Annotated in this window: 57 protein-coding genes and 3 tRNA genes (2 of these 60 cut by a window edge); 21 read left to right on the top strand and 39 right to left on the bottom strand. The window is 48.7% G+C overall.

The features are described 5' to 3' along the window. Positions 1-248 carry the 3' portion of a FixH family protein gene (locus MA2_RS06070; protein ID WP_079352087.1) on the top strand. Its footprint begins 352 nt before the window's first position, so only the last 248 of its 600 coding nucleotides appear in the window; its start codon lies off the left edge, out of view; the stop codon is at positions 246-248. A gap of 77 nt (positions 249-325) precedes the next feature. Here the strand turns inward: MA2_RS06070 and rnhB are convergent, their stop codons facing one another. After that, positions 326-1,042 (bottom strand): ribonuclease HII, encoded by a 717-nt coding sequence (rnhB, locus tag MA2_RS06065; protein WP_067057942.1) that lies wholly within the window; start codon positions 1,040-1,042, stop codon positions 326-328. Positions 1,043-1,252: 210 nt separating this feature from the next. On the opposite strand from rnhB, the gene purD reads away from it, so the two are divergent. Beyond that, the gene (purD, locus tag MA2_RS06060) at positions 1,253-2,584 is read left to right on the top strand and encodes a phosphoribosylamine--glycine ligase (protein WP_067057940.1); all 1,332 of its coding nucleotides are present in this window, start codon (positions 1,253-1,255) and stop codon (positions 2,582-2,584) included. A 59-nt stretch (positions 2,585-2,643) separates the two neighbouring features. On the opposite strand, the gene lpxB is transcribed toward purD, so the two are convergent. Further along, on the bottom strand, positions 2,644-3,981 hold the full coding sequence (lpxB, locus tag MA2_RS06055; protein ID WP_245945305.1) for a lipid-A-disaccharide synthase: 1,338 nt from the start codon (positions 3,979-3,981) through the stop codon (positions 2,644-2,646). A gap of 262 nt (positions 3,982-4,243) precedes the next feature. On the opposite strand from lpxB, the gene MA2_RS06045 reads away from it, so the two are divergent. After that, the gene (locus tag MA2_RS06045; protein ID WP_079352086.1) at positions 4,244-5,341 is read left to right on the top strand and encodes a 3-deoxy-7-phosphoheptulonate synthase; all 1,098 of its coding nucleotides are present in this window, start codon (positions 4,244-4,246) and stop codon (positions 5,339-5,341) included. A 96-nt stretch (positions 5,342-5,437) separates the two neighbouring features. Here MA2_RS06045 and MA2_RS06040 read toward each other — a convergent pair whose 3' ends face one another. Then, a complete protein-coding gene (locus MA2_RS06040; protein WP_067057976.1) occupies positions 5,438-5,671 on the bottom strand; it encodes a SlyX family protein in 234 nt (77 codons plus the stop codon). Positions 5,672-5,871: 200 nt separating this feature from the next. On the opposite strand from MA2_RS06040, the gene MA2_RS06035 reads away from it, so the two are divergent. After that, positions 5,872-7,842 carry an ATP-binding cassette domain-containing protein gene (locus MA2_RS06035; RefSeq protein ID WP_067057933.1) on the top strand — a complete coding sequence of 657 codons (1,971 nt, stop codon included), beginning with the start codon at positions 5,872-5,874 and terminating at the stop codon, positions 7,840-7,842. An 88-nt stretch (positions 7,843-7,930) separates the two neighbouring features. On the opposite strand, the gene dcd is transcribed toward MA2_RS06035, so the two are convergent. The 3 genes from dcd to folD form a co-directional block, all read right to left on the bottom strand. Continuing rightward, complete coding sequence (dcd, locus tag MA2_RS06030; RefSeq protein WP_067057931.1) at positions 7,931-8,506, bottom strand: dCTP deaminase; 576 nt, start codon at positions 8,504-8,506, stop codon at positions 7,931-7,933. Positions 8,507-8,594: 88 nt separating this feature from the next. Further along, positions 8,595-9,275 carry a class I SAM-dependent methyltransferase gene (locus MA2_RS06025; protein ID WP_245945304.1) on the bottom strand — a complete coding sequence of 227 codons (681 nt, stop codon included), beginning with the start codon at positions 9,273-9,275 and terminating at the stop codon, positions 8,595-8,597. Between the two features lie 53 nt (positions 9,276-9,328). After that, the gene (folD, locus tag MA2_RS06020) at positions 9,329-10,189 is read right to left on the bottom strand and encodes a bifunctional methylenetetrahydrofolate dehydrogenase/methenyltetrahydrofolate cyclohydrolase FolD (RefSeq protein ID WP_067057926.1); all 861 of its coding nucleotides are present in this window, start codon (positions 10,187-10,189) and stop codon (positions 9,329-9,331) included. 298 nt (positions 10,190-10,487) lie between these two features. On the opposite strand from folD, the gene MA2_RS06015 reads away from it, so the two are divergent. The 3 genes from MA2_RS06015 to MA2_RS06005 all read left to right on the top strand — a co-directional run bounded on the left by MA2_RS06015 (position 10,488) and on the right by MA2_RS06005 (position 11,472). Continuing rightward, a tRNA-Cys gene (locus MA2_RS06015) sits at positions 10,488-10,561 on the top strand. A gap of 33 nt (positions 10,562-10,594) precedes the next feature. Next, positions 10,595-10,681, top strand: a tRNA-Leu gene (locus MA2_RS06010). Positions 10,682-10,962: 281 nt separating this feature from the next. Further along, positions 10,963-11,472, top strand: coding sequence for a lipocalin family protein (locus MA2_RS06005; RefSeq protein WP_306303891.1), 510 nt, complete (start codon positions 10,963-10,965; stop codon positions 11,470-11,472). Positions 11,473-11,518: 46 nt separating this feature from the next. Here the strand turns inward: MA2_RS06005 and tfpB are convergent, their stop codons facing one another. After that, positions 11,519-13,303 carry a type IV pilus assembly ATPase TfpB gene (gene tfpB / locus MA2_RS06000; protein WP_373279758.1) on the bottom strand — a complete coding sequence of 595 codons (1,785 nt, stop codon included), beginning with the start codon at positions 13,301-13,303 and terminating at the stop codon, positions 11,519-11,521. A gap of 131 nt (positions 13,304-13,434) precedes the next feature. On the opposite strand from tfpB, the gene yaaA reads away from it, so the two are divergent. Together yaaA and MA2_RS05990 are read left to right on the top strand one after the other, a co-directional pair. After that, the gene (gene yaaA / locus MA2_RS05995) at positions 13,435-14,250 is read left to right on the top strand and encodes a peroxide stress protein YaaA (RefSeq protein WP_067057923.1); all 816 of its coding nucleotides are present in this window, start codon (positions 13,435-13,437) and stop codon (positions 14,248-14,250) included. Continuing rightward, on the top strand, positions 14,250-14,618 hold the full coding sequence (locus MA2_RS05990) for a DUF4298 domain-containing protein (protein WP_211269853.1): 369 nt from the start codon (positions 14,250-14,252) through the stop codon (positions 14,616-14,618). Before yaaA ends, MA2_RS05990 begins: the two co-directional genes overlap by 1 nt. Before the next feature lie 90 nt (positions 14,619-14,708). On the opposite strand, the gene groL is transcribed toward MA2_RS05990, so the two are convergent. Together groL and groES are read right to left on the bottom strand one after the other, a co-directional pair. Then, positions 14,709-16,355 carry a chaperonin GroEL gene (gene groL / locus MA2_RS05985; protein WP_067057921.1) on the bottom strand — a complete coding sequence of 549 codons (1,647 nt, stop codon included), beginning with the start codon at positions 16,353-16,355 and terminating at the stop codon, positions 14,709-14,711. A gap of 115 nt (positions 16,356-16,470) precedes the next feature. Next, positions 16,471-16,761 (bottom strand): co-chaperone GroES, encoded by a 291-nt coding sequence (gene groES / locus MA2_RS05980; protein WP_067057919.1) that lies wholly within the window; start codon positions 16,759-16,761, stop codon positions 16,471-16,473. 334 nt (positions 16,762-17,095) lie between these two features. Between groES and MA2_RS05975 the strand changes: the two genes are divergently transcribed. Further along, on the top strand, positions 17,096-17,806 hold the full coding sequence (locus MA2_RS05975) for a DUF3108 domain-containing protein (protein WP_079352085.1): 711 nt from the start codon (positions 17,096-17,098) through the stop codon (positions 17,804-17,806). A gap of 132 nt (positions 17,807-17,938) precedes the next feature. Here MA2_RS05975 and MA2_RS05970 read toward each other — a convergent pair whose 3' ends face one another. The 3 genes from MA2_RS05970 to MA2_RS11210 form a co-directional block, all read right to left on the bottom strand. Next, entirely contained in the window at positions 17,939-18,361 is a 423-nt protein-coding gene (locus tag MA2_RS05970) for a hypothetical protein (protein WP_067057917.1), read from the bottom strand. Between the two features lies 1 nt (position 18,362). Beyond that, positions 18,363-19,013 carry an NAD(P)H:quinone oxidoreductase gene (wrbA, locus tag MA2_RS05965; protein WP_067057915.1) on the bottom strand — a complete coding sequence of 217 codons (651 nt, stop codon included), beginning with the start codon at positions 19,011-19,013 and terminating at the stop codon, positions 18,363-18,365. Positions 19,014-19,166: 153 nt separating this feature from the next. Continuing rightward, positions 19,167-19,418 carry a hypothetical protein gene (locus tag MA2_RS11210; protein ID WP_169795165.1) on the bottom strand — a complete coding sequence of 84 codons (252 nt, stop codon included), beginning with the start codon at positions 19,416-19,418 and terminating at the stop codon, positions 19,167-19,169. On the opposite strand from MA2_RS11210, the gene MA2_RS05955 reads away from it, so the two are divergent. Further along, positions 19,398-21,335, top strand: a complete 1,938-nt coding sequence (locus MA2_RS05955; protein ID WP_245945303.1) for a YihY family inner membrane protein — start codon at positions 19,398-19,400, stop codon at positions 21,333-21,335. The genes MA2_RS11210 and MA2_RS05955 overlap by 21 nt on opposite strands. A gap of 74 nt (positions 21,336-21,409) precedes the next feature. Here MA2_RS05955 and MA2_RS05950 read toward each other — a convergent pair whose 3' ends face one another. After that, positions 21,410-22,027, bottom strand: coding sequence for a DUF2127 domain-containing protein (locus MA2_RS05950; RefSeq protein ID WP_079352083.1), 618 nt, complete (start codon positions 22,025-22,027; stop codon positions 21,410-21,412). Positions 22,028-22,221: 194 nt separating this feature from the next. Between MA2_RS05950 and MA2_RS05945 the strand changes: the two genes are divergently transcribed. Then, positions 22,222-23,286 (top strand): IS701 family transposase, encoded by a 1,065-nt coding sequence (locus MA2_RS05945; protein ID WP_067057907.1) that lies wholly within the window; start codon positions 22,222-22,224, stop codon positions 23,284-23,286. Positions 23,287-23,308: 22 nt separating this feature from the next. Then, complete coding sequence (locus MA2_RS05940; protein WP_067057905.1) at positions 23,309-23,539, top strand: hypothetical protein; 231 nt, start codon at positions 23,309-23,311, stop codon at positions 23,537-23,539. Between the two features lie 13 nt (positions 23,540-23,552). Here the strand turns inward: MA2_RS05940 and MA2_RS05935 are convergent, their stop codons facing one another. The 4 genes from MA2_RS05935 to MA2_RS11205 form a co-directional block, all read right to left on the bottom strand. Further along, on the bottom strand, positions 23,553-24,659 hold the full coding sequence (locus tag MA2_RS05935) for an RNA-guided endonuclease InsQ/TnpB family protein (protein ID WP_067057903.1): 1,107 nt from the start codon (positions 24,657-24,659) through the stop codon (positions 23,553-23,555). A gap of 190 nt (positions 24,660-24,849) precedes the next feature. Further along, a complete protein-coding gene (locus MA2_RS05930) occupies positions 24,850-26,010 on the bottom strand; it encodes a dihydroorotase (protein ID WP_067057901.1) in 1,161 nt (386 codons plus the stop codon). Between the two features lie 267 nt (positions 26,011-26,277). After that, positions 26,278-27,243, bottom strand: a complete 966-nt coding sequence (locus MA2_RS05925; protein ID WP_373279757.1) for an aspartate carbamoyltransferase catalytic subunit — start codon at positions 27,241-27,243, stop codon at positions 26,278-26,280. A gap of 88 nt (positions 27,244-27,331) precedes the next feature. Further along, complete coding sequence (locus MA2_RS11205) at positions 27,332-29,305, bottom strand: DNA cytosine methyltransferase (protein ID WP_079352208.1); 1,974 nt, start codon at positions 29,303-29,305, stop codon at positions 27,332-27,334. A gap of 142 nt (positions 29,306-29,447) precedes the next feature. On the opposite strand from MA2_RS11205, the gene MA2_RS05915 reads away from it, so the two are divergent. The 3 genes from MA2_RS05915 (at position 29,448) to copM (ending at position 32,048) form a co-directional block, all read left to right on the top strand. Continuing rightward, positions 29,448-30,425, top strand: a complete 978-nt coding sequence (locus MA2_RS05915) for a class 1 fructose-bisphosphatase (protein WP_067057970.1) — start codon at positions 29,448-29,450, stop codon at positions 30,423-30,425. An 80-nt stretch (positions 30,426-30,505) separates the two neighbouring features. Beyond that, the gene (locus tag MA2_RS05910; RefSeq protein WP_067057897.1) at positions 30,506-31,282 is read left to right on the top strand and encodes a TrmH family RNA methyltransferase; all 777 of its coding nucleotides are present in this window, start codon (positions 30,506-30,508) and stop codon (positions 31,280-31,282) included. A gap of 70 nt (positions 31,283-31,352) precedes the next feature. Further along, complete coding sequence (gene copM, locus MA2_RS05905; protein ID WP_067057895.1) at positions 31,353-32,048, top strand: CopM family metallochaperone; 696 nt, start codon at positions 31,353-31,355, stop codon at positions 32,046-32,048. A gap of 112 nt (positions 32,049-32,160) precedes the next feature. Here the strand turns inward: copM and argJ are convergent, their stop codons facing one another. From argJ to MA2_RS05865, 8 genes are all read right to left on the bottom strand, one after another. Beyond that, complete coding sequence (gene argJ, locus MA2_RS05900) at positions 32,161-33,378, bottom strand: bifunctional glutamate N-acetyltransferase/amino-acid acetyltransferase ArgJ (protein ID WP_067057894.1); 1,218 nt, start codon at positions 33,376-33,378, stop codon at positions 32,161-32,163. A gap of 67 nt (positions 33,379-33,445) precedes the next feature. Beyond that, positions 33,446-34,258 (bottom strand): exodeoxyribonuclease III, encoded by an 813-nt coding sequence (gene xthA, locus MA2_RS05895; RefSeq protein WP_067057891.1) that lies wholly within the window; start codon positions 34,256-34,258, stop codon positions 33,446-33,448. 73 nt (positions 34,259-34,331) lie between these two features. Next, on the bottom strand, positions 34,332-35,162 hold the full coding sequence (locus MA2_RS05890) for a Cof-type HAD-IIB family hydrolase (RefSeq protein WP_067057889.1): 831 nt from the start codon (positions 35,160-35,162) through the stop codon (positions 34,332-34,334). A gap of 64 nt (positions 35,163-35,226) precedes the next feature. Continuing rightward, complete coding sequence (locus MA2_RS05885) at positions 35,227-35,946, bottom strand: histidine phosphatase family protein (RefSeq protein WP_079352210.1); 720 nt, start codon at positions 35,944-35,946, stop codon at positions 35,227-35,229. A 198-nt stretch (positions 35,947-36,144) separates the two neighbouring features. Further along, positions 36,145-36,939 carry a metallophosphoesterase gene (locus tag MA2_RS05880; RefSeq protein WP_067057885.1) on the bottom strand — a complete coding sequence of 265 codons (795 nt, stop codon included), beginning with the start codon at positions 36,937-36,939 and terminating at the stop codon, positions 36,145-36,147. A gap of 50 nt (positions 36,940-36,989) precedes the next feature. Further along, positions 36,990-37,718: an orotidine-5'-phosphate decarboxylase gene (gene pyrF / locus MA2_RS05875; protein WP_067057883.1), complete on the bottom strand. Its 729-nt coding sequence runs from the start codon at positions 37,716-37,718 to the stop codon at positions 36,990-36,992. Positions 37,719-37,818: 100 nt separating this feature from the next. After that, positions 37,819-38,166, bottom strand: coding sequence for a lipopolysaccharide assembly protein LapA domain-containing protein (locus tag MA2_RS05870; RefSeq protein WP_067057881.1), 348 nt, complete (start codon positions 38,164-38,166; stop codon positions 37,819-37,821). 188 nt (positions 38,167-38,354) lie between these two features. Continuing rightward, complete coding sequence (locus MA2_RS05865; protein WP_067057967.1) at positions 38,355-38,657, bottom strand: HU family DNA-binding protein; 303 nt, start codon at positions 38,655-38,657, stop codon at positions 38,355-38,357. A 502-nt stretch (positions 38,658-39,159) separates the two neighbouring features. Here MA2_RS05865 and MA2_RS05860 point away from each other — a divergent pair. After that, positions 39,160-39,762, top strand: a complete 603-nt coding sequence (locus MA2_RS05860; protein ID WP_067057878.1) for a septal ring lytic transglycosylase RlpA family protein — start codon at positions 39,160-39,162, stop codon at positions 39,760-39,762. A gap of 22 nt (positions 39,763-39,784) precedes the next feature. Here MA2_RS05860 and radA read toward each other — a convergent pair whose 3' ends face one another. The 12 genes from radA to MA2_RS05800 form a co-directional block, all read right to left on the bottom strand. Beyond that, positions 39,785-41,188, bottom strand: coding sequence for a DNA repair protein RadA (gene radA, locus MA2_RS05855; protein ID WP_067057876.1), 1,404 nt, complete (start codon positions 41,186-41,188; stop codon positions 39,785-39,787). 197 nt (positions 41,189-41,385) lie between these two features. Then, positions 41,386-41,859, bottom strand: coding sequence for a PACE efflux transporter (locus MA2_RS05850; RefSeq protein ID WP_245945301.1), 474 nt, complete (start codon positions 41,857-41,859; stop codon positions 41,386-41,388). 12 nt (positions 41,860-41,871) lie between these two features. Continuing rightward, positions 41,872-42,582, bottom strand: coding sequence for an LPS export ABC transporter ATP-binding protein (gene lptB, locus MA2_RS05845; RefSeq protein ID WP_067057963.1), 711 nt, complete (start codon positions 42,580-42,582; stop codon positions 41,872-41,874). A gap of 78 nt (positions 42,583-42,660) precedes the next feature. After that, positions 42,661-43,149 (bottom strand): lipopolysaccharide transport periplasmic protein LptA, encoded by a 489-nt coding sequence (gene lptA, locus MA2_RS05840; RefSeq protein ID WP_172459201.1) that lies wholly within the window; start codon positions 43,147-43,149, stop codon positions 42,661-42,663. 234 nt (positions 43,150-43,383) lie between these two features. Further along, positions 43,384-43,962 (bottom strand): LPS export ABC transporter periplasmic protein LptC, encoded by a 579-nt coding sequence (gene lptC / locus MA2_RS05835; protein ID WP_079352212.1) that lies wholly within the window; start codon positions 43,960-43,962, stop codon positions 43,384-43,386. An 8-nt stretch (positions 43,963-43,970) separates the two neighbouring features. Continuing rightward, positions 43,971-44,567 carry a KdsC family phosphatase gene (locus MA2_RS05830; protein ID WP_079352213.1) on the bottom strand — a complete coding sequence of 199 codons (597 nt, stop codon included), beginning with the start codon at positions 44,565-44,567 and terminating at the stop codon, positions 43,971-43,973. 45 nt (positions 44,568-44,612) lie between these two features. Continuing rightward, complete coding sequence (locus MA2_RS05825) at positions 44,613-45,686, bottom strand: KpsF/GutQ family sugar-phosphate isomerase (protein WP_373279755.1); 1,074 nt, start codon at positions 45,684-45,686, stop codon at positions 44,613-44,615. A 250-nt stretch (positions 45,687-45,936) separates the two neighbouring features. After that, positions 45,937-46,521 (bottom strand): RNA chaperone Hfq, encoded by a 585-nt coding sequence (gene hfq, locus MA2_RS05820; protein WP_067057867.1) that lies wholly within the window; start codon positions 46,519-46,521, stop codon positions 45,937-45,939. Between the two features lie 439 nt (positions 46,522-46,960). Next, on the bottom strand, positions 46,961-47,983 hold the full coding sequence (miaA, locus tag MA2_RS05815; protein WP_067057865.1) for a tRNA (adenosine(37)-N6)-dimethylallyltransferase MiaA: 1,023 nt from the start codon (positions 47,981-47,983) through the stop codon (positions 46,961-46,963). After that, on the bottom strand, positions 47,962-49,500 hold the full coding sequence (gene mutL, locus MA2_RS05810) for a DNA mismatch repair endonuclease MutL (protein ID WP_067057863.1): 1,539 nt from the start codon (positions 49,498-49,500) through the stop codon (positions 47,962-47,964). The genes miaA and mutL overlap by 22 nt, the downstream gene beginning before the upstream one ends. A 26-nt stretch (positions 49,501-49,526) precedes the next feature. After that, positions 49,527-49,955: a tRNA (adenosine(37)-N6)-threonylcarbamoyltransferase complex ATPase subunit type 1 TsaE gene (gene tsaE, locus MA2_RS05805; RefSeq protein ID WP_245945300.1), complete on the bottom strand. Its 429-nt coding sequence runs from the start codon at positions 49,953-49,955 to the stop codon at positions 49,527-49,529. Between the two features lie 256 nt (positions 49,956-50,211). Continuing rightward, positions 50,212-50,820, bottom strand: coding sequence for a 6-pyruvoyl trahydropterin synthase family protein (locus tag MA2_RS05800; protein WP_067057860.1), 609 nt, complete (start codon positions 50,818-50,820; stop codon positions 50,212-50,214). 249 nt (positions 50,821-51,069) lie between these two features. Here MA2_RS05800 and MA2_RS05795 point away from each other — a divergent pair, with 249 nt between their 5' ends. Then, positions 51,070-51,705, top strand: a complete 636-nt coding sequence (locus MA2_RS05795; RefSeq protein WP_067057858.1) for a response regulator — start codon at positions 51,070-51,072, stop codon at positions 51,703-51,705. Between the two features lie 10 nt (positions 51,706-51,715). After that, positions 51,716-53,383 (top strand): sensor histidine kinase, encoded by a 1,668-nt coding sequence (locus tag MA2_RS05790; RefSeq protein WP_067057856.1) that lies wholly within the window; start codon positions 51,716-51,718, stop codon positions 53,381-53,383. 33 nt (positions 53,384-53,416) lie between these two features. Here MA2_RS05790 and MA2_RS05785 read toward each other — a convergent pair whose 3' ends face one another. Then, positions 53,417-55,258 carry an FMN-binding glutamate synthase family protein gene (locus tag MA2_RS05785; protein WP_067057854.1) on the bottom strand — a complete coding sequence of 614 codons (1,842 nt, stop codon included), beginning with the start codon at positions 55,256-55,258 and terminating at the stop codon, positions 53,417-53,419. Positions 55,259-55,652: 394 nt separating this feature from the next. Here MA2_RS05785 and MA2_RS05780 point away from each other — a divergent pair. After that, positions 55,653-55,729, top strand: a tRNA-Met gene (locus MA2_RS05780). A 248-nt stretch (positions 55,730-55,977) separates the two neighbouring features. Further along, a complete protein-coding gene (locus MA2_RS05770) occupies positions 55,978-57,321 on the top strand; it encodes a lytic murein transglycosylase (RefSeq protein WP_067057849.1) in 1,344 nt (447 codons plus the stop codon). Positions 57,322-57,480: 159 nt separating this feature from the next. On the opposite strand, the gene MA2_RS05765 is transcribed toward MA2_RS05770, so the two are convergent. Beyond that, on the bottom strand, positions 57,481-57,671 hold the 3' end of the coding sequence (locus MA2_RS05765; RefSeq protein ID WP_067057847.1) for an NAD(+) kinase. The gene runs 745 nt beyond the window's last position; 191 of the gene's 936 nt are visible here — the last part of the coding sequence; its start codon lies off the right edge, out of view; its stop codon occupies positions 57,481-57,483.

The raw sequence follows: 57,671 nt of genomic DNA, 5'->3' as shown, positions 1-57,671 counted from the left end.
AAACGCTGACGGTGCAAATCTCACACGCCACCCAAATCCAAAAAGACCGCGATTTTGTGGTAACCAAAGCAGCTGATGGCGCGTACCATGGCAAGGTGACATTGGACGACACGCAAGGCAAATACTATATCATCGTGCGTGAACCAAAAGATACGTGGCGTTTGCAAGCGCGGGCAGAGTTGCCGAGTCAAAAAATAGTGGAGTTTAAACCGCTAAAAGCGTTTGATGGGCAAACCAAACCCAGCTAGCCTTATCGCGCTTAAACTTGTTGTTGAATTAAAAAGCCGCCAAGCCTTCGATACTGGGCGGTTTTTTTATGCAAAATTTACTGCCTCAAATCGGTTAATAAACGTTTGACGGGAGCAAACGATCGTCGATGTTCGGGCAAAATGCCATATTCGGCTAAGGCAGCCAAATGCGCTGCGGTTGGATAGCCTTTGTGCTTGTCGATGTGATAAGCAGGATAACGCGCCGCCAATGCTAGCATATCATAATCGCGGCTAACCTTTGCCAAGACGCTTGCTGCACTGATGGCAGCGTGACGGCTATCGCCTTTGACCACCGCACGAGTTTTTAACTGGTCATTATCTAAACCTAAAAACGCTAAATCGGGTATACGGTTGCCATCAATGACCACCGTGAAATGCGCGTCGGGCTGTTTGGCGATAACGTTTTTGACCACCTCACCAATCGTTTGTTGCATGGCAAGCATGGTAGCCTGCAAGATATTGATATCATCAATCACTTGGGGTGGTATTTTGGCAATGGCAAATTGGTGGGCAGTTTGGCGAATGACAGGCACAAGCGTTTCGCGAGTTTTTTCGCTTAATTTTTTGGAATCGGTCAAGCGGCTAAGCGGATGATTGAGTATGATGGCAACGTCATCGGCTTGCCAAAGTGGTAAGGTGGTGCCATCAGATGATGCGCTTGGCGTGGCTAAGTTTAATATATTATTTGGCAAAATCACCGCCGCCGCAACGACGTCGCCGAGCAATGGTCCGCGCCCTACTTCATCCACACCAATGATGTAATGTGCTGTCAAAATCTCACCCCCTGTCTGCCCTTATTTTAGCGCATTTTAGCTTATACGGCTATTTAAGGGCTTAGTTGTAGCAAGTAAATGGCGGTTGGTGGATTTTTGGGTAGGTTTTATTTATACTTTGTGCTGTTGCGTTTTGTTTGATGGTTTGGGGCGTTTTGCCGGCATTGTATTGATTTTTCCCCGTTTTTCACTTGATCTAAGGACAATAATATGAATATTTTGGTTATCGGTAATGGCGGACGTGAGCATGCGTTGGCGTGGCAATGCGCCAAGGATGCACGTGTGGTGACGGTGTTTGTAGCAAACGGTAACGCAGGCACGGCTCTTGAGCCCAAGTTACAAAACGTTGCGGTGAATATCAAAGATCATGCCGCGGTGATTGAATTTTGCCGTAGCCATAACATCGCGTTGGTGGTGGTGGGGCCTGAAGCACCGTTGGTCGCAGGGATCGTTGATGACCTACGCGCGGCGGATATCGCGGTGTGGGGACCAACGGCACACTGTGCTCAGCTTGAGGGCTCAAAAGCATTTGCCAAGCAGTTTATGCAGCAGCACAATATCCCAACCGCGCGCTATCAGGCGTTTAGCGAGGTGGATGCAGCGGTGGCATACATCAAAGCCGAGGGCGCACCGATTGTCATCAAGGCTGATGGTTTGGCGGCAGGCAAAGGTGTGATTGTGGCACAAACCGAAGCCGAAGCCGTCGCCGCGGTTGAGGACATGCTTGCAGGCAATAAATTTGGCGACGCAGGCAGCCGTGTGGTGATTGAGCAATTTTTGGCAGGTGAAGAGGCCAGCTTTATTTGTATGATCGATGGGCAACATATCCTACCAATGGCGACCAGCCAAGACCACAAGCGCATTGGTGAGGGCGATACGGGTGCGAACACGGGTGGTATGGGTGCGTATTCGCCTGCCCCTGTCGTCACGCCTGCGGTGCATGACAAAGTCATAACACGGATCATTGAGCCTGTGGTCAAGGCAATGCAGGACAACGGCACGCCCTATACAGGCTTTTTGTATGCAGGGCTGATGATTGATGACAACGGCGACCCATTTGTGATTGAGTTTAACTGCCGTTTTGGTGACCCTGAAACCCAGCCTATTATGCTGCGTTTGCAAGCGTCATTGGTTGAGCTAATGCAAGCAGGCGTGGCAGGTAATTTGCCCAGCCAAACCAAATGGGATAGCCGCCCTGCCCTTGGCATTGTGCTGGCGGCGCAAGGCTATCCAGAGTCGGCAAAAACAGGCGATGCCATCACAGGTTTGCCTGATCTAAGCGCAGATCACAACGGGGTTAAAGTATTTCATGCAGGGACACGCTTTGAAAACCGTGACCTTGACACTGCAAGCATGGATAAAACCGAACTGGCAGCACAGACCATCGTCACCAACGGCGGGCGCGTGCTGTGCGTAACAGCATTGGGCGATGATTTGGCAGACGCGCAAACTAAAGCACTGGCAACCTGCGCAGCGATTAGTTTTGATGGTATGCAATACCGCCGTGATATCGGCTGGCGCGCATTGGCACGTAACGGCTAATCGCTTAACATGTTGATTTTAAAAAGCTTTATCGCATAAGTAATCGATTTATGCGATTTTTATTGGTGGTCATTTAACCATGCTAACCACCCTGTCACAACCGCGTTGGCAGGGTTGGTGTTGCTTTGTTCGCGCAGCTTGGCACAAGTTTTGGCAAGGGCACGTTGTTGGTCTTGATAAGCAGGGGCGGACAGATTTTTGTACACCGTGCGACTGATGCTATCAGCAGTGGCATCGTTTTGTAGCAATTCAGGCACGATTTGCTTACCTGCCAAAATATTAGGCAAGGCAACATACGGAATTTTTACCAGTTTTTTTGCCAGCCAAAAACTCAATGCCTTGAGCCGATATACCACCACCATCGGGCGCATAAGCAGCATCGCCTCAAACGTTGCTGTACCCGATGCCAGCAGCACCAAATCTGCCATTGCCATCACGCGTTGGCTAAAATCTGCCTGCGCTGCATCATGCGCCACCACCACACGTGCGCGCACGTCATCAGGCTGTTGTGCCAATTGTGTTTGTATTAAACTTTGGTGTTCGGCGCGTGCCACAGGAATGACAAAGCACAAGTTTTGATCAAGGATCAGCAAACGGCGCACACTGGCGAATAACGTTGGCAATAAGGCGCGGATTTCGCTATTCCGTGAACCTGGTAGCAGCGCAATCAGCGAACTGATATTGCCCGTTTGGGCAAAAAATTCGCGCAAGTCGTCATGCGCCCAAATCAGTGTCAAGCGTTGATCCAGTAGCGGCGTGGTGGTCAGCGCAGGGTCAAGCGTTTTGAGCAGCGGATGCCCGACACACACCGCAGGGTGCCCATGTTTGGCATACACGGGCAATTCAAACGGAAACAGGCACAATACCAAATGCGTGGCTTGTTCAATGGACTCAATGCGTCCTTCGCGCCATGCCCAAATCGATGGACTAACGTACTGCACACAATACACGCCTTTGGGCTTGAGTGATTTTGCCAAGCGCAAATTAAAATCGGGCGCGTCAATACCGATGAATATATCCAGTTTGGCATCAGCAAACGCGCGTAAAATCTGCGCTTTGGCGTTGAGCAAATCGGGCAGATGCTTGACAATTTCACTCAAGCCCATCACCGCCAGCCGCGACATATCAAGGATCGACTGCAAACCTGCCGCCTGCATTTGGCTGCCGCCCACACCGACCCACACAATATCATCACGTAAGTTATTCATCTGGCGCATAAAATCCGCCCCCAGCGCATCGCCCGACACCTCGCCTGCCACAATACCAATCACCAACGGGCGATATTGGGCGGTGATCGTGTGCGGAGTAGCAAATTCGGCGGTGATTTGGTCAGTCATGGTGCTTGGATTAAAGACAATACTGGCGGTTGAAGGGGTTGAAGGGGTTGAAGTTGTCATAACATTTGCGATGACACAAAACCTCACGGTAACGAATTTTGCCCATTTTGACAAGCGCGGTTTGTCGGCAATTTGTTGCCTGTTGGCTAAATTTGCGCCAAATACGGGCAAAAAATTGCCAAAAAAAGGTTATTACCTTGCCAATTAATTTTCATTAAAATTTTGCCGACTTTTGGCAGTTTGGCGCGTCAGGTGAGGTGACAGCGTGCCTGTTTTGGTTTATATTGACAGTTTAACTCAATAAATGACAGCCGTGAGAGCCATGACAACGTTTGCCAACACTGATATCGCCGATGTAGATAACGTGAACTTAGCCGCGATTTTGCCTTTAATCACACCCGCTGAACTCAAAACCCAGCTGCCCATGACCCCTGCCGCGCTCGAAACCGTCAAAACAGGTCGTGAGACCATCAAACGCATTTTGGACGGACAAGACAAACGCTTGTTAATGGTGATTGGCCCCTGTTCAATTCACGATATCCAAGCCGCGCATGAATACGCTGACAAGCTTGCCGTACTGGCAGAGGAACTCAAAGACACGATTTTTATCGTTATGCGCGTGTATTTTGAAAAACCGCGTACCACCGTTGGTTGGAAAGGACTGATCAACGACCCCGACATGAATGACAGCTTTGACATCAACAAAGGCCTGTATACCGCGCGTAAATTGCTGCTGGACTTAAACGAAAAAGGCTTGCCCTGCGCCACTGAAGCCCTCGACCCCAACACGCCACAATACATACAAGACTTAATCAGCTGGTCAGCGATTGGCGCGCGCACCACCGAGAGCCAGACGCACCGTGAAATGTCCTCGGGGCTCTCATCGCCCGTTGGTTTTAAAAACGGCACAGACGGCAGCATGACGGTTGCGGTCAATGCCATGCAGGCGGTCAAATCGGGGCATAGCTTTTTGGGCTTATCGGCTGATGGGCAGGTGTCGATCATCCAATCTAAAGGCAACCCTTACGCCCATGTGGTGCTACGCGGTGGCAACGGCAAGCCAAACTATGACGCATCAGCAGTGGCACAAGCCGAAAATGAGCTGGCAAAAGGCAACGTGTCGGGCAAAATCATGATTGATTCAAGCCACGCCAACTCCAACAAAGACCCGTACTTGCAGCCGATGGTCATTCAAAATATCGCTGAGCAAATCCAACACGGCAACCGCTCGATCATCGGGATGATGGTTGAAAGCCACCTCAAAGGCGGTCGGCAGAATTTGACCGCCGACTTGTCCAAACTTGAATACGGCAAGTCCATCACCGATGGCTGCCTAGATTGGGAATCAAGCGTCAAGGCATTGCGTGAGCTGCGCGACGCGGTCAAAGATATTTTGCCCAACCGTCAATTAAATGACTGATGAATAAAATTGTGCATGATCAAAAGCCCGACAAATCATGTTGGGCTTTTTTATGGCGTGCTTTGACTGGATTTTAATCGTACAGATTTTAAACCATCAGTAATGCGGTGGCTTATCTGCCAACAAATCAAACGGTGCGATGGTATTGGCCGTGGCTTGGCTGTCGATTTTTTGGTAAAGCAGTTGCAGTTGGCGCTGCTGATCGGCAAGCTCGCGGCTTTGCTCAGCAACGCGCAGGTTCAGTGCCTCAACCGTATCCTCTAAAAACACAATTTGGCTTTGCAGGTCAATGATGGCTTGCTGCATACTTGCCAGTAAATCGGTGGGCATGGCTAGGTCGGCGTTTGTATCGGCGGTGTTTGATTTCATGGCTTGATCAAGACTTCGTAACGATAAAAATCGGTATTGTAGCCGATTTACTCAGCGTTGATGTTGTTTTGTCGGTTTTTTTAGCCCGTGCTTGCCTGCTTTTTTCTTGCCTTTTTTGTTACAATGGCGCGTTAATGATTGATCAATGATGAGACAAAAACATGGCATTATTGCATTTGCGCGACGTGCATTTGGCGTTTGGTATCGCGCCTGTGTTGGACGGGGTGGATTTTAACCTTGAGGCAGGCGAACGCGTGTGTTTGATTGGGCGCAATGGCGAGGGCAAATCAACGCTGCTTAACGTCATTGCAGGGCAGCTAAAGCCCGATCGTGGCGAATGCCAGATGGCGCAAGGCTTGCACGTGGCAAAACTGGCGCAGGATATCCCCGAAACAGGCGGCAAGGTCGCCGATATCGTGCTGGCAGGCGCAGGTGAAGTTGGTGACTGGTTGAGAGAGTACGAACGGCTCAGCACTGCATGCGCAACAGGTGATATGGCAGCGTGTACGCAGATGGCGACACTACAACAACGACTGGACGATGCCGACGGTTGGGCGTTGCCGCGTGAGGTACAGACCTTGCTGTCCACCATGCAGCTTGACGGTGAGGCGGATATCAGCGCGTTGTCGGGTGGACGCAAACGCCGTGTGCTACTGGCGCAAGCACTGATGGCAAAGCCCGATATCTTGCTGCTTGATGAGCCGACCAACCATTTGGATGTAGACAGCATCGAGTGGCTTGAGCAGTTTTTGCTCAGCGCACAGGGTTTGACGTTGGTGTTTATTTCGCATGACCGCAGCTTTATCGACAAAGTCGCCACACGCATTGTTGAGCTTGACCGTGGTATTTTGCGCAGCTATGACATTAAGCAAGCGGGTCTATCACACAACCAACAAGGCTACGCGCGCTATCAAGCGCTCAAAGAACAAGAACTGCAAGCTGAAGACAAGGCGCGTGCCAATTTTGACAAAAAACTTGCTGAAGAAGAGGTCTGGATTCGGCAGGGCATCAAGGCACGGCGCACACGCAACGAAGGACGCGTGCGCGCACTGAAGGCATTGCGTGAGCAACGCAAAGCACGGCGCGAACAAGTTGGGCAGGTCAATCTGACCATGCACGATGTTGAAGCCAGTGGGCGGTTGGTGTGCAACGTCAAGCACTTAACCTTGCGCTATGGCGACACCACACTGGTGCATGACTTTAACACGACCATTTTACGCGGTGACCGCATTGGCATCATCGGGCAAAATGGCGTTGGCAAATCCACGCTCATTCATGCAATTTTGGGCTTACCGCAGCCTGATATCGAAAAAACAGGCAGCGTCAAACTCGGCACCAATTTACAAATCGCATTTTTTGATCAGTTGCGCGATCAGCTTGACCTTGAAGCCAGTGTGGTGCAAAACGTTGCCGAAGGCTCGGACTATGTCGAAGTGGGCGGCAAAAAGAAACACATCATCGGCTATTTGCAAGATTTTTTGTTTGCGCCTGAGCGTGCGCGTACCCCTGTCAAAGCTTTATCAGGTGGTGAGCGTAACCGCGTGCTGTTGGCAAAGCAATTACTTAAGCCTGCCAACGTACTGGTATTGGACGAACCGACCAACGATTTGGACATGGCAACGCTTGAGCTGCTAGAAGAAGCGGTGGCAAATTTTAACGGCACGATTTTGCTGATTAGCCATGACCGCGCGTTTATGGACAACGTCGTCACCTCAACGTGGGTATTTGGCAAAGACGCACAAGGACGCGGTGTAGTCAATGAATACGTCGGCGGCTACCAAGACTATTTGCAGCAAAAAGCGCGGATTGACGCCGAAACCGCCAAGACCGCCTCCAAGCCCAGCGAAAAAACCGCCAAGCCCACCCCTAACCCAGCAGCAGCAAACAACAGCCAATCGCCCACAGGCAAGAAAAAACTGAGCTACAAAGAACAACGCGAGCTTGACCACTTACCCGATGAAATTGCCGCGCTTGAAGTTGAACAAGCCGACTTACAAGAAAAATTGGCAGATGGTAGTTGGTTTAGCCGTGATTTGGCAGGCGCGACACAAGCCTCAGAGCGTTTGGCGCAAATTGATGCGCTACTATTACAAAAGCTTGAGCGTTGGACGACATTGGAAAGTAGTTTGTAACCATGAACCCAAGCGCAGCCCAAAAAAAACCGTATCTTATTGGATGCGGTTTTTTTGATGAAGTGTTGGGTACTTTTAGGCTTTTAATTTAGGTTTTTGGCAAGGTCACACCCGTTTGCCCTTGGTATTTGCCGCCGCGATCCTTGTAAGACGTTTCACACACATCATCGGCATCGCTTTGCAAAAACAACATCTGCGCCACGCCTTCGCCTGCATAAATTCGCGCAGGCAAATTGGTCGTGTTGCTAAATTCTAGCGTGACATGCCCTTCCCATTCAGGCTCAAGCGGCGTGACATTGACGATAATACCGCAGCGCGCATAGGTCGATTTACCCAAACAAATCGTCAGCACATCGCGCGGAATGCGAAAATACTCCACCGTACGCGCCAAAGCAAATGAATTGGGCGGAATGATGCACTCATCGCCAACGATATCAATAAAGCTGCGCTCATCAAAGTTTTTAGGATCAACAATCGCCGAATGCACGTTGGTAAAAACTTTAAACTCACGCGCACAGCGCACATCGTAGCCATAACTTGAGGTGCCAAAACTGACCAATTTTTGCCCCTCGGCATTGTAGCGCACCTGCTCGGCTTCAAACGGTTCAATCATACCGTGCTCAGTTGCCATACGCCGAATCCAGCGGTCGGATTTGATTGACATGTCATTTCCTTGTGTGGTTTTAAAAACTGTGTAGTTTTAAAAACTGTGTGGTTTTAAAAACTGTGTGGTTTTAAAAATTCAACGCGACCTAACATATGGTTTGGTACAACGTCACGCGGTTAAACTGACGCGCCTCATCCATATCGGGTAAAGTCGTGGTTTGCTCGATTGTCGCCACGCGCTGATAACGCGGATGGGCAAGGTTTTTAAGCCGACTATCTGCCAACCAAACCGTATTAGCAAAAGCCAGCACATTGTCCAACCATGCCACGTTTGCTGTGTCATACAGCACATCCGCCATGCACAGTACATCGACTTTATCCATACCTAAAGTTGGCAAAGCGTATAGATCATCTAGTGGTGTGATGGTTTCACCATTGAGCGCGGCATTGGCTTGACACGCCAGCAAGCTAACAGGGTCAATGTCGCAACAAATCACTTCACGCGCGCCTGCCCGTTTGGCGGCAATGCCCACGATGCCCGAACCTGCCCCAAAATCCAGCACAACCTTGCCTGCCACCGTGTGCGGCGCAGACAAAATATGGCGCGCCAATACCTGCCCCGATGCCCACGCAAACACCCAATACGGACAATGCGCCCACAAGCGTTCGATGGCAGTGGGGGTCAAGTCTTGATGGCAAAAATTGTCATCAATCAGCCACAAGCCAAACGGTCGGTCAGTTGCCAGCAATGGCACGGCAGTGGCGCGTAAATCCGCCGACGGCAGCACCGCATGTAGGGCTGCCAGTAGCTCGGCAGGCACAGACACTGTATCTACCAAAATACTAAGTGACTAAATCTTAAATAGCTAAATGATCGGTTTTAAACGTTTTTGGCAGCAGCTTTTTCTGCCGCTTCTAGCGTTTGACGAATCAAGGTATTAATCGTCATCGGACCTACGCCACCTGGCACAGGCGTAAACGCGCTGGCGATATCATCCATATCACGCAACTCGATGTCACCCACACCGCCGTTTTCGGTGGGATGAAAACCTGCATCAACCACCACCGCGCCGTGTTTGATCCAATCTTTTTTAATCAACTCAGGCTTGCCAACCGCGCCCACAATGATATCAGCCTGCTTGACGATTTGTGGCAAATTTTGGGTTTTAGAATGGCAAATCGTCACCGTACAATCGGCATTTAACAACATCATCGCCATTGGTTTGCCCAAAATCGCGCTGCGCCCGACCACAACCGCGTGCTTGCCTGCCAGTTCAATGCCGTATTGCTCAAGCAAATACATGATGCCTTGCGGCGTACATGCGCCATATGCAGGCTCGCCCATTGCCATCTTACCAAAGCCCAAACAAGTCACACCATCGACATCTTTTTCGATGGCAATCGCGTCAAAACACGCGCGCTCATCAATTTGGCTTGGTACAGGGTGCTGCAGCAAAATGCCATGTACATCGGGATTGATGTTAAGCTCGGCGATTTTTGCCAATAACTGCTCGGTGGTGGTGTCAGCAGGTAGGGTGACTTTTAGCGAATCCATGCCAACGCGCCGACAGGCATTGCCTTTCATCTTGACATAGGTTGCTGAGGCTGGGTCATCACCCACCAAAATGGTTGCCAAAATCGGTGTGCGCCCCGTTTGTTCCTTGAGTGCTGTGACGCGCTCAGCAAGCGCAAGTTCAATTTGTTTGGCGTAGGCTTTGCCGTCTAAACGGGTGGCAGGCATGGCGATTCCTTGGTATTAAAAAACTGATAAAAAAACAGCAAACGGTTGAATAAAAGACGTGAGAAAAATTGTAAAATTTGCCGTATTGTAGCCGATTTTTGCGACGATGAAAACGTATCAATCACAGCGGTTGTAAGCATGCAATTCATGCTACTTAGGCTATTTTTAGACTATTTTACCACCTATTAAACAATAAACATCAGATAATGCCAAAAAATCCTTGCACTTTTAAAAATTTTTGCTATGATAGCAATCCTTAATTCAAACGCCCTATCGCGGCTATTTGAATTACTATGATGGCTGGGTGGCAGAGTGGTTATGCAGCGGATTGCAAATCCGTGGACGCCGGTTCGATTCCGACCTCAGCCTCCATCTTTTTTAGGTTAAACCCTAACACCTCTCACCGCCCGGATGGTGAAATTGGTAGACACAAGGGATTTAAAATCCCTCGCTCTTTAGAGCGTGCCGGTTCAAGTCCGGCTCTGGGCACCATCTTGTTTGATTGCTTCAACCGTGGTTTTGCATTATTGTGCTTGCCTAACGGCTGGCTTTGTCTCATAATATTCATCAAATTTATTTTGCTTTGGTCGTTTTATCTCATTTTGCCAGCCAATGCTTTGCCGCGAGGCGTTTTATTGTTAGGTTAAAATTGCTTGATAGCCTGCCAAGGATGGGGGTTTTGTAAAAATCATGACGCGATACCACAATATTTTATCCCAAAAAACCGCCAAATTTGCCGCTATTGCTATCGTTGGGACGTCGTTGGCTTGGGTATGACGCGCACTGCCAATGCCCAGCCCACCACACCGCAAACGGTGGCACGTGTCGATTTAGACCGCTATATGGGCACATGGTATGAAATTACGCGTCTGCCGATGTTTTTTCAACGCCATTGCGCCAGTGATGTCACCGCCAATTATAGCCAACAACCAAACGGTGCTATCAAGGTGGACAACCAATGTAAGCAAAAAGACGGCAAAGTCATCCAAAGCATTGGTCAGGCAACCCAAAACGGTGAGAGCACCAGTCGGCTTAAAGTAACGTTTTTGCCACAAGGCTTACGCTGGCTACCCTTTGGTAAGGCGGATTATTGGGTGTTGGCACTGGATGACAACTACCAACACGCCTTGGTCGGTACGCCAAACCACAAGTATCTGTGGGTGCTATCTCGCACGCCAACGATGGATGAAAACACTTATCATCAGTTCGTAACCATTGCTCAGCAGCAACGGTATGATGTCAGCAAGCTGCAAAAAACGCCACACCATCTTGCCACATTGTAGTTAGCAGGTATGGTTTAGGTCAAATGCGGTAGAAACCTAGCCGCCCCTACAGTGGCACAACGCGCACAACCTCCTCAAAGCTGGTCACGCCTTCAGCGATCTTGCGCGCGCCTGCCAGTCGTAGCGGTTGCAAACCGTCTTGGTACGCCTTTTGCGTCAATGCATTAAGACTGGCACCCTCACTAATCAAACGCTTGGTGTCTTGGTTGAGTACCATAATTTCATACAAACCAATACGCCCCAAATAGCCTGTATCGCGGCAATGCTCGCAGCCTGTTGCGTGGGCGATGTGACTGGGTACAGGGGCTTTCCATGGGTGCACCAGTGTGTGCCATATTTGTACCTCGCCGTCACTAATCGGCCGTTGGGTTTTGCAATGCGGGCACAAGGTACGCACCAACCGCTGCGCCATCACGCCCAAAATCGTCGCCGCGGTCAAAAACGGCGCAACACCCAGATCATGCAAACGGGTCAATGAACTCGGCGCGTCATTGGTATGCAGCGTTGAGAGCACCAAATGCCCCGTCAAGGACGCTTGCACTGCCATGTCTGCCGTCTCAGTGTCGCGAATCTCACCGACCATGATGATGTCAGGATCTTGACGCATCAATGCGCGAATGCCATCGGCAAACGTCAAGTCAATGTTGCTTTGTACTTGCATTTGGTTAAATGCTGGCTCAACCATCTCAATCGGGTCTTCAATGGTGCAGACATTGACTTCAGGCGTGGCAAGCTGCTTGAGCGTGCTATAAAGTGTCGTGGTCTTGCCCGAACCCGTCGGTCCTGTCACCAAAATAATGCCGTTGGGCGCGCGCGTCATCTCATGCCATTTTTGCAAGTCACGCCCTGTCAAGCCTAACTGCTCAAACGTGCGCACCAAAACATCGGGGTCAAACACGCGCATGACCAGTTTTTCACCAAATGCCGTCGGTAGTGTGGATAAGCGCAGCTCGGTTTCTTGCCCTTTTGGCGTGCGCGTCTTGAGCCGTCCGTCTTGCGGCTTGCGTTTTTCAGCAACATTGAGCCTACCCAGAATTTTAATCCGCGCCACCACCGCCGTCATAATACCCACAGGCATTTCATAGACGGTGTGTAGTACGCCATCAATACGAAAGCGCACCTTACCTGTATCACGCCGCGGCTCAAGGTGAATATCGCTAGCGCGTTGGTCAAAAGCGTATTGCAGCAGCCAATCGACCACACGCACGATGTGTTGATCGTTGGCATCGGGATTTTCGATATTATCAAGGTTGCCAAGCTGTAGTAATGCCTCAACGTTGGTAATATCGGCTTCGGCACGGCGTTGTTGGCTGTGCGCGCCTGCGATTGCCTTGCTGACTTGGTAAAATTCTTGCCGATAGCGGTTGATTTGGGCAGGGCTTAACAGCACCGTATGCACCGTACGTGGTGCGACCACCTGTGCGATGTTGGCTTGCCAATCGTGGTACAGTGGCTGATCGGTGCCGATGGTCACTTGCGTGTCATCAACCGCCACCGCCAAAATGTGCTGCGATTTGGCATATTCAAACGACATTACCGCTGTGACGGCAGGCACATCGACTTTCAAAGGATCGATGCGCACATACGCCACGTTTGCCTTAGCGGATAGCCAATGATTCAGCCAGTCTAAGGTCAGCACTGTTGGCGGATTGCCAACGGTTTGATTGGCGGTTTTTTTATCAGTTAAATTAAAGCCTGCAATAATTTGTAGCGGATGCAGCTGCGGTCGCTGACTGGTCAGCACCAAGTTATAATCGCGCTGGTCAATATGCCCGTCTCTGAGCAGCGCGTCCAAGCACCAACGGGTATCAACGAGTAAAGAAAAATTCAGATTTGGCATGACACGTTTATCGGGAGATCATCGGCTGGGTAAAATCATCTGGCTAAAACGGCATTTTAGCCAAATTTTTTGCCTGCGGCTATTGTATAATCTTTGCTCAATACACTTTTGGATAGCTGCCCATGTATTTTTTGCTCTCGCCTGCCAAAAACTTGGACGAAACGTGCACCTTACCACCTGTGGTGGAATCGTACTTACAATATGCACCGCTCGCCGACCACCAGCCCATGCTAATGCCACAAGCCTGTGCGCTGATGGCATTGCTCAAACCGCTGGACCCTGTCGATTTGATGGCTTTGCTGGGCATTTCGCACAAACTTGCGGCAACCAATGCCGAACGCAATCAACGTTGGGCATGGGATGATGACCGCCCGTTTACCCTTGACCATGCCAAACCTGCGTTGTATCTGTTTGCAGGTGATGTGTATCAAGGATTGGACGCTAACAGCCTATCGCTTGCTGCGGTTGAATATTTGCAGCAGCATTTGGGGATTTTATCGGGGTTATACGGTGTGCTCAAGCCGTTGGATTTTATCATGCCATATCGGCTTGAGATGGGCAGCAAACTTGCAAATGCGCGCGGCAATAACTTGTATGAGTTTTGGGGCGACCAAATTGGCGATACGCTTGCCAAGCGCATGGCACAAAACGGCGATACAGTGCTGATCAATTTAGCGTCGAATGAATACTTTAAGGCGGTAAAAAGTGCAAGTTTGAGCCAAACTGTGATCACGCCACGTTTTGAGGATGGTAAAAACGGTACTTACAAGGTAATCAGTTTTTATGCCAAACACGCGCGTGGCTTGATGATGCGCTATGCCGCCTGCCACCAACTTAAAAATCCTGAAGAGTTGCAAAATTTTGACCTAGACGGTTATTATTTTGTGCCAGAAGCGTCCAGTAAGACGCAATTTGTGTTTAGACGGGAGCATGATTGATGTCGCCAAATACTTCACCCAATACCAATGAAATCCAAGCTATGCAGCAGCGACTGGATGAAATCCAAGCCCTGTATCGTGAATGGTTGGCATTGCAGCCAAAACTTGAACAGGCGCGAACACACTGGCAACACAGCGTCGCCATTATGCAAAAATTGGAAACATTTTATACCAACGGTGAATACGGTCAGCTCAATGACGCGGTGGATGCAGGTGCAGACCTGGATTTGACGACACAGGGCGAGTACAGCGTATTGTCAGAAGACGCGCTATGGGACGCGCTGGGCGAGCAAGACCAACAACTATGGGCATTGCTGCGTTTTGCCGTCAAACACCTAGATCGTTTTTCTGATAACGATAAAAACTAACCAAGTTTTATCGATAAAAAACCCTGCCAAACATCCGTTTGACAGGGTTTTGCACGTTATAACGGGCTATCTACAATAGCTAGCGTCGGCTTACATCATACCGCCCATGCCACCCATTCCGCCCATACCAGCCATGGCAGCGGCAGCAGCGCCGTCGTCTTTGGCAGGTAGGTCAGTGATCATAGCTTCAGTCGTTAGCATCAAGCCTGCTACTGAAGCTGCGTGTTCTAGTGCCGAACGGGTAACTTTGGCTGGGTCAAGAATACCCATTTCTAGCATATCGCCATATTCACCTGTTGCCGCGTTGTAGCCATAGTTGCCTTCACCCGATTTAACTTGGTTGATGACCACTGAGGCTTCATCGCCTGCGTTGGTAACGATTTGACGCAATGGTGCTTCCATCGCACGGCGCAAGATGTTGATACCTGCGACTTGGTCATCGTTGTCGCCTTTGATATCGTCCAAGGCTGACAAGGCGCGCACCAATGCCACGCCACCGCCTGCAACCACACCTTCTTCAACCGCTGCACGGGTTGCGTGTAGTGCGTCATCGACACGGTCTTTTTTCTCTTTCATTTCGGTTTCGGTAGCAGCACCAACTTTAATCACTGCAACACCACCTGCAAGTTTGGCGATACGCTCTTGCAATTTTTCTTTGTCGTAGTCTGAGGTTGATTCTTCTACTTGACGGCGCAAAGAAGTCACGCGGTCATCAATGGTAGATTTTTCACCTGCGCCATCCACAATCACGGTGTTTTCTTTACCTACAGTGACTTTTTTGGCAGTACCCAATACTGACAAATCAACGGTTTCAAGGGTCATACCAAGCTCTTCAGACACCACAGTCGCGCCAGTCAAAATCGCGATATCTTGCAACATGGCTTTACGACGATCACCAAAACCTGGGGCTTTAACCGCACAGACTTTCAAGCCACCGCGCATGTTGTTTACCACCAATGTTGCCAACGCTTCGTTTTCTACGTCTTCGGCGATGATAAGCAGCGGACGGCTTTGTTTCATCACGTTTTCTAGCAGTGGAATCAACTCACGGATGTTGCTGATTTTTTTGTCTACCAACAAGATCAATGGGCTGTCCAGCTCAGCGGTCAAGGTGTCTGGTTTGTTGGCAAAGTATGGGCTGATATAGCCACGGTCAAACTGCATACCTTCGACGACTTCTAAGGTATCTTCAAAGCCTGAACCTTCTTCTACGGTGATCACGCCTTCTTTACCGACTTTTTCCATCGCTTGGGCGATTAGATCGCCGATGGTTTGGTCAGAGTTGGCAGAGATTGATCCTACTTGGGCAATCGCTTTGCTGTCGTTGGCAGGGGTTGAGATTTCATGGATTTTATCAACAACCGCACGTACGCCTTTGTCGATACCGCGTTTTAAATCCATTGGATTCATGCCTGCGGCAACTGATTTTAGACCTTCTTGCAAAATCGCTTGTGCCAATACGGTTGCTGTGGTGGTACCGTCACCAGCAACGTCATTGGTTTTGCTCGCTACTTCGCGCACTAGCTGCGCGCCCATGTTTTCAAACTTGTCTTCAAGTTCGATTTCTTTAGCGACGCTTACACCGTCTTTGGTAATGGTTGGTGCGCCAAATGATTTGTCAATTACCACGTTGCGACCTTTTGGTCCTAAGGTAACTTTGACGGCGTTTGCCAAGACGTTTACGCCTTCGATCATTTTGCTGCGTGCGTCATTGCTAAATTTGACATCTTTTGCCATGTGTATTCTCCAATTTGTTTAAATGGTTCATAAGTTTGCGAATGGGTTATAAATTTGGTTATCTGCGCGTTTTTCAACCGCTTATCAGCGCATTTTTGTGCAACAAACCGCCAACTTATTTGGTGACCACACCCAATACGTCGCTTTCGCGCATGATCAGTAGCTCTTCGCCATCAACTTTGACGGTTGAGCCTGCATATTGACCAAATAATACAGTGTCACCAACCTTGACGTCTAAGGGGCGCACGTCGCCGTTGTCACGGATTTGTCCATTACCCACAGCCAGCACTTCGCCTTGTGAGGGTTTTTCTTGGGCATTGTTTGCCAATAGCAAGCCGCCTGCGGTTTTTTGCTCTTCTTCACTACGGCGCACGACAATACGGTCATGTAAAGGACGAATGTTCATGTTCAACTCCAGCAAATTGTTGTGAAAAACACGCCGCCATCGATCTTAGGTGATCTTAGGTGGACGACGCAAAAGGTTTGATTGCACCCACGATTGTTATTATGCGGTGGTCAATCAAATTACTTGACACAATGGGGATGAGACAAAATTTGTTCAAGCTTTGGTAGCAATTTTTTAGCATTTTGTTAAAGGGTTTAAAAATCAAGTAATTATGTCACAAATCTGCTAAAAATATAATGATTTGTAATTTTGTCGCATTTTAACTTGTAAAATTTGGCGATCACGCCCATCATAGTTGTCATATTTAGTTACAATTTAGCCAGCAGGTAACATCATGTTGAATCTTAAAACGGGTAATTTGACAACGCAGCATTGGCAACGTGCTGCCCTACTGGCGGTAAGTTTGGGTATTGTCGGTGTGGCGCAAGCCGATGTTGCACCATTTACCGCCGTCTATCAATTTAACATTGAAAACAAATACAACGGCATGGCAACGCGCACCTTGAGCAAAAACGGCAACCAGTACAACTACAACGTACGCGCCAATGTGGGCAAGCTAGCATCAGCGCGCCAAGCTGCAACGTTTGGTAACGTAGGCGGCGTGGTACAGCCATTGACCAGTAGCACGCAATACAAGGTTTTGGGTGTGGGTAATACCACCGATTTACGCTTTAACCCTACTACCAAGCAAGTTACCAGTACCCACAAAGGCAAAACCCAAACGCTGCCATTAAAGCAAGCAGCATATGATGATTTAAGCCTTGAGGTGCAAATTCGTGAGGATTTGAAAAACAACCGTTTTCGCGGCAATTATGCCATGGTTGGGCGTAACAAAGTCGAAGCGGTGCCGTTTACCATGTCTGCGCCAACGCGCTTAAGCGTGCCTGCAGGCACATTTGATGTCGTGCGCATTGACCGCATCCATGATGACAAAGACCGCCAAACCAGCTTTTGGCTTGCGCCTGCGCTAGATTACTTGCCAGTCAAAGTGGTGCAGACCAATGACGGACGGCGCATGGAGATGAATTTGGTTAAGCTAAATTAAGCCATTTAATCGAACAAGCAGGCAACGCGTTTGTGGTTTGACGTTTGACCAAACAGTTGATGAAACATGAAACGGCAAAAAGGCTAACGCTCCTAGCGGCTTTAGCCTTTTTTATGTTTTATACAAAAAAAACTAAGCATGCATTTTTGGCAATTTTTTTAGCAGCATAAATAGCCAATAGTTGATCAAACCCAGCAAAACAAAATCCACCAACCACACCGCCAGTAGCGTCCATACTTGTGTCAAGCCATATTGTAGCGCGACCATGCCGCTGCCACCCCAATAAATCAGCAATAACATACCAATCATCGTCAAGGCATACGGCTGTCTGCCCCTCATTACCCACGGGCTTGCCAGCAAGGCAGGCAGCAACCACAGCCCTTGCCACACGATCCCACCGAATACCGATGGTTTGGTGGTCAGTAAATACGCCGTCAAAATCGGCACACCCAACCACCGCCAACCCAGCCACAACCACCACCCACCGCGCAGCCGTGTGCGCAGGCTATTTGCCGCCTGTGCTAGCTGCTCGGCAGATTGTTTCATCTTTGCCATGTCAGTGACCAATCGGTGTATTGAGCAATGCGCGCGCGGTATTTGCTAAGCGTTTGCCTTGGGCGATGGCAAGGGCGATTTCATCAGCGGTCAAGGGGTTTTGGTGCTGCGCGCCGCTCACGTGGGTTGCACCGTAGGGCGTACCGCCTTGTTGGGTGCGGTTGAGCGCAGGCTCGCTGTATGGCAACCCAAGCACCAACATGCCATGATGCCATAGTGGTGTCATCATACTAATGAGCGTGGTTTCTTGTCCACCATGCATCGAGCCGCTGGTGGTAAACACACAGGCAGGTTTGTTTTGCAAATCGCCTGCCAACCACAGCGTGACACTGTTGTCCCAAAAGTATTTCATCGGTGCAGCCATGTTGCCAAAATGCGTTGGGCTACCCAATGCCAAGCCCACACAGTCACGCAAATCATCTTGTGTGGCATATAGGTCGCCATCATCAGGAATCACGGGCGCGACGGCCTCACAGGTAGTACTGACAGGCGCGACGGTACGAATACGCGCACGAACCCCCACGTCAGCATCCTCAATGCCTTGCGCGATGTAGTACGCCAGTTGTTTGGTTGAGCCGTTGGCACTGTAATATAGCACCAAAAGATAAGGCTGATTGGTTGGTGCTGCTTGATTTGCGTGTTCAGCTTGCATGGTGGTTACCTGTTTTAGTTTTAAGCGCTTAAAACATAACACTTGTAAAGTTTGAGCAATTTTTTTGCGGGTTTTAGGTGGTTGAGATTTGGCGATGAAAGCAGCTTAGCGTGTAACATTGGAATAACTAACTAACGCAAAAAAACGTTACAGTTATTTTAGCCACATTGGCAAAGCAAAGCGATGTAATGCCGATACAGTTATGATACCATAGACGCGCCGTTGTCCGCCGTGATTGGACGGACTTTTTTTGCCCATTGCCCAACCTTTGATCACTAAAGCAAAAGCCTGACGCGTATGGAAAATTTTATCAATAAAATAAAAAATAGCCGCTTCATGCAGCACAAATGGATGCAGTTTGTGGTATTTTTGATTAAAAACTTTTTGAATGATAATTGCACGCAAAAAGCCGCCTCGCTGACTTATACCACGCTGTTATCACTGGTGCCGATTTTGACGCTTGTTTTGGTAACGCTGTCACTGATTCCGCAGCTAGCAAGTGCCAAACAACAAATCCAAGAGGCTATTTCGCGCAATTTGTTGCCCTCGGCAGGCTCACAGGTGGCGGATTATATTCAGCAGTTTACCAGTAACGCATCAAACTTGTCGCTGATTGGTGCGGTAGCGTTACTGTTTACCACATTATCGATGCTGTTCACCATTGAACGGGCGTTTAATGAGATTTGGCGCGTTGAGAAAAAAGAAACCACGTTGTTTAATCTATTGCGCTATTGGGCGATTGTGACAATCGCGCCGTTTGTGCTGGGTACGGCATTTATCGTGTCAAGCACAGTGCAAAGTTTGAGTTTTTTAAACCAAAACTTTGGCGGTTATGCCATTGACTGGGCGGTGTGGGTACATATTGCGTCGGTATTGGTGATGACATTGGGGTTTGTCGGCATTTATTGGTTTATTCCGCGCTGTCAAGTGCGCTTTAAACACGCGCTGATTGCAGGTATCATCACAGGTATTATTTTTGAGCTACTCAAGCAGTTTTTTGGCTTGGCGGTGAGTAACTTTACCAGTTATGAGGCGGTGTATGGCGCGTTTGCAGCGTTGCCGTTGTTTTTGCTGTGGGTGTATGTTTCTTGGAACGTGATTTTGCTTGGCGTTGAGATTAGTTATAGCTTGACGATCTTTGAAACCGATGAGCTGAACCCACGCCACGCGCTGTTTAGCTTGATGGATATGCTCAACGTTTTGTATCGTGAGCACAAAAAAGGCAACGCAGTTAATGAAGCGGGCTTGCGTGATGTGCTTGGGCGGCGCGAGATGCCCAACTGGTACACCTATATCACGTTTTTGCAAGACAACAATTTGATTACCAACAGCGAAAAAGATGAGTATATTTTAAAACGCTCATTGCAAGATTACACACTGTGGGATTTTTACCAAAATCTGCCCTACCCGTTGCCACACCGCACCGATTTACAAAAAATGCAAAAATATGTGCCGCAATCGCGGGAATGGGTCGCGCTAATGGCAAAAAATGAACGCATGTTGCAGCGCAATTTTTCGATATCATTGGCAGATATCTTTGATACGATGGAGCCACGCCAAAAACCCGATGCTGATGACATTGATCAGCCCAAAGGCAAGCACAAAATCAATGACAACTCACTGGTACAGGGGCGTGAAAAAAGCGGACTATCAGGTGGACAAATCAGCGATGTGATTAACAAAGACCAGCGCATCAAAGACACCGACAAAGACCGCGTGGTAGAGGACACCGCCGAACAAAATGCAGCCACCAATGCCCAAATACATGCCGCCCAACTACATGCCCAAACGGGCGCAGGTGAACCAAGTTTGGACCCAACCATGAGCCAAAAGCACAACCAACCACACGCGCATACGTCTATCAAGCCATCGACACGCCAGCCCACAGGCAAAGAATACGACGCGCTGATTGACTATGCAGGCAACGACAGCGATGTGTCAAATGCCCCCAAAAGCCGCCTAGCGCAGCACATTGATGGCATTGATACCAGCTATGATGCGCGCATGAATGAACAAAATTTTCATGAAACACTCAATTATCAAGCACAGCTCGGTCATCCGATTGTCGAGCAGCAAGGCGTAGACGGCTTTATCCCCAATCGCTTGGACGGTGCGACCGATGAGCTCAAACACGCCGTACAAATCAATGATGATGGCTTGATGCGCAGTGCCAATCCGATTAAGCGCGGCAATTTTATTCAACGCAAGTTTAAAAAGCTCAAACACTTGATCCATGAGCACACGCGCGATGATCACCACGACCACCAGCCCAAATCAGTGCAAATCATCGATGAGCGCGACAATCCGCACAAACAAGGCTGATTTTTCCCAACAGGATAAAAAAAAGGGCGTGAGTGCCCTTTTTTTATGCCGTTTTTATCGCCAAAGTGTGACCGTTAAATCAAACCCTTTTGGCGCATACTGCGAAATACCAGCCAAAACACCAACGCGTTGAGCAACAAGACACACAGATGCAGCCAGTTAAACGGCTTAGCGATCACGTCATAAAATTCAACGGGTAAAAAAATCCCATAACCCAGCAAGCTGAGCCAGTATGCCCACGCACGGTCACGGTACAAGCCATACGCCTCCAAAAAGCGCAACGCCGCATAGCCCAGCACCAAGGCCACCAACCCACGCCAATGCCCATCAATGCCCTGCGCCCAACCTGCCAGCGTATCAAGCTGCGGCGCAAACCACTGCCCCCACGTGCGGCGCACCGCTGCAATCGAAGTACCTGCTACATGCTCAATACGGGTATGCCAAATTGCCAATACCACCGCCACCAATACCGCGCCAATGCCCTTGAGCAATTCATACGCTGCCACCATGCCAATAGCACGGTTAGGGCGTGATGGTTGTTGGGTCATCGCGGCTTGCTGGGCGTTGTCTGCCGATATCGCATGAGCGCTGGTTGAATAAGGCTTAGAATTTAAATCAGTCATCGCGCAAATTAGTCGAGAGAATTTTTTACGATTGTACCACACGCCGCTAACAAATCGGTTTGCAAGCATGCCAAAATCGGCGCACAGTGCAGTTGCCGTCAGCGAAGATTACAGGTAGTTAAAACCACTTGCGGGCTGAGAACAATCTCGAACTGCCTTATCAATGTGTTCTCACGGGTTATCCTCATATTATTAACTGAAGTTACGCAGCCCTTTAAAAAAGCGTTATTATAACAAAAAAATTGGTCAGCGAGAGTAAACAAATGAACAAAGACATGATAGAACTCTACAGCGACTACCTCATTGCAAGTTTTGGGCAAACCACCGCCACAGGACTTGCCAATCTACTACAAGGGAGCATCTACCATGACAGCATCACCCGATTTTTAAACAGCGAAACACTCACCGCCAAAGAACAATGGCAACTGATTAAACCCATGCTAAGACAGCATGAAAATGCCACACCCAATGCCACAGGCTATCTCATCTTTGACGACACCATACAGCCTAAACCGCACACAAGCATCGACGACATCAACTGCTGGCACTACGACCACACCCAAAACAAAAACGTCAAAGGCATCAACCTGCTTAACTGTCTGTATCATCGCAAAGACATCGACATACCCTTAAGCTTTGACATCATCACCAAACCCAACGTCTTTACCGATGACAAAGGCAAGGTTAAACGTAAAAGCGATAAAACCAAAAATCAGCGTTTACTTGAGATGTTTGACATGGCAGTTAAAAACCAAGTCAAATTCGACTATGTATTAGCCGATTCTTGGTTTTCAGCCAATGCAACATTCAAGCACATCCGTAAAGCCAAAAAACATTTTATCTTTGCGTTAAAGTCAAATCGCTTAGTGGCTTTAACACCTGATGATAGACAAAAAGGTAACTTTGTACGTATTGATGAGTCTAATCTACCCGATAATACCCCTGTCCACGGCTTTTTAAATGACTACCATGATGAAGTCTTGTTATTACGCCGAGTCTTTACAAACAAAGACGGTAGCACAGGGATTTTATATCTGGTGTGTTCGGATTTGCAATGCGACAAGGATACGTTTATCAACAGCTATCAAAAACGATGGCAGGTTGAAGTGTATCATAAGTCGTTAAAGCAAAATGCCAATTTGGGTAGGTCTCCTGTGCATAGCCAAAGGGCACGGGTTAATCATATCTTTTTAGCCACGTATGCGGTGTTTAAGCTTGAGTGTTTGAAAATCAAAACCAAGTTGAATCATTTTGCTTTGCGTTTGAAGCTACTCGTCTCCGCTAATCAGTCGGCTTTTGCCCAGCTTAAGGCTATTAGCGGTGCGTAACTTCAGTTATTAAGGACATTATATGTCAATTTCAACACAAAACACTCGTCTTATCGCCACTGGCATCGCTATTGCGAGTGGCTTGTTATTGGCAAATCCTAGCTTTGCCCAAACCGTCAAAACAGCCGCTAACCATACGGTGATACACAAAACTACGGCAAAACCAAGCACCGCCCAACCAACCGTCCACCAGTCTGCCGAAAAGACCGCCCAAGCTTCAACCAAAGCGCTAATACCTGCGCTATACAATTGACTTCCTCCCCTCCCTAAAGTGAGGGGATTCCTTCTACAAGACGGTCAAGCCCGACCGCAAGAATGTTCTTACTGGCGTTAATATCTCTATCATGCCATGTGCCACACTTAGCACAAGTCCATTCTCTTATTCCAAGCGATTTTCTACCTTTCGGACTATTGGCGGTGATTTCACCGCAACACGAACATCGCTGGGTCGTGTATCTCTCATTCACGATTTCAAAACGGCAACCTGCGTTCTCGCATTTGTAGGTCAGTTGTCGTTTGAGTTCAAACCAACCTGCGTCATATACGCTTTTGGCTAGTTTGCCTTTTTTGCTGTTAAATTGGGTGGTTTTAACGTCACCAACCACGATTAGGGCATTGTCTTTGAATAGCCCTGTGGTGAATTTATGTATCAGGTCTTGGCGTGTGTTTTTGATTTTGGCATGAATCGCTTTGACACGTTGTTTGTTTTTGGCACGTTGGGCGACACCCAATTTTTTAGCCCATGCCTGTGTTTGTTTAATTTGTAGTTTATCGCCATTTGAGGCGGTGGCACTGTCTTTTAAGCCTAAGTCAATACCGACACTACCTGTACCACATTGCTGTTTTGGGTATTCTTTGACGGTGATACACGCATACCATCGGTTACGGCTGTCTTGGACGACCTCAAGGGTGTTTATTTGATATAGGCTAAGATTGTAGCTATCCCATAAGTCTATAATTAGCTTCTGCCCTTTGGTTAAACTAAGCTGTAAGGTTGATTTTAAGCCTTTTTTACCCGTCTGATGGGTAGCCAGTAACTTGATTGCGGATTGCTTAAATGGAATCCAACCTAGGCTTTTACGCTTTGCCTTTGGGCTGTTGGTTCGCCAGTTAAGTTTAGCCTTTTTGAATTGGCGACGCGATTTGGCATGGGTTTCATTGATGGCTTGTATGGTTTGAGAATGCAAGCCAAGTAGTTCACCGCTACCTTTGGTGTATTCGTTTAGGTCATAGGCACTAAAGAATTTACCAGTACGTTGTAAGTATTTAAAACTCAAGTCATTAACATAGTTCCACACAAAATTGACCGAACCGCTTAGGCGGTTTAGTTGGTCTGTGTGTTTATCTCGTATGCGTAGCTTGAGGGTTTTCATGGGGTTAGTTTAACATATTTAACAAGTTTCTGTGTGCAAGCATGGTTTCGGAGTTGCCTTATATCCACCGCCTAAAGTCGCAGGTTTACGGCAACGGATGATAAACCGCACAGCGGATAACCAAACGTTTATTGTTCTGATAAGAAGCTTGACTTTGTGAAATCAAGAATTTTTAATTTATATAAAAATATTAATTAAAAAATAGTTGATCAACTCGTCCTACCAGTGTACTACCAATAAACGGCGTGTTCTTGCCTGCCGAATGCATGGTATCCGCCGTGACTTGCCAAGCTTGATTGGGATCAACCAATACCGCACCACCAATATCACGCCATTGCGACTCAATGCCTGCAATGCGCGCAGGATTGATGGCAATTTTTTCGATCAGTTGCTCGGCGGTCAAGATACCGTCACGCACCAGCTGGCAACCCAATGCCATAAACGTGTCTAATGTGCTAATGCCGGGCTGACATTCGGCAAATGGGGCTTGCTTGGCGGTTTTTGCCAGTGGCTCATGGTGGCTACAAATTGCATCAATCGTGCCATCTTGCAAGCCCTCAAGCAGTGCCTTTTGGTCGGTGTTGCTGCGTAAAGGCGGCAAGACATAGGCTAACGCATTAAAGCCAATCAGCGCATCATCGGTCAAGTGCAACTGATGCATGGCAACATCACAGGTAATTGGCAAACCACGTTGTTTTGCCCAGCGGATTAAATCCATCGAAGACTTACAAGTCAGCTGGCTAAAATGCGCTGATACGCCTGTTTCCTCGACAATCAACAACTGTTTGGCAAGGGCGACGGTTTCGGCAATCCACGGAATGCCTGCCAAGCCGTGATACGAGGCAATATAGCCATCATGTGCCACGCCATTTTTGGACAGACTTGGCTCATCGGGGTAAAAAAACACCTTAATGTCAAAGGTGGCAGCGTATTCAAGCGCGCGTAACAATACATCATCATTGGCAAAACTGCGTCGTGCATTGGTCACGCCAATGGCACCGCCTTGTTTGAGTCCCAGCATATTGGCAGGAAATTCACCTGCCAGCCCAGCCGTCAATGCGCCCAACACATGCAGATGAATGCCTGCATCATGGTACGCGCGTTCACGCAAGCCTGCCAGCAGCGATCCGTTTTCTAGTACAGGTTGGGTGTCGGGTGGTACAACAACATGTAAAAAGCCGTTTTGGCGGGCGGCGTTGCCTTCGGATTTGAGTGTGCCGTGTTGCTGATGCCCCGGTTCACGCAAACGCGCGCACAAGTCTACCAAGGGCGGCAACAGCCATTTATCATTGGTAGCGGTGGGTAGTTGGTCGGTATCAAATTGCCAGTTGGATGGAAGTAAATTTTTCATGCGGTTCTCTTGATCTCGTTTTCATAAAGCAAAGAAGCAAAAATAAGGTGCGCCGTTAGCGTTAAGTCAATACGCGCGTGTCAGTCTCATCAAGTGTTGGGCTCTCATCAGGATTGGCAAAACTCACCACACCGTGCGTAACCACTTCATCTTGTTAGTCATCGGTACGGCGCTCAACCGTAACTTTTTGGCTGTCTTGCCCGACCTTGGCATACCCTTACAGCTTTTTTGGCTTTGGTGGTGACGCAGCCGCCACAACCTTATTTCTTAGCGCAATCTAGCTTGTCGCTGCCCCTGCATGGCGAGGGCCAACACCGCCATGCGAATGGCAATACCGTTATTGACCTGTTTTAAAATCACCGATTGCGCACCATCGGCAACACTTGAGGCAATTTCAACGCCGCGATTCATCGGACCTGGGTGCATGACAATCGCGTCAGGGCGCGCGCGTTTGAGGCGTTCGGGCGTGATGCCGTATGCCTTGAAATACTCGTTGGTTGAGGGTAGCAGCGGCGAGCCGATGCGCTCGTTTTGAATGCGTAAGCCAATAACCACATCGCAATCCACAATCGCTTGATCCAAATCATTAAACACTTGCACGCCATAACGCTCGATGCCCTTAGGCAGCAAGGTCTTGGGCGCGACTACGCGGATATCGGTTGTACCCAAGGTTTTGAGCGCGGCAATATCTGAGCGCGCTACACGGCTGTGTTTGATATCACCAATGATAGCAACGCGTAGCTGTTCAAACGGACGCGCTGCCTCGCGGTGAATGGTGAGCATATCAAGCAACGCTTGCGTTGGGTGCGCGTGCCAACCGTCACCACCGTTGATGATGGCGATATTGGGCGTAACTTCGGTTGCCATAAAGTGCGCCGCACCCGACGCGCTATGACGCACAACAAAAATGTCTGCCGTCATGGCCTCAAGATTCCACAAGGTATCGCGCAAGCTTTCGCCTTTTTGCGTACTAGATTTGGCAATATCAATACTGGTGACGTTCGCGCCAAGGCGTTTTGCCGCCACTTCAAATGTTGTACGCGTGCGTGTGGAGTTTTCAAAAAACAGGTTCATCACCGTACAGCCGTCAAGCTCATCGCTGTTTTTGATTTTGCCATCGCCAAGCAAATAGCCATTGGCTTTGTCCAAAATTTGCATCAGCTGGGCGCGGCTTAGACCCTCAACGCCAATAAAGTGCCGAATACCCTCGGGGATCAGCTCAGGCTGGCTCATGGCGGTATCAAGTTTGGTTTGTAGGTCTTTGTTGAAAGAGGTTTGGGTGGTTAAAATTTTCATTTTTAAGCCTTTTCATTGTGCCAATTTATTGTGCCAATCTAAGCTGCAAATTAAGTTTAAAGTAAAATTTACCATTTTCAAAATATACGCTGCCAAAACGGTGTCTTGTGGAAGAAGGTGTATCAAAAAAAGTATGTTGATAAAAAAAAGCTTTTAGCACAGCATCTTGATTGGTATGATAAAAAATCAACTCGCCATTTTCATTTACCAGTAGTATCGAATTAGCAGTTAAATCACCGTTCCATGCATGGGTTGGGAAAATCCCCAAAATCGTCGATTTAACAAAATCTTTTAGACGGCAAGTGATTTGCTCGGCTTTAGCAGTGTCAGAAATTTGGCTACTAGGAAAACTACTCAATTTGTTATCCATGCGTTTGGCGAAAAACGCCAATAAAGCTTGGGCTAAAATTTCGGGCATTTGGCTATCTACCTTTCGTAAGGTGCTTTCATAAGTTGGGTTTTCGCACGACCGAAAGCTTAGGTAACCACCCAATTCATAAATTTTTTGCAATCTGTCTTTAATTTTGGATCGACTTTCAATGGCATTAATTACATCGATATCGTTGGCGCTAATACCTTGAATTTCATATATAAAATTAGTCGCCTGTGAGGCATTGAGCAACGTGGGCGAGTTGCCCAAAAATGATTTGATACTGGTCTGTTGTTCGCTAAACAGTTGTTTGTTATCCAAAAAAGACAGCGAAATATCACCTTTTTCTAAGGATGTGCCTTTGGTTTTAGTTTCGCCCAAAATCGCTATTTTTTGGTCTAGTATGGTGCTACTAAACGTACTTTTACCCGCTTTAATATCGGCTAAAATTTGGTCTAACTCCGCTTGCGTCAAAAAATCGGCTAATTGATAGTTGGTTTGTTTATCGTTTTTTACTACTGTAAATTGCGTTTGCTGCAAATCAATGAGCGACTGGTTGGTATGGATTTTTAGCACTTGAATACTATCAGCAGTGGCATGAGCATTGATATCGCCATAAGGAATAATTTGCTCAAAAATCACTTTACATAGCGCGTAGACTTCACTCAATTCACCTTTATTACGTTTTATTATATGGCTATTTATCATAGAGTTATTTATCATAGGGCTATGTTTCTGCGTACTCTTGGGATAAAAATGCATATCGTGATGCTGTAAATAACCAACAACCGACTGTGCCACTTGTCTCACCACTTCAACGCATACGCTATTACCTAGCTGTTTCATGGCTTGGGTTTTCGACACAGGAAACTCATAACTATCGGGAATTGCCATCATTTTTTTTGATTCCGTGACGCCTATGCGTTTGACCTCACCACCTACCCGATAAAATTCCCAATTTCGTCTATCATCAATTCCCGATCCTTTACCACCAACCCGCAGGGTGAAACCTATATCCTTTTCGCACGGCTCACCGAACACATCCGACATGGTATAAGTTAAAGGCAATTTAGGTGGAAATATAAAACGTGGTAGGTTGTCGGCATTTTTAAACCCGACAATAAATACTCGTGGGCGATGCTGTGGAATATTGTAATCAGAGGCTTTTAACACTTGATAATATACCGTATAACCTGCTTTTTTGAGCAACGTTAAAATAATCTCAAACGTGCGTCCATCATCATGATTAACCAAATGTCGGACATTTTCTAAAATAAAAGCATTGGGCTGTTTGGCTTCTAAAATATCCAAAATACAGAAAAATAAATTGCCCCGTTCTGAATCCGCTCCATCACTAAAGCCCTTTTTTAGTCCAGCTTGAGAAAACGGCTGACACGGAAACCCTGCACATAAAATATCGTGATCGGGAACTTGATGGGGCGAGAGCTTACGAATATCGTCATTAAACACAAATTTGGAAGTATCAAAATTATGTTGATAAGTTTGCCGAGCAAAGCGGTCTTTTTCGGAGGCAAACACACACTCACCGCCCAAACTTGCCAACGCCAAATGAAACCCACCAATGCCTGCAAACAAGTCAATAAAAGTAAATTTTTTCTCAAAACTCATAAAATACGCCCTATCAACTCAGACTATTCTACTCCAAATCTGCGATGATAACATTAAAAAACCATCTCAAAACGTGCTACAATTTTCTAAAAATTTCTGCCTATTAAGACTCATTGAAAAGGAAAGTCCCATGCAAACGAACATCACCACCTTGACCGATTACCTAGCCCAGCACAGCCAATCTGCCAATATCAACCAAGTGATAGGCGATATCAGCCGCGTGGCGATACAAATCAGCCGTTTGCTGCGCCAAGGTGCACTTGCCGATATCCAAGGCGAAGCAGGCAACCAAAACGTACAAGGCGAAGAACAAAAAAAACTTGATGTGATTGCCAATGATTTACTGATGGACGCTTTGACGCAAAATACAGCGTGCGCCGGTGTCGCGTCAGAAGAAATGAATAACGCTGTGGCTGCCAACGCAGGCGGCGCGCTATTGGTGCTGTTTGATCCGTTGGATGGCTCAAGCAATATTGATATCAATATGCCTGTGGGCACGATTTTTTCGATTCTGCCGTACAACAACCAAGGGCACGCCGCAACAGATGCTGACTTTTTACAAGCAGGTACGGCGCAGCTTGCCGCAGGTTATGTGCTATATGGCACTTCAACCGTGATGGCATTGACGCTCGGCAACGGCGTTGCGATGTTTAGCCTTGATACGCAAAGCAATCAATTTGTTTTGATCCAACAAAACATCAGCATTGACGCAGACACCAAAGAATACGCGGTCAATGCGTCCAATTATCGCTATTGGCTGCCTGCCATGCAGCGTTATGTCGATGAATTGGTCGCAGGCAAAACAGGCGCGCGCGGCAAAGATTACAACATGCGTTGGGTGGCGGCAATGGTCGGTGATGTTCACCGTATTTTGTGCCGCGGCGGCGTGTTTAGCTATCCATTTGATACCAAAGATCCAAACAAGGCAGGCAAATTACGCTTGATGTATGAAGCCAACCCGATGGCATTGTTGATTGAGCAAGCAGGTGGTAAGGCAACTGATGCGACGCAGCGCATTTTGGACATCACACCGATCAGCATTCATCAGCGCGTGCCTGTGGTACTGGGGGCAAAAAACGAAGTGGATTATATCAAGCAGTTACATGAAGCGGCGCAATAATTTGCGCGCATTGTACTTGCTTGTCGTAAAAGTTGGTGACTCTAAGCAGTCGCCTGTTTGACGGATTGAACAAACAACCCATGATGATCACCTCAAAAGACAATCCCACCATCAAAACCGCCCACGCCTTACTAACCCAATCGCGCCAACGCAAAAAACTGGGCAAAACCGTGCTTGAGGGCGTGCATTTATTGGACGCGTATCTAAACGCAGATTTTACGCCCGACACTGTGATTGTCAGCCAAACAGGCTTGCAAAATGCTGAAATCAACGGCTTATTACACCGCCTTGGCAACGTCAAAATCCTAACCATTAGCGATGAGTTATACAAAACGATCCGCAGCCTTGGCGAAAGTCTGCCAATCATAGCAATCATCGACACGCCAAGACCAGCGTTCATTCACGATGTGACCGATGATTGCTTAATCATCGATGGCGTGCAAGATAATGGCAATTTAGGCACGCTACTGCGTACCGCATCGGCGGTGGGGGTCACGACGGTTATTTGCACGACAGGCACAGCATCAGTCTGGTCGCCTAAAACCTTGCGGGCAAGCATGGGCGCGGTATTTAGCCTAACGATGTATGAACAGGTGAGTCTGACTGATATTGTTGCCCAAGTTAAAGTGCCACTATTTGCCACCAGTTCGCACAGCGACAAAGTGATATATCACACCGATTTGCGTCAGCCACTAGCGTTGATACTTGGGCATGAGGGACAAGGGGTAAGCGCAGAGCTACTTGCGCAGGCGCAGCCTTTGACATTGCCGCAGCCAAACGGACAAGAAAGCCTCAACGTTGGTGTGGCAGGTGCGTTGTGTTTGTATGAGATGTTGCGCCAGCGGTGTTATGCCTAGCTTATATTTGTAAAAATTTGCAAAGATGAATACAATGTATTCAGCGTCTTTTAGCACAAGGAATTTTGTTATGCAAAAAATTTTTATCGCCAGTCTTGCCTTGATAGTGGCGGCTATGACAAGCTGTAGCCAATATGCAGCCGATCGCCAGTCACCTACCGATCATCACAAAGCCATGCCCCGCCACACAGCGCACCATCCAAACCCTGCGCCTAGCCAAAATCAGCCTGCACACGTTAAAGCCTATATGAACAGCATGCATGCCATGCACCAAGCAATGGCAAAAGGCATAGACGCCAAAAATGCTGACTTAGGGTTTGTCCAAGGTATGATTCCGCACCATCAAGGCGCGATTGATATGGCAAATATTGAGCTGCAATACGGCAAAGACGCACAAATGCGTGCACTGGCGCAAGCCATCATTGACGCCCAAACCAAAGAGATCGCTTATATGCAGCAGTGGCTGATCGCCAACCAAGCCAGCCAACCGACTGCCACCAATGCCGCTGCTATCACACAAGCTTATCAAACCAACAACCAAGCCAACCATGACGCGATGATGCACGGTATCATGGCGGCTAACCCCGATGTGGCGTTTGCCCAAGGTATGATCCCGCACCATCAAGGCGCGATTGATATGGCAAATGTGCAATTACAATATGGCACCAACCCCGATATACGCCAACTTGCCAGCCAAATCAAAGCCGCGCAAGCCCCCGAGATTGAGCAAATGCAAAACTGGCTAAAAACTCAAGGTCATTCTTGACTGCTATGCTGGCTAGGTTTACGGGATTTAGCCCAAATAAGTTTAACCCAAAACAAAAGGCACGCATTTTGTGCCTTTTTCTTTTTTATATTACCAAACAATCATCGCTCACTTAACTGCGGTAATCCGCGTTGATTTTGACATACTCGTATGACAAATCACAGGTATATACCGTGTCGCTTGCCTGCCCTTGCCCCAAGTCAATGTGAATGGTGATTTCAGGGCGACTCATCACCGCCGCTCCCTGATCTTCAGTATAACCATCTGCCAAACCGCCGCGCTCACAAATCCGCACATCATCCAATGAAACATTGACCGTAGTCTGGTCTAAATCCACCCCTGCATAGCCAACTGCCGCCAAAATCCGCCCCCAATTTGGGTCACTGGCAAAAAACGCCGTCTTAACCAAAGGCGAATGCGCGACAGCATACGCCACTTTGGCACAGTCATCGCTGGTGTTGCCGCCTGTCACTTGCACGGTGATAAATTTGCTCGCCCCCTCACCATCGCGCACAATAAGCTGGGCAATACGCAACATGACGCTGGCAATGGCCTGATATACCGCGGCGTAGTGTGGGTGCGTGGTGCTGTCTATCATCGCCGTATCTGCCTTGCCTGTAGCAATCAGCGTACAGCAGTCATTGGTTGAGGTATCACCATCGACGGTAATGCGGTTAAACGACATTGCCACACTATCACGCAGCATGGTTTGTAGCACATCGGACGCAATCGCCGCGTCGGTGGCAACAAAGCCAAGCATCGTCGCCATATTTGGACGAATCATGCCCGCCCCTTTGCTAATGCCCGTCACGGTATATGTCACACCCTCGATCGTTACCTGCTCACTATGCCCTTTTGGCACAGTGTCAGTGGTCATGATACTATGCGCCGCCGCTAACCAGTTATTTTCATCAAGGTTTACCAGGGCTTTGGGTAAGCCTGCAATGATACGCTCACTGGGCAAGGTCTCACCAATCACACCCGTAGAATACGGCAATATTTGTGCGGCGGTGGTGTTGGTCAGACTTGCCAACGCATCGCAAGTGGCAAGAGCACGGTGTTTGCCATCTTCGCCTGTCGCGGCGTTGGCGTTGCCTGTATTGACCAATAGATAACGTGGGCTTGCGTGTTGCAAATGCTGGCGCAGTAGCTGAACGGGCGCGGCGCAAAACTGGTTTTGTGTGGTGACCACTGCTGTGGTCGCGCCCTCACACAATGCAAAAACCGTTAAATCCTTGCGGTTTGGGTAGCGCACGTGCGCTTCAGCAATACCGATTTTAATGCCTTTGATAGGTAATAATTTAACCAGTTCAACGTTACCAACTGCCATATTTTTTTCCTTTTTATTCTGCTAGCATGACCAGACGATGCCACACAACAATCCATAGCTTAAAAAATCAATCGCTAAAATCCGCCCAAATCGGCGCGTGATCAGACGGCTTTTCCATACCGCGTAAAGCATAGCTGACACCTGCGCCATTGAGTTTGTCGCGCAAATCGGGCGACATCAAGATATGATCAATGCGCAAACCACGTTTGGGTGTGTCATCAAAACCCTTGCTGCGATAATCAAACCAGCTAAGCGCGTCGCCCTTTGGGTACAAGGTGCGGTAAGTATCTTGCAAATCGGTTGCCATCAAATTGGCATACCAGCTGCGCTCCTCGGGCAAAAACGAGCACACGCCGTTTTTTAGCCAGCGTTGGGCGTTTTTTTCACCAATACCAATGTCGAGGTCATCAGGTGCGATGTTCATATCGCCCATGACAATTAAACTGCTGCCATTTTTGCGTAAATCATTGATATAATTGGTTAAATTTTGATAAAATTCACGCTTCATCGGGAATTTGGTCGGGTGATCACGATTTTCGCCTTGTGGAAAATAACCGTTTAGAACATCGATTGGTTTGCCGCCAAAGTCATAACGCGCGTGGATAAAGCGGCGTTGGCTGTCGGGCATGTCGTGCAAAAAGCCCTTTTGCACCAGCGTTGGCGCGGTTTTGGACAGCAACGCCACGCCATAATGCGATTTTTGCCCAAAATATTCAACGTGGTAGCCCAAATCACGCACCATCGCCAGCGGAAACGCCTCATCGTGGACTTTGGTTTCCTGCAAGCCGATTACATCGGGGTCGATGATATCGCGTATCGCCTGCAACTGGTGCGGACGCGCGCGTAAACCGTTGATATTAAAGCTAACAAAACGCGGCATGGCGCAAATTCTCCATGTGATCAATGCCTAGCTTGTGTCATACGCCCTAGGTCAAATGGTCTATTTTAGCACATCACAACACGCCAAGTGCCTGCAAGCCGCGATAAATGCCGTCCTCCCACGCAGGTGGGCACACATAGTCCGCCACTGCCTTAAGCTCAGCGCGTGCATTGCCCATCGCCACGCCACACGCCGCGTGTTGTAGCATCTCGATATCATTCACGCCGTCACCAAATGCCAATGTGTCCGCCCACATTAAGCCCAAGTGGTTGAGCGCCTGCTCGATACCACGCGCTTTTGAGCCTGCCGCATCCAAAATATCAATGCCGCTGTCATGCCAGCGCACAATGCGCAAGCCCTCGGGCAAATCAAGCGGTTGGCGATTGTCCGTACTAAATGCCAAGATCTGATACACAGGCGTTTGCGGGTCAAAATCCGCTGGTGCAAGGCGGCTATAGCCAATACCCAATTTTGCCAACGTGTCGCGAAACAACCCATCCTCTGCCAACGCCACCACCGCGTCATCCATGATATAGCCATACGACATTCCTGCTTGCGCCAGTGTCGCACTGACCGCTTGCACATGTTCAGGTGCAAGCGCGTATTGGGTCAAGGGCTCACCACGATAATGGCTGCGCTGCCCATTGACCGTGACCAACAAATCAATACCCACATCCTTAGCCAACCGCTCGACAGGCTCAGGTAATACCCGACGCGCCCGCCCTGTGGCAATGGCTACCAAAATTCCGCGCGCTTTAAGCCCATGTACCGCTGCCACCGCGCTATCAGGGATGCGGCGTTCTGCTTTGATATACAACGTATCATCGATATCAAAAAAGACGATTTTGGGAGGCTGTTTTAAAATAGGCACCGTTGTCTGGTCATGGTGAGCTAAATTTGACATTATTTTAATCTTACTATGTAGTAATTTTACATGAATATGTTTGAAAAAAATGCGGCACTTAGGTTCATATCCCAATAGCCGCCAATTTGCGCGCGTACACCTGCCCACGCCAAATAAAATGCACATGCGCCTGTTCAAATGGCGTATCATCAAACCACAAAAACACGCCTTCCATCATCTTGGGCCAGTCATTCCAATCAATTTCACCAACGCCTTGCATCAGTGCCAATAACGCTGCCAGCAACGTATCATGACTGACCGCCAACAACAAATGCCCAGGCTCGGGTTGGTGGTCATAAAACAAGCGCAAAATATCCCACGCGCCTTGTTGTGGGGTTTTGGTGCCTGCCAATTGGCGTGCCAAAAATCGGTTGATAAAATTCAACGCGCCGATCTCACGAAACACTGTGCTGACCGTTTCAGGCTCGGTGACAAGACTACCTGGCTCGACCAGTAACGCTTGCTCTGCCACCGCACGCGCCACGCCTGCCCCTTCTTGCATGAGCAGCGCGGTATCAATACAACGCTGAATTGGGCTACTGATGCTATCGACATCCAAACAGTAATCCAAATTTGTCGCCAGCCAACTGCCCCACGCGCGCGCCAATACCCGACCTTGGGGAGTCAAAGGCAAGGCATAGCTGGCAAAGCCCTGCCCATCAGAACTCACCCGCAGCGAATGACGGGTAAACAAAATCAGCCGTTTGTCCGTTGGCAGATGCTTGACCGAGTCAATCATACTGGGCGGCAAATGGGCAGGCACAGGCAAAATCCGTTGGGGCATGTGGTCTTTTTCTCCCATCTACCATAAAATCTGAGCGCGTAAGTCATGCGCGCGGTTATAAAGCACTGTTTATCAATAACTGTTATAGCAAATTGGGGGAATTTTGCCAAGACTTGGTGACCAATCGGTGAAAAATTCTCATGGAGGTTGGTGTGGTGCACGCAACCATCAGCGCACACGATTGGCGATTAGATCGTTTTATACTGCAACGCTGACGATTTTTGCCCAATCAAACAGCAAGCCTGTGCTGCTGACTTCTTTGGGATAGCCACGTGGATTCACCACCACATGCGTGTGTCCTTGTTGATAATCAAACGCTTCATGCGTGTGCCCGTGTATCCATAATTTGGGCGCGAAATCTGCTATCATCCAATCACTTAAATCCGTAACAAACCCAGCGTTACTGGCAAAATCCTTGTACTGCTCAGACACCGAGCAGGGGCTAACACTGTGATGGGTAATTGCCACGCTTGGCATACCATCGGCGGCGGCTTTTTGCAAGGCCGTTTTGAGCCATGCGCGCTGCTGCAAATGCAGCGCCACACTATCGGCAGGCATAAATGGGCGACCATACGCGGTGATTTCACGATAATCGCGCATGGTTTGCGCTGCCTTAGCTAGCGTATCAGGCTGCGCGTTGTAGGTGTAATCTGTCCACAACGTTGTACCCAACAAGCGCACGCCTGCCACGTCCACCGCATCACATTGCAAAAACGTCACCCGTGTGCCTGCAGTGAGTTTACGCATGATCGCGTCTTGCTCGGCGATATCTGCGCCAAAATAATCGTGATTACCTGCGATGACAAACAGCGGCTTTTGCAAGCGCTCGGCTTGGGCAATCAGCCATTCGACGCCCACGATGTTGTTTGCCGTATCGCCTGCCACAATGATGGCATCGCAATTCACGTCAGGAATTTGCCCAACAGGCAAGCCGCGCCGCGCATAGCTATCGATATGCAAATCGCTGAGCACCAAAAACCGCACTGCCGCCATGGATGGTATCCTGCTAATTTTCTGCTATTGTCAGGCAAAACACATAAAATCTAAACACGCGCTGGCAAATCGACAACAATTTGTGCCAATTTTGCCAATGGGTCTTGCGCTTGGGTGATCGAACGCCCGATCACCAAATAATCTGCACCCAACTGTAACGCCTGCTGCGGTGTGCAAATGCGGCTTTGGTCATTGGCTGCGTCATCCGCCAGTCGAATACCCGGTGTCACCAGCAAAAAATTTTGCCCGCACGCTTGGCGCAATCGCCGCGCCTCTTGTGCCGAACACACCACCCCATCAAGCCCTGCCTGCTGCGTGAGCTTTGCTAAGCGTTCAACGTGCTCATCAATGCTTGCTGTCACGCCAATACCTGCCAAATCTGCCTGCGTCATCGACGTTAGCACCGTCACCGCAATCAGTTTGGTGCGGTAGCCTGCGTCTAATAGCCGCTGCTTTGCCGCGTGCATGGCAGTATAGCCTGCACTGGCGTGCACATTGACCATCCACACACCCAAGTCCGCCGCCGCAAGCACCGCCTGCGCTGTGGTGTTAGGGATATCATGAAATTTTAAATCCAAAAATACTTCAAACCCACGGCCGTGCAAGGCTTGGACAAAACCTGCACCATAACGGGTAAATAATTCTTTGCCAACTTTAACGCGGCAGAGCGTTGGATCTAACTTATATGCCAATGCCAAAGCTTGGCTATCAGTCATATTATCCAACGCAACAATAATCGGCGAGCGCACGGTACTTAAAGATTGAGTAGCAGAAGACATAGATACACTTTATCGCTTAATAAAATCTTTAGATCTAAAAAATGGCTTAATACATCGATAAGCCATTTTTAAACAACATTTGTATGGTAGCAATCAGCGTCTAAACAGTAGGATTATTCACCGACAGCGGAATACCTGCATTGCGGCTTTGGTTGAGGTGCTGCTCATAATTGCTTTGGGTTTCAACCAATTTTTGCTGAGCTGCTGCCAAATCACGCAATAGGCGTTGGTTCTCGGCACGAATTTGAAACACACGAAATAACATCAGTGACATCAAAATCCCAGCCAACAAACCCAATAATAAAGTCAAAATCAGCATCAAACCCAATGCCATCTGCGGCACGGTACTAAATAACAAGTTCACCATCACAGGCTGGCTATTAGCAAATACCAAAAACAGCCCATAAGCAATGATTAAACCCAACAAAATCGACATGATAACGCGCATATAGGTATCCTCAAACAATGATTGGCTAAACCAATTTTAACAACCACAATGTTGTGATTTTTTAATCTGTTATTTAAACCTGTTATAAATAATCTAATTATACATAGTTTAGCGCAAGCATAGCGTAACATGACAACGTGTTTTTGTGACAAGTGTTTACCAAACTCACCCATCACAGCTTTGGTGTATCATGCTTTGTCGAATTTATTGACTTGTTCGCGCAATGCTTTACCAGGCTTAAAGTGCGGAATAGCCGTGGCTTTGACTTCAACTTTTTTGCCCGTTTTAGGATTGCGCGCGGTACGGGCATCGCGATAGTGCAAACAAAAACTGCCAAAACCGCGCACCTCAATGCGCCCGTCACGGCATAAAGTTTGCGCCATCAAATCAAACAGTTTTTGCGCCGCATCTTCGACCACCTGCTCTTCTAAGCCATCGCACTGGCTGGTCAAATTTGCGATTAGATCCGATTTATTGACAACTTTTTGCATACGCCCTGCCACAATACACACTTGTAGGTGTCCCAATTTAACTGCTTAACTATCTAATTGGTTTGGCTCATGTTAGCCTGTGTTAAGCTTACAAAAACATACCAATTGCTACATAGTATAATCAAATTTTAAGCAAACGCCTATACATTTACCCACAAGATTTTCATGCAATTTGGTTTTATTGATAAAATTTTGTTTGTTAATTGCATGAGTTTGGCGATTTAAGCACATGGGTATTAAGCACATGGGTACTGCTTAAAAAACGCTCTAAAACTGTTTCTTAAAGATTGTTTAGTGATATAATACAGTCCTAATAATCAAAGCCTATTGGGTTGAAATGTGTGGATATTTGCCCAATTTATAGACTGGCTTTGGCTAATTTGGCTGAGCCGAACTATGAGAAAATCGCAGCTTGGCATGAATGTTGCAGCGAAATGCAGCAGATAAACGAGGTTGGTGGCGTGATCGCGCTTGCCTGTCCTAACTCAATATTGAGGTTTGTATGAATGCAGATGGTCAAAAAACGCGCAACGTAAAATGGTTGAGCGGTTTAATCTTAGCAAGTAGCATGATGCACGCGCAAGCGGCAGATTCACTCAATTTAGACTACGTGCTCACCGAGTTATCTCGTCAGCACAACAATGCTTCAGATTTGGTTAAATCCGCGCGCCAGCCTGCCAATACCTCACTTGCACTTAGCAGTCCGCTATTTAGCCAAGCCAAACCTGCGCCAACCAACGATGGCGACAGCGATGTGTTATCGCGCTTGACGGCGATTGCATCAAATACGGTTAGCCGCTTTACCCAATCAGGTATAGCATCGTCCTACGGGCGGCAATTTCATGGTGGTAAAACCACCAACGGCGATACCTTTGACCAAAACGCCCTAACCGCTGCTCATGCGTCATTACCGATGAATTGCTATATCAAAGTAACCAACAAGTCCAATGGCAAAAGCGTGGTGGTAAAAGTCAATGACCGCAAGCCATTTTCAGGTAACCGTGTGGTGGATTTATCCTATGCCGCTGCTAAGCAAATCGGTATCAGCAATGCAGGTTCAGGCGATGTCTTGATTGAGCGCGTTGCCGACCCCGCAGGTTTATAATTTTATCATGTCTTATCGCGTGTTAAATGTCTTCAAACGCGCTATGAATGGCTTGCTCAAGCCGCTCTACCCCAATAATTGTTAAGCCTCTAAACTGCTCAAGCTGTGTTTTGGGCATGTTTGCTTTGGGCACGATGGCGTGGGTAAAGCCGTGTTTGATGGCTTCTTTTAGCCGCTCTTGCCCGTTGGGTACAGGGCGGATTTCTCCTGATAAACCCACCTCACCAAATACCGCCAACGTATAAGGCAACGGCTTTTCTTTAATGCTCGACGCACACGCCAACAACACGGCTAAATCTGAGCCCGTTTCAAGCACTTTGACCCCACCGACGACATTGACATATACATCCTGCCCACTGGTATGAATGCCGCCATGACGGTGCATGACCGCAAGCAGCATAGCAAGCCGCTGAAAATCTAGCCCAATCGCCATACGGCGTGGCTGCCCTTGTGCGTCATCGACCAAGGCTTGCACCTCAACCAAAAGCGGACGCGTGCCTTCACGGCTGATCATCACCACCGAACCTGCCACAGGCTGATCATAACGGCTTAAAAAAATCGCTGATGGGTTAGCCACTTCTTTGAGCCCCGTGTCGGTCATGGCAAAAATACCTAGCTCATTGACCGCGCCAAAACGGTTTTTGACCGCGCGAATCATGCGAAAACGGCTGTCCGACTGCCCCTCAAAATACAGTACCGTATCAACCATATGCTCAAGCACACGCGGGCCTGCCAACGCACCCTCTTTGGTAACGTGCCCAACCAAAAACAACGCTGTGCCCGTCTGCTTGGCATAGCGCGTCAAAATCGCCGCCGACTCACGGATTTGGCTGACTCCACCTGGGGCAGATTGGATGGCTTCGGTGAACAACGTTTGAATAGAGTCAATCACCGCTACCGCAGGCTGTAATTGGCTCAACACTTGGCAGATTGCCTCAACGTTGGTTTCTGCTAGCACCTGCAAGCGGTCATTGGGCAAGCCAAGCCGCTGCGCGCGCATGGCAACCTGTGACAAGGACTCTTCACCTGTGACATACAACGCACTGCCTGCTAGGCTGTCATTTTGCGCCATGTGCACGGCGGTTTGTAGCAAAATCGTCGATTTGCCGATGCCAGGATCACCGCCAATCAATACCACCGAACCTGCTACCAGCCCACCGCCTAGCACGCGGTCAAACTCACTGACACCTGTCGGCAAGCGCGTATCAAGCGTTAGTGGCACAGCATTCAGCGGCATAACGGCAGAATGTTCGCCTGCATAGTTGCTGGTCTTTTTGCCTGCCGTGGCTTTGTGGTGCGGCATGGCGGCAACGGTAGGTGCTTCGATAAGGCTGTTCCACGCACCGCAATCGGCGCACTGCCCCGACCATTTACCAAATACCGCGCCGCATTGTTGGCAGATGTAGCTAGACTTGGCTTTTGCCATCTTTGGGTGATTCCTCGTTTGGTTAAACCGTTTGCCTCATGCTATGGCGGCCATATTTTACCCACCCAGTTTAGGTAGCTTAGTCGCCAATCGCTCACGCAAATTCGTGGGATAAATTTTTGCTAGATTTAAGTGTGGCTTGGTGCAACTATTTTTTTAGCATTCAAACGACTTTTAAAAAAAATTATAATTTTTTGCTATTTAGCCGTCAGTAAACGCGCGCGTAGTACGTCATACACCCAATAAAAGATAAACCCATACACCAACACCGTCAGCGACATTGCCACGTCTAACATCAACGCTTGCCAAACGCCAATGCCTAGCACCCACATCACCAGCGGCAAGGTAAAACACAACAATCCGCCTTCAAAACCGATGATATGCAGCGCGCGCAACCAAATCGGGCGGTCAAGTTTGTCTTGCGTAAACAGCCGATCAAACAATAAGTTATAAACAAATGTCCACACCATCGCCAGCAAAGAGATGCTCAGCAACATTGCCCAGACTTGCCAGCCGTTGCCCTCATCGGTGTGGTGGTCAAACACTTGCACCAAACCAAACGACAACAACAGCGCAATCGCTTCGAACAATATCGCTTGTCCGATGCGCTCGGCAATAGACATTGGCGGCTGACTCACCGCATGGTTGGTCGGCAAATTGGGCGAATTCATCGCGCCTTGCCACTACACGACAAAGTCTTCACCCAAGTACACCTGCCGCACCAAAGCGTTGTTTAAAATCTCTTCTGCCGTGCCATCGGCAATAATCGCGCCTTCACTGACGATGTACGCTTTTTCACAAATTGCTAAGGTTTCGCGCACATTATGGTCAGTAATTAGCACCCCAATGCCGCGTTGTTTGAGGGTCAAAACCACGTCTTTGATATCGCCGACTGAAATCGGATCGACACCTGCAAAAGGTTCATCCAACAAAATAAATTTAGGATTTGATGCCAAACAGCGCGCAATCTCACAACGCCGCCGCTCACCACCCGATACACTCAGACCCAACGAATGACGCACATGATTGAGGTTAAAGTCAGCAATGAGCTGCTCAAGCGTCTGCTGCTGCTCACGTTTATTCAAATCGCGCCGCGTTTGCAAAATCGCCAAAATATTTTGCTCAATGGTGAGTTTACGAAAAATTGACGCTTCTTGCGGCAAGTAGCCAATGCCAACTTGCGCGCGCTCAGGCATCGTCAAACGTGAGATGTCCTGCCCACCCAAATGGATTTGTCCTTTATCCATTGCCACCAGCCCAACGACCATATAAAAACTGGTCGTTTTGCCTGCGCCATTTGGTCCTAACAGCCCAACAACTTGCCCCTGCTCTACCGAAAACGACACATCTTTAACTACCCAGCGTTTGCCATAGCGTTTGGCAAGGTGCTGCATAACCAGATGGCTGTTGGCGTTTGTGGTGGGCGTGGTGTGCTGTGGCGACGTGGTGGCGGATTTTGACATATCCACCCCTTAGCGGCGCAAGCCAACACGGTTGCTATCTTGCGGTGGGAATACCAACTCAACACGCTGACTGTTGCCTGCTGTGGCTTCGATGTCACCAACTTTGAGACTATAGCGGATGACGTTGCCCGAAAAACTGCCGCCGTTTTGGGTTAGCTTGGCATTGCCTGTTAGGGTCACGATGCCTGTTTTGACGTTATAATCAATGCGATTGGCTTGCCCTTTTGCCAAGCCTTTTTCTTGGGTGACAATTTGCTGAATCGTCGCTGGGCTGCCAGTCGCTACCGCGCTGTCAATCGCGCGCGTTGGGGTGAGATTAACGGTTAGATTTTCTGCCGTCATCTTGAGTGTGCCTTGGGTTATGCTAACGTTGCCGCTATAACTGGTCACGCCTGTGCGTTCGCTGTAGGTTGCCTTATCGGCAAGCAAACGTATGGGCTGGTTGGCATCCGATGGCAACGCATGGGCACTCAAACTAACAGCCACCAACGCACCCATCGCGCCAAGTTTTACAAGCAATGGATGGGCAAAAACACGATTAGTCAAGCAAGCAGGACGCATAGGCAACCCTTATAAAGTTTTTATCTTGGCAATGTTTACAGCAGGCAAGCGAATCAAATCGCGCCAAAAAATTTTGGCTTGATCAAATTTAGTGGGGTAAATCACAAAAATTTCAAGCAATTTAGACCAACGTACTATCCTGTCTGATGCAAGCGCCGTCTGATGCAAGCGTTAATAATTGGCAACGGGCGATTGATTGGGTGGCATAAACTGCATCTGTACGCGCTCAAACGCGTAATCACCTGTTGCTGTGTCTGCGCTAAATCGCGCTGCATCAAAGGCATTATTGCCTTGCTCAACGTGAATCGGTTGCTGGCTGCTCAATGTTTTGCGATTTAAATCACCCACCCAGTCTTGCCCAGTTAAGGTCAGATCAGGCTTGCCATCGGCGGTATGGCTGCGCATGGTGATATGATCTGCCAGCACAATTTTTTGGGTATTTTCATCCAACTGCGCGTGCTTGGCGGTAATGGTCACGGTCTGTGCGTTTTGTGGATTGCGCCAATTGAGCTGCAGATTATCCAGTGCCGCCACCTGCGCTTGTTGATAATGCAGCACGCGCGCGGCATTAACACGGTAATTAATCGCGCCGTTATCGTCGGTTTGCAAGCCCTGCACATCGGTGGCTTGGTAGTCGATATCAGACGGTTCAAGGTTTAGATTGACCAACGCTGTGCGGTTTTCATGATAAAAGTACGCCGCCACCACAAACAGCATCACACCAAGCACCAACAGCACTTTATTTGACACAATTTGCCTTAATGGTTAGCAGCTGTGTGATTATCTTGTGCGGCGATATCGTTGACCTGCGTACTGGTCACCGCGGCTTCATCAGACAAAAATTTTGCCAAGACCGTTTCATAATTGCCTGTGGCTTTAAGCAGTAAGTCACACAATTCGCGCACCGCACCATGTCCGCCTGCGCGTGTCGTCACCATATCCGCGCGCTTGATGACCTCATTGTGTGCATTGGCGACTGCGACTGCAAACCCAACCGCTTGCAAGGCTTTGATATCCACCCAGTCATCACCGATATACGCGCACTCTGCCAACGTGATATCCGTATCTGCCAAAATCTCTTGCAGTGCGGTCAGCTTATCGCTGCGTCCTTGTAGATAATAGTCGATGTTTAACTCTTTGGCGCGTTTATCAACCATTGCCGATTTTCGCCCTGTGATAATCGCAGTCTTAAACCCTGCTTTGTGCAAGCATTCGACACCAAAACCATCTTGCACGTCAAAACACTTGGTCTCATGCCCGTTTTGGTCATAGATGATTTGCCCGTTGGACAACACGCCGTCAACATCCATCACAAGCAGTTTAATTTGGCTGGCTTTGGTCATCAAATTTTGCATGGTGTTTTCTCTTTTTTTGATGTTAAAATTTTTAAAAAATTCAATCTAACTAACGCCTGCCTGTAGCAAATCGTGTAAGGTCACAATACCTGCCAGTGTATTGTCGGCATGCAGTACTAGTAACTGATTGATTTTGCGATCATTCATCAAGGTTAATGCGTCTGACGCACGGGTATTGGCTTCCACGGTTTTGGGCGACGCGGTCATCACCTGACCGATAGGCGTGGTCAGTGGCAACTGCCGCTCAAGGCTTCGGCGTAAATCGCCATCGGTAAACACGCCGACCACTTGCGATTGGGTATTCACAACCACTGTCATACCAAGCCGTCCACCTGTCATGCTAAATACCGCATCGTTGAGCGTGGCATTGTCATGCACGATTGGCAAGTTTTCGCGATCAGTGTGCATGATATCTTTGACTTGAGTCAAAAGCTTACGCCCCAACGCGCCAGCAGGGTGTGACAGCGCAAAATCCTCTGAAGTAAAATGCTTGCTGTAAACCAACGCCACCGCCAGCGCATCACCCAATGCCAAGGTTGCGGTGGTGCTAGAAGTTGGTGCCAGCCCCAATGGGCAAGCCTCTTCAGACGCGCCCAACGTCAAGGCGACATCTGCTGATTGTGGCAAAATCCCACGACGGTCACGGCTGATGCTGATTAGCGGAATATTGAGCTTTTTGACGACAGGCAAGAGCGTGCGGATTTCATCAGATTGCCCCGAATTGGAAATTGCTAAAAGCACATCCCCTGCCACCAACATACCCAAATCACCATGCCCTGCTTCGCCTGGATGCATAAAAAACGCAGGCGTACCTGTAGATGCAAACGTCGCTGCGATTTTGCGCCCGATCAACCCCGATTTACCCATACCTGTCACCACCACACGCCCTTGGCAATGCTCCAACAGCTGACAGGCGGTGATAAAACGCGTATCTAGTTGATCAATGAGTAAATCCAACGCCTTTTGCTCGGTGCGAATCGCGGCAATAGCGTGCGTGAGATAGTCTTCATCGCGGTGCGGTGCAGTGGTATAGGCTGCGTTGGGGTCAAGAGAAGTTACAACAGGATCGGACATAGTGGCAAAATAATCGACAGACAATAGATTTTTGTTAAATAGCACAAACCACCCCCAAGGTCGTTGATACTATTTGGCTATTTGGTTGTTGATTTGCACAATGGCTTAATCGCTGCCATCATAACGCAATTGGGCACAATTTTCACCCCGTTTTATTTACGCTTACTGCCTTGTTACCAAAAAGCCTTGTTACCAAAAAGCCTTGTTACCGAAAGCCTTGTTACCGAAAGCTTAGTAAAAAAGCCCGTAGCAGGTACGGGCTTTTTAGCAGTCAAACAGCGCAATGATTTAACCATTAAAAATTTTCTTGGTTGTCATCGCTGCTGCTGTCATCGTCGGTGTTATCGTGATTTGGCAGGTTGCTGTCAAAGTTGCGCTCGTTGTCATAGCCACCATCAAAACCGCGCTCACCAAAGCCGCTGCGGTCATAGCCACCACCAAAACCACCACGGTCATTGTGATTCATACTACCGTAGCCGCCGCGTGGCTCATTGTCATAGCCGCTATCAAAGCCGCGTTCGCCAAAGCCGCCGCGCTCAGCACCAAAACCGCCACGACCACCAAAGCCGCCACGACTCACACCGCCATAGCCTTGCCCTTGGTCAAAGCCGCCGCGCTCGTAGCCCATGCCAGCTGCTTGCCCAAAACCGCCCGTTGGCATAGCCCCAGCCGTCCGTGGGTTACGCGCAGGTACCACGGTTGAGATGGCGTGTTTGTATACCATTTGGCTAACGGTATTTTTGAGCAATACCACATATTGGTCAAAAGACTCGATTTGCCCTTGTAGCTTGATACCATTGACCAAAAAAATCGACACAGGGATGCGATCTTTACGCAATGAGTTCAAAAATGGGTCTTGTAAAGTTTGACCTTTAGACATATCTATCTCCAAAATTTTATCGCGTCACGCCCAGTGGCTCAACGCCTTGTGGTTATATCATTGATTAGTTTTTAAGGGTTATCAATGCATTACAATCTTTATCTGCTAGCGGCATAAGCAAGTCGGCTAGCTTATACTTAATGGACGGATTTTATTAAACTTATATAGCATTATTATCACGCTTGTCACTCAAGTTAGCATTTAAATATGCGCGATAAGTCCGTATTGTGCACCGAAGCAAAACCCTTGTCAAGTTACGGTAACAAATCCCTAAATATGCTCAAGTTTTTTAAATAACCCAAGTGGGGCAGTTTTGGTTTATTTTTGCTCAAATGCTTAGGCGGTGATCGGCGTTATTATGCCGTATTTAACTTACCCAATGCTGTAAGTTGGCAAAAAATTGTTGATAATTTGTTGCTAGATTTTCGGCTGACTATGCTCATAAAAAATCGCGCATTTGTTGCACATCAGCAAGCGTATATAGGCGGTGCTGCGGCGCTAAATTTAGCTGATTGAGCTTGCGTAACCAGGTGTATTGGCGTTTGGCAAGCTGACGGGTGGCATACAAGGCTTGGTCTTGCATGGTTTGATAGGCAGCGTGCGTAGTTGGGTCGGTTGATTGGCGTAATTGATTGGCTAAGCTTGTCGGACTGTCTGCCAGTTTTGCCCAGTCACCTGTCAAAACCTCAGGCGCAACCGTTTGCAAAAACTGCCACACCTGCCGATAGCCAACGCTGCGCATCGATGGCAAATCAGCGTGTAAATCATAACGCTGGCATAGTGCAATGACTTCTGCCAACAATCCTGCCTGCCACATCTGGGTCAATCGCTGCTCGATGCGTGCATGCAGCCAAGCGCGGTCAGGCAAAACGGCAAAAATCTGCCATGCCTGCGCAGGGTTATCGGCAAGGGCGTGACTTGGTTCGGCGTGCCAGACACTAAGCGGTTTGCCCGTTTGCCAATACACTTCAAGCGCACGTCCAATGCGCTGACGGTCATTGGGCTTGAGGCGGTCGGCGATCGGCGGGTCGATACGGCGCAATTCTGCATACAATGGTTCGATGCCCTCTTGCTGCAAGCGCGTGTTGAGCTGTTCACGGATAACGGGGTCAGTCGGTGGCAGGTTGCCGATACCTTGTAGCAGTGCCATGTAATACATCATTGTGCCACCAACCAGCAGTGGCGTTTTGCCTTGCGCGTGGGCAGCAGCAATCTGCTCATCGGCATCTGCAACAAACTGCGCCACGCTGTAGCTGTGGTCGGGGTCGATGATATCCACCAGTGCGTGTGGATAATGCGCCAATTCATCACGACTCGGTTTTGCCGTGCCGATATCCATATCACGGTAAATCAGCGCCGAATCGACAGAGATCAGCACATAGTTACCCGTATCAAACAATTCATACGCCAACGCGGTTTTGCCGCTGGCGGTGGGGGCAATCAAACAGATGACGGGCTGCATGGTGTGTGCTCACGGAATGTTGGGGTTGTTGTCATTAGCAGCCAGTCGGTCAATGCCTCAAGCGAACGCGCGCTAAGTGTATGGGTATTTAAATCCGCAAGCGTTGGCTGGGTGAAACCGTGCCAAACCTCGCTTGGCAGCGCATAAAGCTGCTGTTGACACAACACCAACACGACGTTACCGTGTTTGGGGTGGTCAATTTCATGCAAAAAAATCATCGCAGGCGACTGTTGCCCAGTGACCACGGCAGCTTGCTCAGTGGCTGTGGCTTTGGCTATGGCTTTGGCTGAGGTTGTAGCAAAATTTGTCACGCTGTCAGCATCAGCCAGTGTAGCAGACGTTTGGTAAGCGGTTTGCGGCGCATTGACTTGTTTAGTCGCCAAGGTCATACGCGCGGCTGGATAAGGCTGAATGCTAGCCGTTGGGCTTGCTGGTGTGTGCTCAGCAGCGGTCGGCTGGGCTGGGCTGAATGTTAGTCGTTCAGACAGAGCTTTGAGCTGACCTAGCACCGCGTGCTGCAACCGTGCCAAAATATTGGTTAAAGGCTGGATTTTGACTTGCTGCTTGCTGGGGTGGATATTGACGTTAATCCAATCGGCTGGCAAATTAAAATTGAGTGCGTAGCCAAGACTCGGCAAATCGGCTTGACGGGCGGCTTTTTGCAAGGTTTGGCTGATGGCAACGTCGCTAACCAATCGCTGATTGATATACAACAGCCGTGGCAAAGCACTACCGCTATCGGGCGCGACAAACAGCCAGCCCGATACCTGCGCGTTGTCAGCATGAAAGTGGGTTAAATTTGCCAAGGATAAGCCAAACTCGTGTGCAACAGGCGCAAGCGGCAAACCCAATGCCTGCTCCAAACGCAGCAACGGTAACATCGGTGTGCCTTGTTGGCTGTCCGCTTTGGCAAGGCGTAAGCGCGGTTTGCCTTGGTGGTACAGCGTAAAATCAATATCCGCAAAGCCAATCGCTAGACGTTGCACCACTTGTTCAATATGCGCAAACTCGGTCGTTAAGCTTTTAAGGTGTGAGCGACGCGCAGGCACATTAAAGTACAGATCGCGCACCGTGACCGTGGTGCCTTGGGTTTTAACAATCGGTGTGATGCGCGCTTGGCTCGCCTCGCTGCCATCAAGCACCAAACGCTGCCCGATACCGCTGGTATCATGGCTGCTGGTTAAAGTCAGGTGCGCCACCGCAGCAATCGATGCCAATGCCTCACCACGAAAGCCCAAGCTATCAATGCCTGTCAGCTCGCCCACATCGGCAAGTTTGCTGGTAGCATGGCGCGTCACCGCCAGTTGCAAGTCATCAGGATGAATGCCCTGCCCATCGTCGCAAACTTCAATCAGCCCCAGTCCGCCTTGCTCAATGCGAATATCAATGTGCGTCGCGCCCGCGTCGATGGCATTTTCGACCAACTCTTTAACCACCGATGCAGGACGGGTGACAACCTCACCTGCCGCGATTTGGTTAATCAGTAAAGGCGATAACTTGTGAATACGATTTGACATTTGGTTTAAAACTTACTTACAAAACTTCAACCATCGGCGCGTGACAACGTTACCTGCCGTGCTTCACTGCCTGTCACACGCTGTATATCAATCAGCCAATCAGGCGATGGTAAGTAGCCTGCAGCACGGCTTGCCCACTCGATGATGACCAAGCTATCTTCAGTAAAATAATCTTGAAAGCCGATAAATTCCAATTCTTCAGGATCATTGAGGCGGTATAAATCGGCATGATATACAGGCTTGATCGTACCGTCAGCTTGGTGGATGCGGTACGGCTCAACCAAGCTAAACGTCGGGCTTTTGACTGCCCCTGTATGCCCCATCGCCTGTAGCCAATAGCGCGTCAAAGTGGTTTTGCCTGCGCCCAAATCGCCTGCCAACCACACGCTACCTGTCAAGTTCATGTCGGCAAGCACTTTGGCAAAGGTTTGGGTGTCGGTTTCACATGTTAGCATGACTTTTTGCATATCAACCCTATTTTTGCATATCGACCCTATTTTTGCATATCGGCCCTGCATGGCGTGGCGTCATATTTGATTTCAACGCACTGTTGGGCAATGACTTAAGGCCGCAAGCCCCACCAGTTGCTCAGCCGTTAAAACAGATTTTCACCAGTAGCAACGTATGTCGTAGTCACCGATATCATCGGGTCTTTTTTCATGAGATATGGGTTTTTGCGCTGTGATTGAACGGATAAACGCATATTTACCATCAGTCATTTTGATTGTCTATCACTTGCAAATCCACCTGCGGATTGACAAATCTTTCACCATTGATCAATTTGTCATACATCAGTGGATCTGTCCACTCAGCCTTGACCTGCTCGCTAAATTCAAAATCGGATAGTTTTAACGCTCCCATGTGCGCATTATCGACATCTTCGGCAAAGCACTGCGCGTAGCCTGTTGCTGTCTCATGCGCGATGACCGAATACACCTCGACATCTGCCTCACCGTTTTGCATCTGGGTTTGCTTGAGGATTTCACGCGCCCAAAAGAAAATCACCCGACTAAACTGCTCGGCAGACGGCGACACAGGCAAGCTAACCCAGCGTTGGCTAAACTGTTTACACGCGCTAATATAATCGGGATTATCTTGGTTCCAAAAACAAATGGCATGGTCAAAACTGTCGATGATGTCTTTAATTGCGCCTTTGAGCAGTCCAAAATCATACACCATCTGCCCATGGTCAAGCCGATTGGCCTGCAAAATCAGCTCGATTTGGTAGCTATGCCCATGGATTGAATACTTGCAGCGTGTTGAGCTACAGTTACGCACGATATGGGCATTTTCAAATTTAAACAGTTTACGAATTCGCATGGTTTTTTTTGAGTCTTATAAACAAGTTAGCGCAGCGCGCGTTTAAGATCTTATTATACGATGTTTGCCGTGCTTTAGCGAATGTTGGTCTTAGGTGATTTCATCAGGCGGTATAAATACTGGTAATTTTTTATTTTTTGCCCAAAAAAAGTGGACATAGGTGTGCATGTTTAGCAGCTCTGGCGGGCAAAAAGTGTGCTAAAATCTTAAAATTGGGCGACTTAAAATCATTGACAAATCGGGGGTAAAATGATTACGGTGCTATTGGTGGATGACCACGATTTGGTACGCATGGGCATTAGCCGTATGTTGGCAGACAGTCCCGACATTCAAGTGATTGCCGAAGCTGCCGATGGCGAAACGGCAATTCGGCTTGCCAAGCAGCTCAAACCCGATGTCGTGCTATTGGATGTCAATATGCCGAATTTGGGCGGGCTTGAGGTCACCAAACGCCTGCTGCACAATGACAAACAGTGCAAAATCTTGGCGGTCAGTGCGCTGGCAAATCCGCCATATCCTTCGATGCTGATTAAAGCAGGTGTGAGTGGCTATATTACCAAAGGTACACCGCTTGATGAGATGATTAAGGCTATTAAAAAAGTTGCCCAAGGTGGGCGGTATTTTAGCGCGGATGTTGCCGAACAATTGGCAGATATTTTGCTAGCGGATAATGTAGGCTCACCGTTTGATTTGTTAAGCGAACGCGAGATGCAAGTTGCCATGATGGTGGTGAATTGCCAAAGTCCGCAGCAGATTGCCGACCAGTTATTTGTCAGCATCAAAACCATCAACACCTACCGCTATCGGATTTTTGAAAAACTTAACATCGATAGCGATGTTAAGCTCACCCACCTTGCCATGCGCCACGGGCTGATCCAGCCGTAAGCCTGTCACCATGATCACCAACCCGTCATTTTCCTCACAGCTTACCGTCGAGCGGCGCACCGACCAAGCCAAACGTCTAAGCTTGATTTATAACGTATATCGCTGCTTAATTGGTGCGTTGTTTTCGGTGAATTTTTTGATATCGCTAAATTGGCAGAGTGGTTCACCGTTTGAGGACTTAAGCTATGCGTTGATGTTGGCGGCATTGCCATCGGTGGGTTATTTGGTGTTTGGTGTGGCATTTTTGGTGGGTTATCGCTACAAGCGTCACAACGATGCCATGATGGCGGCGTTGATCATCGATAGCCTTGCACTGACGGTTATGCTGTATATCAATGGCGGTACAGATTTGCAAGTGATCTTGTTGCTGTTGGTGCTGGTGGCGGCGGCGTTTATGTTGGTACGCACCAATCAAGCGATTTTGCTGACGATTTTTGCGTTGGCATTGGTGATTTATCAGCAGTATTATCCGCTGCTTAAAGATGCCTCTGTCGAAACGTTCAACAATGCGGCGTTGGTGGCGGTAAGTTTTTTGGTGGTGGCATATTTTAGCCACAGTCTTGCCAAGCGTCTCAAACAAATTGAGCATTTATCCGCACGCCAGACCGCTGAAGTCAATGCGCTAAACGCCATTAACCAAAAAATCGTCCAAATCATTGACCAAGGCATGTTGGTGGTATCGCATGATTTAGATATTGTGTTAGCCAATGACGTCGCCAGCCGTCAGCTTAACCTAAACCAGCCGCTGGCAACCTATCAGCTTGCTACGTTGTCACCTGTACTGGCGTATGCGCTCGCGCCTGTCATTACCGCACCCGAACATACCTCGGTGGTGACGCTGACCGCACCCGATAATACCGCGCCATCGACACCAAGCAATAGCCACAGTAACCAAAGTTTAGATTATCGTGTGCGCGTGACCCAACTTGATCATCAGCTTGATGACCAATACGCGTTGGTGCTGCTTGAGGATCTGCGCCGTGAGCAAAGCCGCGCCCAACAGCTTAAGCTTGCCTCATTGGGGCAATTGGGAGCCAGTATTGCCCATGAAATCCGCAATCCATTGGCGGCAATCAGTCAAGCTAGCCAACTGCTGCTTGAAGATAGCCAGAGTCATAACGGCTCGGTCAATAGTTTGAATGATGAGCAACACATGCTGCTTGACATGGTGTATCAGCAAACGATACGCGTTAATCACATCGTTGAGGATGTCTTGCGCCTATCGCGTCAGCAGCCACCTCAGCAAGCGTTATTGACTGCCTGCACATGGCTACGCGCATTTATCCATCAGCATTATGCTGACCAAAATGTGGCACTTGATTGCCGTACCCAAGTAGCGTTTTGGTTTGACCCCCAACAGCTTGAGCAAGTGTTGGTCAATTTAATCAATAACGGGCTGCGCTTTAGTCAGCGGCATACGGGCACGGCGTGCGTGCGCCTTAGGGTGTATGACGCAGGGCAATACGTGCACATTGATGTGCTTGATACAGGTGCAGGGGTATCTACTGCCAATCTGCCGTATTTGTTTGACCCGTTTTTTACCACCGACAATCAAGGCACGGGGCTTGGGCTGTATTTGTCACAGGCATTTTGCCAAGCCAACCGAGCCTCGCTTGATTATATTGCCTATCATGCCCCCACCTGCTTTCGTATCAGCTGCCCGATGGCTGACGGCTAGCACGGTAACCACTCAGCTTTTCTCACCAACGCTTTAGTGCGGATCGTCTTCATAAGTGTAGTAATGCGTCGCGCTGAGATCGACGCTATCGATACGGTCAGGACTTGGGTCGCGCCCTACGCCATTATTGCCCAAATCGTCAGGCTCAAGCTCTTCACGTTTGGTCGGCGTACGCTGACGATTGGGCACAGGGGGCTTGATGCGTGCGTCGTTATTATAGGCAATCAAGGCTTCGTTATCTGCCAAAAAGCTATCTGGATTTGCCATGACCCACATTTGGTTAAAAATCTCTGCACGCGCTGATAAATCCAACAACACGCCTTTTTCGGTGAAATAATAAAACTTAGATAGCAGCTTGATGCTGCCATCGTCCATGCGCCGTGCGATATGATACGGGCGCAAATCTTTGGGATGATCAAGCCCCACCGCACCAACGATGGCTGCCATCGCTTTTAAGGTATTTTTGTGAAAATTGTACACGCGTTGGGCTTTATCGGGCACATCAAGCGCGCGCTGACGATACGGGTCTTGTGTCGCCACACCCGTTGGGCATTTGTTGGTGTGACAGCTGCGTGATTGAATACAGCCAACGGCAAACATAAACCCACGCGCCGAATTACACCAGTCCGCGCCAATAGCAAGCATACGCGCGATATCAAACGCTGATATCAGCTTACCGCTCACACCGATTTTGATCTTATCGCGAATGCCTGCGCCCACCAGCGTATTGTGCACCAACAAAAACCCATCCACCAGCGGCATACCGACGTTGTCCATAAACTCAACAGGCGCAGCCCCCGTACCGCCTTCTGCGCCATCAATGACGATAAAATCAGGATAATTGTCCTCTTCTAGCATTGCCTTGACAATGCCCATAAACTGCCACGGCTGCCCCACGCACAGCTTAAAACCAACAGGCTTACCGCCCGACAGCTCACGCAGCTGTTGCCAAAAGCGCACCAACTCGCGCGGCGTTTCAAACGCTGAATGGCTAGCAGGTGAGATACAATCTTTATCCATTGAAATGTCACGCGTTTCGGCGATTTCTGCGGTAATTTTTTCTTTGGGTAACACGCCGCCTTTACCGGGTTTTGCGCCTTGCGACAGCTTGATTTCAATCATCTTGACCTGCTCAAGCCGTGAGCGTTCGGCAAATTTTTGCGCGCTAAACGTACCGTCATGGTTACGACAGCCAAAATAACCTGTGCCAAGCTCCCAAATCAGATCGCCACCGTGTTTTTTATGATACGGGCTAATCGCGCCCTCCCCTGTGTCATGGGCAAAGCCGCCCAACTTCGCGCCTTGGTTGAGTGCCTCAATCGCTGCCGCCGATAGACTGCCAAAACTCATGGCAGAAATATTAAACACGGAAATATCATACGGTTGTAAACAGCGCGCACCGCCAACCCGAATACGAAAATTGGTTTCTTTGAGCGGATGGCTAAGCGTAGACTGCAAAAACCATTCTTTGCCCGACTGATACACATCTTCAAGCGTACCAAACGCATTGGTATCACTGACATTTTTGGCGCGTTGATACGCCAGTGCGCGCTGCTGACGCGAAAACGGCACTTGTACTTGGTCATCCTCAAGCAGATATTGGCGAATCTCGGGGCGAAAATTCTCCAATACATAGCGCACGTGCCCCGACAGCGGATAATTGCGCAAAATCGCGTGTTTATCCTGCACAATATCATAAATCCCCAACGCAATGCCAACCAACCCAAGCCCAATCAGCCACCATTTGAGCAGCACCAACCCCAGCAACAATACCACAAACGCCAGCGCAAACACGCTATAGCGCAGCAACAAACCTTGCAAATACGGTTCTTTGTGCTTAGGCTCGGCTAATACGTCCACACGTTGGTCAGTCATACACATTCCTTGCACGCAACATCAAGGCACAGCGCAGTCAAACGCATGCCAGACACAGGCGAATTTGGCTAAAACAATGAAAAATAACTAGGTAAGATTAGGTAAGACGGTCACCACAGTGACCAAACACGCCTGATCAACACATTTAAAAAATCAACACATAGACAAAAACAGGCGCGTATAGCAATCTATTGTGCCACACTTTAGATGACAAACCTATGTCATTTAGACCAAATGTATGACCCAACTGGTAGACTCGCCATGCTTGATTTTGCCCAACCATCGCCCAATGACAAAAAAAAGTGGCAAAAAAATCATAAAAAATTTCGCAAACCGCTTGACGTGCGCCCGACAAATCCGCATAATATGCGCCTCAACCAGCACGGACTGGTAAGGCGATGTAGCTCAGCTGGTTAGAGCGTACGACTCATAATCGTAAGGTCCCGAGTTCAAGTCTCGGCATCGCCACCATATTTTTTCTTTTTTATAAAATTTGATAAAATAAAAAAGATGGTGACTAAAGCCCTGTTTTTTAGCAGGGCTTTTTTGTTGTCAATTATTTTTACCTATTCTAAAAACCCATGGCAAAATCCGCTGCTTGTGGCAAGTTTTACGTTTTGTCACATGACATTGCATGACGTTGCTGTTATATTTTTGGCGCGTGATGGCAATTTTGCCCCACCTCATTTTGTCAATTTTTGCTCTGTGGTACTTGTGTTATGTTGAATTTTCGCCGATTTTCGCCCACCAAACTGGTTTTGCATCTAACAGGCTATAGCGCGTTTGCTTTGCTTGCCGCCTCATGCAGCACGCCCAAAGCGCCGACGTACCCTGCCCCACAGCCAATGCCGACGCAGCCGCCAGTGGTCATCGTACCAAAACCGCCCGTTGTGGTGGTGCAGCCGCGCCCTACACCCGTACCAACCCCAGCACCTGCGCCTGTGATGCCGCGCTATGGTAGCTTTAGCGAGTGGAAAATAAGCTTTGCTCAGCGTGCCAGCCAGCAAGGCTACAATCGGCAAGATATTGAGCGTTTGTTGGCAAGGGCAGATTACAATGAGCAAGCGATCACGCTTGACCGCAGCCAAGCTGAATTTGTCAAAATGCCGTGGGACTACGTTGATAGCGCGCTATCGAGTGGGCGTGTGAGCGCAGGACGCAGCAATTACGCCAATCAACAAAGTCTATTGAGTCGTATCGAAAACCAATACGGTGTGCCTGCGTCTATTGTTACTGCAATTTGGGGCATGGAGTCATCGTATGGCAAGGGCACGGGCAATAGCAGCCTACCAAGCAGTCTTGCAACGTTGGCGTATGACGGACGGCGCAAGGCATTTGCCGAAGAGCAGCTTTTGGCAATGCTACAGCTGGTGCAGCGCGGTGATGTCGATTGGTCGCAGCTAAAAGGCTCGTGGGCAGGCGGCATGGGACACACCCAATTTATTCCACAAACGTGGCTTGTTGAAGGCGTCGATGGCGATGGCGATGGGCACAAAAACCCATGGAATATGGCAGACGCGCTGTCCTCAACCGCAAGCTATCTAAGCCGCTCAGGTTGGCAACGCGGTGTCGATGCGGTATACGAGGTGCGCCTACCTGCAGGTTTTGATTATCGCAACCTAGGTAGCAAAAAATCGCTGGGTGAGTGGCAAGCGCTTGGCGTGCAGTTTATGGGCTATCCAAGCAACCGCTCAGCGCAAGCCGAATTGTGGTTACCTGCAGGCAAAGAAGGACCTGCTTTGCTGATAACCAACAACTTTAATGTGATTAAAGTCTATAATAATTCATCCAACTACGCGCTGGCGGTTAGTCTACTGGCAAAAGCCATTATCGGGCAGCCGACCTTGCAGCAAGATTGGCCGCGCTACGAACAACCATTGGCAAATTATCAAGTGCGCCAGTTACAAGAGCGTTTGACAGCGCAAGGCTTTGACACGCAAGGTACCGATGGCATCGCAGGCAATAACACGCGTATGGCGTTTGCGCGCTGGCAAGCGTCGCGTGGACAAATTCCTGATGGCTTTATTAGCCAACGTTCTGCCGCGCCGTTGATTGGATTTTAATCAACCAATCTGTTTGACCACTAAAAAAGCGTTATTGGTCTGCAATAATGCTTTTTTTTGCAAGAACCATTGTCATTTACGACCAGTTTTGCACTACCATGCGGCTTGATCTTGGTTTATCATCTCACTGTCACGACCGTCACACCGAACTACTGATCGTTATTCATTGCCCATAGCAAATTCTTCGCTGTAATTGTTCCAGTTTAATTTGGTGCGGCAAGCAGCAAAAAAATCCACATCCAGCGGATGCAGCAGCGTCAAACGATTGGGATGTTTGCCAATCACTAGGCGTTGGTTTTGGTTAAGCGGTACAGACGGCTTGCCATCGGCACTGACCATCGGTTGGGTGC

The sequence above is a fragment of the Moraxella atlantae NBRC 14588 genome, from assembly GCF_001591265.1.
Classification (GTDB): domain Bacteria; phylum Pseudomonadota; class Gammaproteobacteria; order Pseudomonadales; family Moraxellaceae; genus Faucicola; species Faucicola atlantae.
This window is presented reverse-complemented; position numbering and strand designations above follow the sequence as displayed.

What these genes read in the sequence shown, in the direction of transcription:
- purD (WP_067057940.1), top strand. Translation starts at nt 1,253, where the DNA reads ATGAATATTTTGGTTATCGGTAATGGCGGACGTGAGCATGCGTTGGCG.
- lpxB (WP_245945305.1), bottom strand. Translation starts at nt 3,981, where the DNA reads ATGACAACTTCAACCCCTTCAACCCCTTCAACCGCCAGTATTGTCTTT.
- MA2_RS06045 (WP_079352086.1), top strand. Translation starts at nt 4,244, where the DNA reads ATGACAACGTTTGCCAACACTGATATCGCCGATGTAGATAACGTGAAC.
- MA2_RS06040 (WP_067057976.1), bottom strand. Translation starts at nt 5,671, where the DNA reads ATGCCCACCGATTTACTGGCAAGTATGCAGCAAGCCATCATTGACCTG.
- MA2_RS06035 (WP_067057933.1), top strand. Translation starts at nt 5,872, where the DNA reads ATGGCATTATTGCATTTGCGCGACGTGCATTTGGCGTTTGGTATCGCG.
- dcd (WP_067057931.1), bottom strand. Translation starts at nt 8,506, where the DNA reads ATGTCAATCAAATCCGACCGCTGGATTCGGCGTATGGCAACTGAGCAC.
- folD (WP_067057926.1), bottom strand. Translation starts at nt 10,189, where the DNA reads ATGCCTGCCACCCGTTTAGACGGCAAAGCCTACGCCAAACAAATTGAA.
- MA2_RS06005 (WP_306303891.1), top strand. Translation starts at nt 10,963, where the DNA reads ATGACGCGCACTGCCAATGCCCAGCCCACCACACCGCAAACGGTGGCA.
- yaaA (WP_067057923.1), top strand. Translation starts at nt 13,435, where the DNA reads ATGTATTTTTTGCTCTCGCCTGCCAAAAACTTGGACGAAACGTGCACC.
- MA2_RS05990 (WP_211269853.1), top strand. Translation starts at nt 14,250, where the DNA reads ATGTCGCCAAATACTTCACCCAATACCAATGAAATCCAAGCTATGCAG.
- groL (WP_067057921.1), bottom strand. Translation starts at nt 16,355, where the DNA reads ATGGCAAAAGATGTCAAATTTAGCAATGACGCACGCAGCAAAATGATC.
- groES (WP_067057919.1), bottom strand. Translation starts at nt 16,761, where the DNA reads ATGAACATTCGTCCTTTACATGACCGTATTGTCGTGCGCCGTAGTGAA.
- MA2_RS05975 (WP_079352085.1), top strand. Translation starts at nt 17,096, where the DNA reads ATGTTGAATCTTAAAACGGGTAATTTGACAACGCAGCATTGGCAACGT.
- MA2_RS05970 (WP_067057917.1), bottom strand. Translation starts at nt 18,361, where the DNA reads ATGGCAAAGATGAAACAATCTGCCGAGCAGCTAGCACAGGCGGCAAAT.
- wrbA (WP_067057915.1), bottom strand. Translation starts at nt 19,013, where the DNA reads ATGCAAGCTGAACACGCAAATCAAGCAGCACCAACCAATCAGCCTTAT.
- MA2_RS05950 (WP_079352083.1), bottom strand. Translation starts at nt 22,027, where the DNA reads ATGCTTGCAAACCGATTTGTTAGCGGCGTGTGGTACAATCGTAAAAAA.
- MA2_RS05945 (WP_067057907.1), top strand. Translation starts at nt 22,222, where the DNA reads ATGAACAAAGACATGATAGAACTCTACAGCGACTACCTCATTGCAAGT.
- MA2_RS05940 (WP_067057905.1), top strand. Translation starts at nt 23,309, where the DNA reads ATGTCAATTTCAACACAAAACACTCGTCTTATCGCCACTGGCATCGCT.
- MA2_RS05935 (WP_067057903.1), bottom strand. Translation starts at nt 24,659, where the DNA reads ATGAAAACCCTCAAGCTACGCATACGAGATAAACACACAGACCAACTA.
- MA2_RS05930 (WP_067057901.1), bottom strand. Translation starts at nt 26,010, where the DNA reads ATGAAAAATTTACTTCCATCCAACTGGCAATTTGATACCGACCAACTA.
- MA2_RS05925 (WP_373279757.1), bottom strand. Translation starts at nt 27,243, where the DNA reads ATGAGCCAGCCTGAGCTGATCCCCGAGGGTATTCGGCACTTTATTGGC.
- MA2_RS11205 (WP_079352208.1), bottom strand. Translation starts at nt 29,305, where the DNA reads ATGAGTTTTGAGAAAAAATTTACTTTTATTGACTTGTTTGCAGGCATT.
- MA2_RS05910 (WP_067057897.1), top strand. Translation starts at nt 30,506, where the DNA reads ATGATGATCACCTCAAAAGACAATCCCACCATCAAAACCGCCCACGCC.
- copM (WP_067057895.1), top strand. Translation starts at nt 31,353, where the DNA reads ATGCAAAAAATTTTTATCGCCAGTCTTGCCTTGATAGTGGCGGCTATG.
- argJ (WP_067057894.1), bottom strand. Translation starts at nt 33,378, where the DNA reads ATGGCAGTTGGTAACGTTGAACTGGTTAAATTATTACCTATCAAAGGC.
- xthA (WP_067057891.1), bottom strand. Translation starts at nt 34,258, where the DNA reads ATGCCGCGTTTTGTTAGCTTTAATATCAACGGTTTACGCGCGCGTCCG.
- MA2_RS05890 (WP_067057889.1), bottom strand. Translation starts at nt 35,162, where the DNA reads ATGTCAAATTTAGCTCACCATGACCAGACAACGGTGCCTATTTTAAAA.
- MA2_RS05885 (WP_079352210.1), bottom strand. Translation starts at nt 35,946, where the DNA reads ATGCCCCAACGGATTTTGCCTGTGCCTGCCCATTTGCCGCCCAGTATG.
- MA2_RS05880 (WP_067057885.1), bottom strand. Translation starts at nt 36,939, where the DNA reads ATGGCGGCAGTGCGGTTTTTGGTGCTCAGCGATTTGCATATCGATAGC.
- pyrF (WP_067057883.1), bottom strand. Translation starts at nt 37,718, where the DNA reads ATGTCTTCTGCTACTCAATCTTTAAGTACCGTGCGCTCGCCGATTATT.
- MA2_RS05870 (WP_067057881.1), bottom strand. Translation starts at nt 38,166, where the DNA reads ATGCGCGTTATCATGTCGATTTTGTTGGGTTTAATCATTGCTTATGGG.
- MA2_RS05865 (WP_067057967.1), bottom strand. Translation starts at nt 38,657, where the DNA reads ATGCAAAAAGTTGTCAATAAATCGGATCTAATCGCAAATTTGACCAGC.
- MA2_RS05860 (WP_067057878.1), top strand. Translation starts at nt 39,160, where the DNA reads ATGAATGCAGATGGTCAAAAAACGCGCAACGTAAAATGGTTGAGCGGT.
- radA (WP_067057876.1), bottom strand. Translation starts at nt 41,188, where the DNA reads ATGGCAAAAGCCAAGTCTAGCTACATCTGCCAACAATGCGGCGCGGTA.
- MA2_RS05850 (WP_245945301.1), bottom strand. Translation starts at nt 41,859, where the DNA reads ATGAATTCGCCCAATTTGCCGACCAACCATGCGGTGAGTCAGCCGCCA.
- lptB (WP_067057963.1), bottom strand. Translation starts at nt 42,582, where the DNA reads ATGCAGCACCTTGCCAAACGCTATGGCAAACGCTGGGTAGTTAAAGAT.
- lptA (WP_172459201.1), bottom strand. Translation starts at nt 43,149, where the DNA reads ATGGGTGCGTTGGTGGCTGTTAGTTTGAGTGCCCATGCGTTGCCATCG.
- MA2_RS05830 (WP_079352213.1), bottom strand. Translation starts at nt 44,567, where the DNA reads ATGCAAAATTTGATGACCAAAGCCAGCCAAATTAAACTGCTTGTGATG.
- hfq (WP_067057867.1), bottom strand. Translation starts at nt 46,521, where the DNA reads ATGTCTAAAGGTCAAACTTTACAAGACCCATTTTTGAACTCATTGCGT.
- miaA (WP_067057865.1), bottom strand. Translation starts at nt 47,983, where the DNA reads ATGCAGCCCGTCATCTGTTTGATTGCCCCCACCGCCAGCGGCAAAACC.
- mutL (WP_067057863.1), bottom strand. Translation starts at nt 49,500, where the DNA reads ATGTCAAATCGTATTCACAAGTTATCGCCTTTACTGATTAACCAAATC.
- tsaE (WP_245945300.1), bottom strand. Translation starts at nt 49,955, where the DNA reads ATGCTAACATGTGAAACCGACACCCAAACCTTTGCCAAAGTGCTTGCC.
- MA2_RS05800 (WP_067057860.1), bottom strand. Translation starts at nt 50,820, where the DNA reads ATGCGAATTCGTAAACTGTTTAAATTTGAAAATGCCCATATCGTGCGT.
- MA2_RS05795 (WP_067057858.1), top strand. Translation starts at nt 51,070, where the DNA reads ATGATTACGGTGCTATTGGTGGATGACCACGATTTGGTACGCATGGGC.
- MA2_RS05790 (WP_067057856.1), top strand. Translation starts at nt 51,716, where the DNA reads ATGATCACCAACCCGTCATTTTCCTCACAGCTTACCGTCGAGCGGCGC.
- MA2_RS05785 (WP_067057854.1), bottom strand. Translation starts at nt 55,258, where the DNA reads ATGACTGACCAACGTGTGGACGTATTAGCCGAGCCTAAGCACAAAGAA.
- MA2_RS05770 (WP_067057849.1), top strand. Translation starts at nt 55,978, where the DNA reads ATGTTGAATTTTCGCCGATTTTCGCCCACCAAACTGGTTTTGCATCTA.